52 protein-coding genes (2 of these 52 running past the window's edge) are annotated in these 56,612 nt (G+C 66.2%); 33 read left to right on the top strand and 19 right to left on the bottom strand.

The genetic code is table 11. The features are described from left to right. The 3 genes from OH686_RS12780 to trhP form a co-directional block, all read left to right on the top strand. Nucleotides 1–3,559 carry the 3' portion of an RHS repeat-associated core domain-containing protein gene (locus OH686_RS12780; RefSeq protein ID WP_289533016.1) on the top strand. The gene continues 1,274 nt to the left of window position 1, outside the view, so 3,559 of the gene's 4,833 nt are visible here — the last part of the coding sequence; its start codon lies beyond the left edge, outside the window; its stop codon occupies nt 3,557–3,559. Then, nucleotides 3,556–3,942 carry a hypothetical protein gene (locus OH686_RS12775; RefSeq protein WP_289533015.1) on the top strand — a complete coding sequence of 129 codons (387 nt, stop codon included), beginning with the start codon at nt 3,556–3,558 and terminating at the stop codon, nt 3,940–3,942. The genes OH686_RS12780 and OH686_RS12775 overlap by 4 nt, the downstream gene beginning before the upstream one ends. Before the next feature lie 542 nt (nt 3,943–4,484). Continuing rightward, nucleotides 4,485–5,816, top strand: coding sequence for a prephenate-dependent tRNA uridine(34) hydroxylase TrhP (gene trhP / locus OH686_RS12770; protein WP_289533012.1), 1,332 nt, complete (start codon nt 4,485–4,487; stop codon nt 5,814–5,816). On the opposite strand, the gene OH686_RS12765 is transcribed toward trhP, so the two are convergent. Further along, complete coding sequence (locus OH686_RS12765) at nt 5,791–8,670, bottom strand: GGDEF and EAL domain-containing protein (RefSeq protein WP_289533010.1); 2,880 nt, start codon at nt 8,668–8,670, stop codon at nt 5,791–5,793. The genes trhP and OH686_RS12765 overlap by 26 nt on opposite strands. Nucleotides 8,671–8,898: 228 nt before the next feature. Here OH686_RS12765 and uvrD point away from each other — a divergent pair, with 228 nt between their 5' ends. The 8 genes from uvrD (at nt 8,899) to OH686_RS12725 (ending at nt 17,110) form a co-directional block, all read left to right on the top strand. Beyond that, nucleotides 8,899–11,100, top strand: a complete 2,202-nt coding sequence (gene uvrD / locus OH686_RS12760; RefSeq protein WP_289533008.1) for a DNA helicase II — start codon at nt 8,899–8,901, stop codon at nt 11,098–11,100. A 27-nt stretch (nt 11,101–11,127) separates the two neighbouring features. Further along, nucleotides 11,128–11,583: a hypothetical protein gene (locus tag OH686_RS12755; RefSeq protein WP_289533006.1), complete on the top strand. Its 456-nt coding sequence runs from the start codon at nt 11,128–11,130 to the stop codon at nt 11,581–11,583. A 72-nt stretch (nt 11,584–11,655) separates the two neighbouring features. Continuing rightward, nucleotides 11,656–12,231 (top strand): TetR/AcrR family transcriptional regulator, encoded by a 576-nt coding sequence (locus OH686_RS12750; RefSeq protein ID WP_289533004.1) that lies wholly within the window; start codon nt 11,656–11,658, stop codon nt 12,229–12,231. A 114-nt stretch (nt 12,232–12,345) separates the two neighbouring features. After that, nucleotides 12,346–13,188, top strand: a complete 843-nt coding sequence (locus tag OH686_RS12745; RefSeq protein ID WP_289533003.1) for a Tim44 domain-containing protein — start codon at nt 12,346–12,348, stop codon at nt 13,186–13,188. 93 nt (nt 13,189–13,281) lie between these two features. Continuing rightward, nucleotides 13,282–13,731, top strand: a complete 450-nt coding sequence (locus tag OH686_RS12740) for a 3'-5' exoribonuclease (RefSeq protein ID WP_289533001.1) — start codon at nt 13,282–13,284, stop codon at nt 13,729–13,731. A gap of 105 nt (nt 13,732–13,836) precedes the next feature. Then, nucleotides 13,837–15,834 (top strand): PhoX family protein, encoded by a 1,998-nt coding sequence (locus OH686_RS12735; protein ID WP_289533000.1) that lies wholly within the window; start codon nt 13,837–13,839, stop codon nt 15,832–15,834. 135 nt (nt 15,835–15,969) lie between these two features. Continuing rightward, a complete protein-coding gene (locus OH686_RS12730; RefSeq protein ID WP_137973991.1) occupies nt 15,970–16,377 on the top strand; it encodes an SMI1/KNR4 family protein in 408 nt (135 codons plus the stop codon). Nucleotides 16,378–16,468: 91 nt separating this feature from the next. After that, entirely contained in the window at nt 16,469–17,110 is a 642-nt protein-coding gene (locus OH686_RS12725) for a hypothetical protein (RefSeq protein ID WP_289532999.1), read from the top strand. A gap of 3 nt (nt 17,111–17,113) precedes the next feature. Here OH686_RS12725 and OH686_RS12720 read toward each other — a convergent pair whose 3' ends face one another. The 4 genes from OH686_RS12720 to OH686_RS12705 all read right to left on the bottom strand — a co-directional run bounded on the left by OH686_RS12720 (nt 17,114) and on the right by OH686_RS12705 (nt 21,749). Next, nucleotides 17,114–18,499, bottom strand: a complete 1,386-nt coding sequence (locus tag OH686_RS12720; RefSeq protein ID WP_289532998.1) for a pectin acetylesterase-family hydrolase — start codon at nt 18,497–18,499, stop codon at nt 17,114–17,116. Nucleotides 18,500–18,707: 208 nt separating this feature from the next. Continuing rightward, complete coding sequence (locus tag OH686_RS12715) at nt 18,708–19,388, bottom strand: sensor histidine kinase (RefSeq protein WP_289532997.1); 681 nt, start codon at nt 19,386–19,388, stop codon at nt 18,708–18,710. Continuing rightward, complete coding sequence (locus tag OH686_RS12710) at nt 19,385–20,983, bottom strand: tetratricopeptide repeat-containing response regulator (protein WP_289532996.1); 1,599 nt, start codon at nt 20,981–20,983, stop codon at nt 19,385–19,387. Before OH686_RS12710 ends, OH686_RS12715 begins: the two co-directional genes overlap by 4 nt. A gap of 103 nt (nt 20,984–21,086) precedes the next feature. Next, entirely contained in the window at nt 21,087–21,749 is a 663-nt protein-coding gene (locus tag OH686_RS12705) for a GntR family transcriptional regulator (protein WP_289532995.1), read from the bottom strand. 189 nt (nt 21,750–21,938) lie between these two features. Here OH686_RS12705 and OH686_RS12700 point away from each other — a divergent pair, with 189 nt between their 5' ends. Both OH686_RS12700 and OH686_RS12695 read left to right on the top strand, forming a co-directional pair. Continuing rightward, nucleotides 21,939–23,330: an aspartate aminotransferase family protein gene (locus OH686_RS12700; RefSeq protein ID WP_289532994.1), complete on the top strand. Its 1,392-nt coding sequence runs from the start codon at nt 21,939–21,941 to the stop codon at nt 23,328–23,330. A 104-nt stretch (nt 23,331–23,434) separates the two neighbouring features. Then, nucleotides 23,435–24,802: a glutamine synthetase family protein gene (locus OH686_RS12695; RefSeq protein ID WP_289532993.1), complete on the top strand. Its 1,368-nt coding sequence runs from the start codon at nt 23,435–23,437 to the stop codon at nt 24,800–24,802. Nucleotides 24,803–24,806: 4 nt separating this feature from the next. On the opposite strand, the gene OH686_RS12690 is transcribed toward OH686_RS12695, so the two are convergent. Continuing rightward, entirely contained in the window at nt 24,807–25,514 is a 708-nt protein-coding gene (locus OH686_RS12690) for a tetratricopeptide repeat protein (RefSeq protein ID WP_289532992.1), read from the bottom strand. 182 nt (nt 25,515–25,696) lie between these two features. Here OH686_RS12690 and OH686_RS12685 point away from each other — a divergent pair, with 182 nt between their 5' ends. Further along, the gene (locus OH686_RS12685; RefSeq protein WP_289532991.1) at nt 25,697–26,179 is read left to right on the top strand and encodes an acyl-CoA thioesterase; all 483 of its coding nucleotides are present in this window, start codon (nt 25,697–25,699) and stop codon (nt 26,177–26,179) included. Between the two features lie 41 nt (nt 26,180–26,220). Here the strand turns inward: OH686_RS12685 and OH686_RS12680 are convergent, their stop codons facing one another. The 4 genes from OH686_RS12680 to OH686_RS12665 all read right to left on the bottom strand — a co-directional run bounded on the left by OH686_RS12680 (nt 26,221) and on the right by OH686_RS12665 (nt 29,875). After that, a complete protein-coding gene (locus tag OH686_RS12680) occupies nt 26,221–27,597 on the bottom strand; it encodes a PepSY-associated TM helix domain-containing protein (protein ID WP_289532990.1) in 1,377 nt (458 codons plus the stop codon). Between the two features lie 54 nt (nt 27,598–27,651). Continuing rightward, the gene (locus OH686_RS12675; protein ID WP_289532989.1) at nt 27,652–28,017 is read right to left on the bottom strand and encodes a DUF2946 family protein; all 366 of its coding nucleotides are present in this window, start codon (nt 28,015–28,017) and stop codon (nt 27,652–27,654) included. A gap of 62 nt (nt 28,018–28,079) precedes the next feature. Next, nucleotides 28,080–29,333 (bottom strand): hypothetical protein, encoded by a 1,254-nt coding sequence (locus OH686_RS12670; protein WP_289532988.1) that lies wholly within the window; start codon nt 29,331–29,333, stop codon nt 28,080–28,082. Nucleotides 29,334–29,341: 8 nt separating this feature from the next. Then, entirely contained in the window at nt 29,342–29,875 is a 534-nt protein-coding gene (locus OH686_RS12665; RefSeq protein ID WP_289532987.1) for a TFIIB-type zinc ribbon-containing protein, read from the bottom strand. Nucleotides 29,876–30,004: 129 nt separating this feature from the next. On the opposite strand from OH686_RS12665, the gene OH686_RS12660 reads away from it, so the two are divergent. Beyond that, entirely contained in the window at nt 30,005–30,409 is a 405-nt protein-coding gene (locus tag OH686_RS12660) for a DUF3301 domain-containing protein (RefSeq protein ID WP_289532986.1), read from the top strand. On the opposite strand, the gene OH686_RS12655 is transcribed toward OH686_RS12660, so the two are convergent. From OH686_RS12655 to OH686_RS12645, 3 genes are read right to left on the bottom strand one after another with little or no spacing between them, the layout of a single operon-like run. Further along, nucleotides 30,391–30,777 carry a DUF7079 family protein gene (locus OH686_RS12655; protein WP_289532985.1) on the bottom strand — a complete coding sequence of 129 codons (387 nt, stop codon included), beginning with the start codon at nt 30,775–30,777 and terminating at the stop codon, nt 30,391–30,393. The genes OH686_RS12660 and OH686_RS12655 overlap by 19 nt on opposite strands. Before the next feature lies 1 nt (nt 30,778). Beyond that, the gene (locus tag OH686_RS12650; protein WP_289532984.1) at nt 30,779–31,660 is read right to left on the bottom strand and encodes an alpha/beta fold hydrolase; all 882 of its coding nucleotides are present in this window, start codon (nt 31,658–31,660) and stop codon (nt 30,779–30,781) included. Nucleotides 31,661–31,715: 55 nt separating this feature from the next. Next, nucleotides 31,716–32,516, bottom strand: coding sequence for an alpha/beta fold hydrolase (locus OH686_RS12645; protein WP_289532983.1), 801 nt, complete (start codon nt 32,514–32,516; stop codon nt 31,716–31,718). A 179-nt stretch (nt 32,517–32,695) separates the two neighbouring features. On the opposite strand from OH686_RS12645, the gene OH686_RS12640 reads away from it, so the two are divergent. Next, entirely contained in the window at nt 32,696–33,316 is a 621-nt protein-coding gene (locus OH686_RS12640; protein WP_289532982.1) for a TetR/AcrR family transcriptional regulator, read from the top strand. Between the two features lie 23 nt (nt 33,317–33,339). On the opposite strand, the gene OH686_RS12635 is transcribed toward OH686_RS12640, so the two are convergent. After that, nucleotides 33,340–34,692: a DUF1329 domain-containing protein gene (locus OH686_RS12635; RefSeq protein WP_289532981.1), complete on the bottom strand. Its 1,353-nt coding sequence runs from the start codon at nt 34,690–34,692 to the stop codon at nt 33,340–33,342. 11 nt (nt 34,693–34,703) lie between these two features. Next, a complete protein-coding gene (locus tag OH686_RS12630) occupies nt 34,704–36,464 on the bottom strand; it encodes a DUF1302 domain-containing protein (protein ID WP_289532979.1) in 1,761 nt (586 codons plus the stop codon). A gap of 302 nt (nt 36,465–36,766) precedes the next feature. On the opposite strand from OH686_RS12630, the gene OH686_RS12625 reads away from it, so the two are divergent. After that, the gene (locus OH686_RS12625) at nt 36,767–37,600 is read left to right on the top strand and encodes an extracellular medium-chain-length polyhydroxyalkanoate depolymerase (protein ID WP_289532978.1); all 834 of its coding nucleotides are present in this window, start codon (nt 36,767–36,769) and stop codon (nt 37,598–37,600) included. Between the two features lie 82 nt (nt 37,601–37,682). Further along, nucleotides 37,683–38,036 (top strand): hypothetical protein, encoded by a 354-nt coding sequence (locus OH686_RS12620; protein WP_289532977.1) that lies wholly within the window; start codon nt 37,683–37,685, stop codon nt 38,034–38,036. Here OH686_RS12620 and OH686_RS12615 read toward each other — a convergent pair. Beyond that, nucleotides 38,033–38,995: a CobW family GTP-binding protein gene (locus tag OH686_RS12615; protein WP_289532975.1), complete on the bottom strand. Its 963-nt coding sequence runs from the start codon at nt 38,993–38,995 to the stop codon at nt 38,033–38,035. The genes OH686_RS12620 and OH686_RS12615 overlap by 4 nt on opposite strands. A gap of 72 nt (nt 38,996–39,067) precedes the next feature. Between OH686_RS12615 and OH686_RS12610 the strand changes: the two genes are divergently transcribed. Further along, the gene (locus OH686_RS12610; RefSeq protein ID WP_289532973.1) at nt 39,068–39,421 is read left to right on the top strand and encodes an NADH:ubiquinone oxidoreductase; all 354 of its coding nucleotides are present in this window, start codon (nt 39,068–39,070) and stop codon (nt 39,419–39,421) included. Nucleotides 39,422–39,474: 53 nt separating this feature from the next. Here OH686_RS12610 and OH686_RS12605 read toward each other — a convergent pair whose 3' ends face one another. From OH686_RS12605 to OH686_RS12595, 3 genes are all read right to left on the bottom strand, one after another. Then, nucleotides 39,475–41,403, bottom strand: coding sequence for a DUF2207 domain-containing protein (locus tag OH686_RS12605; RefSeq protein ID WP_289532971.1), 1,929 nt, complete (start codon nt 41,401–41,403; stop codon nt 39,475–39,477). A gap of 2 nt (nt 41,404–41,405) precedes the next feature. Further along, nucleotides 41,406–41,972 carry a LemA family protein gene (locus OH686_RS12600; RefSeq protein WP_289532970.1) on the bottom strand — a complete coding sequence of 189 codons (567 nt, stop codon included), beginning with the start codon at nt 41,970–41,972 and terminating at the stop codon, nt 41,406–41,408. Between the two features lie 82 nt (nt 41,973–42,054). Further along, nucleotides 42,055–42,561: a DUF3617 domain-containing protein gene (locus OH686_RS12595; RefSeq protein ID WP_289532968.1), complete on the bottom strand. Its 507-nt coding sequence runs from the start codon at nt 42,559–42,561 to the stop codon at nt 42,055–42,057. Between the two features lie 504 nt (nt 42,562–43,065). Between OH686_RS12595 and tssA the strand changes: the two genes are divergently transcribed. The 14 genes from tssA to OH686_RS12525 form a co-directional block, all read left to right on the top strand. Continuing rightward, entirely contained in the window at nt 43,066–44,628 is a 1,563-nt protein-coding gene (gene tssA / locus OH686_RS12590; RefSeq protein WP_289532966.1) for a type VI secretion system protein TssA, read from the top strand. Nucleotides 44,629–44,666: 38 nt separating this feature from the next. Continuing rightward, nucleotides 44,667–45,173: a type VI secretion system contractile sheath small subunit gene (tssB, locus tag OH686_RS12585; protein WP_289532964.1), complete on the top strand. Its 507-nt coding sequence runs from the start codon at nt 44,667–44,669 to the stop codon at nt 45,171–45,173. 23 nt (nt 45,174–45,196) lie between these two features. After that, a complete protein-coding gene (gene tssC, locus OH686_RS12580; protein ID WP_137973961.1) occupies nt 45,197–46,672 on the top strand; it encodes a type VI secretion system contractile sheath large subunit in 1,476 nt (491 codons plus the stop codon). Between the two features lie 7 nt (nt 46,673–46,679). Then, the gene (tssE, locus tag OH686_RS12575; RefSeq protein WP_021702434.1) at nt 46,680–47,087 is read left to right on the top strand and encodes a type VI secretion system baseplate subunit TssE; all 408 of its coding nucleotides are present in this window, start codon (nt 46,680–46,682) and stop codon (nt 47,085–47,087) included. A gap of 24 nt (nt 47,088–47,111) precedes the next feature. Next, the gene (locus tag OH686_RS12570; protein ID WP_289532960.1) at nt 47,112–47,696 is read left to right on the top strand and encodes a PAAR domain-containing protein; all 585 of its coding nucleotides are present in this window, start codon (nt 47,112–47,114) and stop codon (nt 47,694–47,696) included. Nucleotide 47,697: 1 nt separating this feature from the next. Then, nucleotides 47,698–48,381, top strand: a complete 684-nt coding sequence (locus tag OH686_RS12565) for a hypothetical protein (protein ID WP_289532959.1) — start codon at nt 47,698–47,700, stop codon at nt 48,379–48,381. Next, nucleotides 48,378–48,752, top strand: coding sequence for a hypothetical protein (locus OH686_RS12560; RefSeq protein WP_289532958.1), 375 nt, complete (start codon nt 48,378–48,380; stop codon nt 48,750–48,752). The genes OH686_RS12565 and OH686_RS12560 overlap by 4 nt, the downstream gene beginning before the upstream one ends. Next, complete coding sequence (locus tag OH686_RS12555) at nt 48,724–49,164, top strand: hypothetical protein (RefSeq protein WP_289532957.1); 441 nt, start codon at nt 48,724–48,726, stop codon at nt 49,162–49,164. Before OH686_RS12560 ends, OH686_RS12555 begins: the two co-directional genes overlap by 29 nt. Before the next feature lie 100 nt (nt 49,165–49,264). Continuing rightward, nucleotides 49,265–49,678: a carboxypeptidase-like regulatory domain-containing protein gene (locus OH686_RS12550; RefSeq protein WP_289532955.1), complete on the top strand. Its 414-nt coding sequence runs from the start codon at nt 49,265–49,267 to the stop codon at nt 49,676–49,678. After that, complete coding sequence (gene tssF / locus OH686_RS12545) at nt 49,678–51,468, top strand: type VI secretion system baseplate subunit TssF (RefSeq protein ID WP_289532954.1); 1,791 nt, start codon at nt 49,678–49,680, stop codon at nt 51,466–51,468. The genes OH686_RS12550 and tssF overlap by 1 nt, the downstream gene beginning before the upstream one ends. Then, the gene (gene tssG, locus OH686_RS12540; RefSeq protein WP_137973958.1) at nt 51,432–52,439 is read left to right on the top strand and encodes a type VI secretion system baseplate subunit TssG; all 1,008 of its coding nucleotides are present in this window, start codon (nt 51,432–51,434) and stop codon (nt 52,437–52,439) included. The genes tssF and tssG overlap by 37 nt, the downstream gene beginning before the upstream one ends. Before the next feature lie 12 nt (nt 52,440–52,451). Next, a complete protein-coding gene (gene tssH / locus OH686_RS12535) occupies nt 52,452–55,028 on the top strand; it encodes a type VI secretion system ATPase TssH (RefSeq protein WP_289532952.1) in 2,577 nt (858 codons plus the stop codon). Nucleotides 55,029–55,050: 22 nt separating this feature from the next. Further along, on the top strand, nt 55,051–56,556 hold the full coding sequence (locus OH686_RS12530) for a sigma-54 interaction domain-containing protein (RefSeq protein ID WP_289538948.1): 1,506 nt from the start codon (nt 55,051–55,053) through the stop codon (nt 56,554–56,556). A 46-nt stretch (nt 56,557–56,602) separates the two neighbouring features. Then, on the top strand, nt 56,603–56,612 hold the 5' portion of the coding sequence (locus OH686_RS12525) for a type VI secretion protein (RefSeq protein WP_137973956.1). It continues 128 nt past the right edge of the window; the window shows 10 of its 138 coding nt (coding positions 1–10); the start codon lies at nt 56,603–56,605; its stop codon lies beyond the right edge, outside the window.

Raw genomic sequence — 56,612 nt, 5'->3', positions numbered from 1 at the left:
GGATGCCACCGTCTATCCGCGCAAGAAGCCGAAAAGCGCCACCTCACTCAAACAGGTCGAGCCGGTGGACGATGTCTCCACACCGTCCAAGACTCCCAGTGACAAGGCCGCGGATCAGGCCGACAAGACCTGCACCGACAAATGCCCTGTATCGATGGTCACAGGCGAGGAGCTGCTCACCCTTACCGACGGTACCCTGGAAGGCGTGCTGCCCTTCGCCTGGGACAGGCTGTATCGCACCAGCGCCGCGGAACTGGATTGCGGCCTGGGTTACGGTTGGAGCCACAGCCTGGCCCAGCGCCTGGAGCTGGATGGCGATCAACTGGTCTGGACCGATCACGAGAATCGCCGCACCAGTTTCCCCATGCCCAGCGAGCAGCGCCCGGCCATCACCAATCGCCTGTCCCGCGCCGCCATCTACCTCGGCCAGGATCCCGCCGAACTGATCCTGGCACAGGCCGGCAAGACACCGCGCTTCTACCACTTCCGCCGCGATGCCCGAGGCGGCTATCTGATCGCCATCAGCGATGCCTATGGCAACCGCCTGGGCCTGAGTCGCGACCTGGTCGGCCGTCCGCAACGTCTCAGCGGCGCCGGACGCGCCCTGCTGCTGCGCTACAAGGGCAGCCATATCGTCGCCGTCGACTACCAGATCCAGCGGCCTGCCGAGAACGAGGAAGCCAGCTGGCAGAGCGTGCAGACGCTGGTTCGCTATCAGTACAACGAACGCGACCAACTGATTGCGGCCAGCAACGCCTTGGGCGAGACCGAGCACTATCGCTACGACCAGGACAACGTAATTCTCGAACGCCAACTGGCCGGCGGGGCAGCCTTCTACTGGGAATGGCAGGGCCAGGGCAAGCAGGCTCGTTGCGTGCATCACTGGGCCAACTTCGGCCAGATGGACGCCCGCTACGTCTGGGACGACAAAGGCAGCGTCACCGTCGTCAACGCCGATGGCAGCGAAGAAACCTACGTCCACGACCAGAACGCGCGCCTGGTGCGCCAGGTCGACCCGGATGGTGCCGAGACTCTCCGGGCCTACGACGACAAGGGCCAGCTGATCGCCGAGCAGAGCCCGCTCGGTGCGATCACCGAATACCGCTACGACGAGGCCGGTCGCCTGGAAACGCGAATCCCGGCGGAGGGCGAGGCGGTCCATTACAGCTACTTCGACGGCCAGGTGCGCAGCGTGCGACGTGGCATGGCGACCTGGAAGTACGAGCGCAACGCCCAGGGCGACATCACCGAGCAGATCGACCCGCTCGGCCAGAGCACTCACTATCGCTATGACGCCCGCGGCCGCCTGCTGGAGATCCGCCACCCGGACGGCAGTCAGCACCTACTGGTGTGGAACGCCCAAGGCGAGCTGATCGAGGAACAGCTGCCTGGTGCAGGCACCCGCCGCTATCGGTACGACGCATTCGGCCGCCAGATCACCCGGCAGGACGAGCACGGTGCACTGACCCAGTACCAGTGGGACGCGGCCAATCGCCTGACCCAAGTGACTCTGCCCGGCGGTGGCTCCCGCGCCTATAGCTACAACGCCTACGGCAAGGTCACCAGCGAACGCGACGAGCAGGGCCGCATCACTCGCTATGAGTACGCTGACGGCCTGCACCTGGTCAGCCGCCGCATCAACCCTGACGGCAGCCAGCTGCGCTATCGCTATGACAACGCACGCCTGCTGCTCACCGATATTGAGAACGAGCGCGGCGAACACTATCGCCTGGACTACCACCCCAATGGGCTGATCAGCCAGGAGACCGGCTTCGACGGGCGCAAGACGGCCTACCGCTACGACCTCGCCGGCCACCTGATCGAGAAGAAGGAGTTCGCCGAAGACGGCAGTGAGCGGATCACCGCCTATCAGCGCGACAGTGCGGGACGCCTGCTGGTCAAGACTCTGCCCGATGGCGAGCAGATTCACTACGCCTACGATGGCCTGGGCCGCCTGGTCAGTGTCGACGACGGGCAATGGCCGCTAGCTTACTCCTACGACTTGCGTGACCGTCTGATCGAGGAACACCAGGGCTGGGCCACCCTACGCTACGAGTACGACGCCCTCGGCCAGCTCGGCCACTGTCGCCTGCCCGATGGCAGCCGTCTGGACTACCGCTACCGTCCGGGCGGTGAGCTGGAAGGCATCGACCTCAACGGCCAGCCACTGACCCGTCACCAGTTCGAGCGGGGGCGCGAGCGCTACCGGCGCCAGGGGGCGCTGCTCAGCGAATACGACTACGACGACCAAGGCCGGCTACAGGCCCATCGGGTACGCAGCGATCATCGTCAACTGCTGCAACGCCAGTACCGTTATGACGACAGCGGAAACCTCTCCGCCATCGAGGACTCGCGCAAGGGCAATCGCAGCTTCCACTACGACCCGCTGGATCGCCTGGTGGCGGTACGCGGTGACCTGCCGGAGAGCTTCGCCCATGACCCAGCCGGCACCCTGCTGGCGCAGAACGGCGCCGCGCCGGAAGGCCTGGCCAACGTCAAGGGCAACCGCCTGCTGATGCAGGGCGACAGCCACTACGACTACGACGCCTTCGGCAACTTGGTGCGTGAGCGGCGCGGAGCGGGACAGCGGCTGGTCACCGAATACCGCTACGACAGCCAACACCGCCTGATCGCCGCCAGCCTGCCGGATGGTCGCCAGGTCCAGTACCGCTACGACGCCTTTGGCCGACGCATCGCCAAGACAGTGGATGGCCAGACCACCGAGTTCCTCTGGCAGGGCGAGCGCCTGATCGCCGAAAGCGGCCCGGCGCACTACCGCAGCTATGTCTACGAACCCGGCACCTTCCGCCCACTGGCGCTGCTGCAGGGTGAGAGTGAAGCCACCGAGCCCTTCTACTACCAGCTCGACCACCTGGGGACCCCGCAAGAGCTGACCAGTACCGGCGGACAGATTCTCTGGTCGGTGAAGTACCGTGCATACGGCAGCCTGGCCAAGATAGAGGTCGCGGAGGTCGACAATCCGCTGCGCTTCCAAGGCCAGTATTTCGACGCCGAGACGGGGCTGCATTACAACCGGCATCGGTACTACAACCCCGGCACGGGATCGTTCCTGACACCAGATCCGATCAAGCTGGCTGGCGGGCTGAATAACTACCAGTACGTGCCCAATCCGACGGGGTGGGTGGACCCACTCGGCCTGCATACAACACCAGGACAGTGCCCCCCAACTGACCAAGATGCGACCAGCCCACCAACCGTGGACGAGCAAGCACCATCTTCTCCCATTCCTGAGCGTGGCTACCACAATGAGGTATATGGGGCGCATCCCGTAAAGCCACAAGACGCAACAGGCAAATGGGATGAGTTTTTAGGTCCTGGCCCGCATACAAATATCCATCCTAGAACTGGCCAGCCAGATCCGGACAGAATCGTCTCCGCCGATGGTAAACGAAGTATTCGCTACGGCGATCATGAAATGACTAGCAAGCCAACGAAACATCATTATCATGAAGAAACGTGGACACTTGATCTACAAAACAATGTAATGAACGTTGACAATACAGTGATCCGAGTACCACTACCCAAGAGTCAACCATGAGAATTCAAATAGAAAAAATTTCGCACTTCGGCTCAGATCTATTCGTGGACTTCGTTTCCCCCTTAGGGGGTGGGGCATCGGTGGCTTGGGCAGGGCCCGAACCTAAAGAAAAAGAGTCATACGAAGTAGAGATGAATATTGATGATGATTTTATATGGGGAGAAAGTGCTTGGGAGTCCGATGAAGCCTCCAACATTACCTCTCTGAACAATAACATTCTCAGTATTTCCGCAGAGCTTCTTCAGTATGACCACGACGGCTGCGCCGCCATTAGTCTCGGTGGATCTATAATATTAATAGAAATATCCGGAATACCACACCCCTATCCAAGATCAATAAAACTGGAGTCAGCACACGTCAAATTATATCCCATTAACATATAATTCCAGCAACTGCGAACACAGAGAGACCACTAACCTTCAAGCGCCCTAAGATAACATTGATATCTCAGGTGGTATCACCATCATCCAACGCTGAACAAGGGAACTCTAAATCAATATCCTTTCATTATTGCAGGGCAGAGTAGACTTCGATGAACTCAGCTCCGTTATTTCTTTAAGTGGAGAAACATTAGACCCAGACTGCTTAAAAGAGGACATGCTGCAAGTGCTTTATAATAATGGGTACCTTCTCGATGTTGGATGGTATCCCTCATTTGATCCCTCCGGCTGCTTCCAGATCCGCGTAATTAGCAAATTCGACTGGGAAAATCCCACACATATTTTCAGCGCGAAGTCCCACAAAGAATTGATAGACAGAATCTCAACCGCACAAAATATGATTTTGAGCTCAATATAATTGCGACCACGGCACTTAGTTTCTCTTACGCAACCACAACGAGCACACAACGCTCAGCTGCTCTGGGTCAATACCTGAAATCTTTCCTCCTGCCACCCTCTGCGCTTATCCCTATGCAAGCGCAGCCATGTCCCCGCTCCAATCCCCCGAACTGCTCTCCCCCGCCGGCACCCTCAAGGCCATGCGCTACGCCTTCGCCTATGGCGCCGATGCCGTTTACGCGGGGCAACCGCGCTACAGCCTGCGGGTACGCAACAACGAGTTCGACCACGCCAACCTGAACATCGGCATCGCCGAGGCGCATGCCCAGGGCAAGCGCTTCTATGTGGTGGTCAACATCGCGCCGCATAACGCCAAGCTGAAGACCTTCCTCAGGGATCTGGAGCCGGTAGTGGCCATGGGGCCGGATGCGCTGATCATGTCCGACCCGGGACTGATCATGCTGGTGCGCGAGCACTTTCCCGCGATGCCGGTGCACCTGTCGGTGCAGGCCAATGCGGTGAACTGGGCCAGCGTGGAGTTCTGGCGCCGTCAGGGGCTGAGCCGGGTAATCCTGTCCCGCGAGTTGGCGCTGGAGGAGATAGCGGAGATCCGCCAGCAGGTGCCAAGCATGGAGCTGGAGGTGTTCGTCCATGGCGCCTTGTGCATGGCCTACTCAGGACGCTGTCTGCTTTCTGGATACATCAATAAGCGCGATCCCAATCAGGGCAGCTGCACCAATGCCTGCCGCTGGCAATACCAGGCCCATGAGGGTCGGGAGAACGAGCTGGGCGGTATCGTCCGCGGCTGCTCGCCGACACTCGGCGAGGGCCTGCCGACCGAGCGCACTTTCCTGCTGGAGGATGCCACTCGGCCAGGCGAGCTGATGGAAGCCTTCGAGGACGAGCATGGCACCTACATCATGAACTCCAAGGACCTGCGCGCCGTGCAACATGTCCAGCGCCTGCTGCAGATGGGCGTGCACTCGCTGAAGATTGAGGGCCGTACCAAGAGCCATTTCTATGTGGCACGCACGGCCCAAGTGTATCGCCGGGCCATCGACGATGCCGTGGCCGGGCGGCCGTTCGATCTTAGCCTGATGGACGATCTCGAATCCGTGGCCAACCGCGGCTACACCGAGGGCTTCCTACGCCGCCACGTACACGACGAATATCAGAACTACCAGCGCGGCAATTCGCTGTCGGAGCGCCAGCAGTTCGTCGGTGAGTTCACGGGCGAGCGGCGGGGCGAACTGGCCGAGGTGCGGGTGAAGAATCGTTTCGCCATCGGCGACCGCCTGGAACTGATGACCCCGCGCGGCAACCGCAGCTTCCTGCTGAACCGTCTGGAAAAGGGCGACGGCACGGCGACCGACATCGCGCCGGGCGACGGCCATATCGTCTACCTGCCGCTAGCGGCGGATATCGACCTGAATCACGCCCTGCTGCTGCGCTTCAACACATCTCCGCCTGCGCCCTGAGCAGCTCGGCGAAGCGCTCGGCGGGTACCGGCGGGCTGATCAGGAAGCCCTGGATCTCGTCGCAGTGCTGGGCCTTGAGGAAGTCCATCTGCGCCTGGGTCTCCACGCCTTCGGCCACCACCTTGAGCTCCAGGCCGTGGGCCATGGCGATGATCGCGCGGGTGATCGCCGCATCCTCGCCGCCGGCGGAGAGGTCGCGGACGAAGGTCTGGTCGATCTTCACGTAGTCCACCGGGAAGCGCTTGAGGTAGCTGAGCGAGGAATAGCCGGTGCCGAAGTCGTCGATCGCCAGCTTCACACCCAGGTCGCGCAGCTGCTGGAAGGTGGCAATGACATTCTCCACGTTGTCCAGCAGGTGGCTCTCGGTCAGTTCCAGTTCCAGCAGACGCGGCGGCAGGCCGGTCTCGTCGAGCACCTGGCGCACCAGGCCGATCAGGTTGCCCTGGCGCAGCTGATGCACCGACAGGTTGACCGACACCCGCAGGTCGGCCAGGCCCTGGCGCTGCCATTCACGCGCCTGCAGGCAGGCCTGGCGCAGGACGAACTCGCCGATCGGCGCGATCAGCCCGGTTTCCTCGGCCAGCGGAATGAACTCGCCGGGCGGCACCAGGCCCAAGGCCGGATGGCGCCAGCGCACCAGTGCCTCCGCCGCGTTGAGGCTGTCGTCGACCAGGCACAGCTTGGGCTGGTAGAACACCTCCAGCTGACCATCCTCGATGCCCTTGCGCAGCTGGGTTTCCAGCTGCAGGCGTTCCAGGGTGCAGGCCTGCAGATTGTCGGTGTAGAACTGGAAAGTATTGCCGCCCAGGTGCTTGGCATGCTGCATGGCCATGCCGGCCTGGCTGATCAGCGCCGAGATTTCCCGCGCGTTGTCCGGCAGCAGGCTGATGCCGATCGAGGCGCTGATGACCAGCTCGTGGCCGCCCACGTCCATAGGCGTGCGCAGCTTGCTCAACAGACGGCTGGCGGTGCGCGCCAGGGCCGAGAGGCTGCCGTAGTCGTCGAGCAGGATGGCGAACTCGTCGCCGGCCAGGCGTGCCACGGTATCGGCCTCCGGTGCGGCCTGGATCAGGCGGCGCGCCATCTGTCGCAGCAGCTGGTCGGCCACTTCATGGCCGAGGCTGTCGTTGAGCAGCTTGAAGCGGTCCAGGTCGATGTGCAGCAGGGCCAGGCGCGATTCGTCCTGGCGCGAGCGCTCGCCGGCCTCGTGCAGGCGCTCGCGGAACAGGCTGCGGTTGGCCAGGCCGGTGAGCTCGTCGTAGTGCGACAGATAGCGCAGGCGCTCCTCGGTCTGCCGGCGCTGCGACAGGTCGGAGAAGAAGCCGACGATATGGCTGACGCGACCACGGCCGTCGCGCACCACGTTGAGTTGCAGCCACTGCGGGTACAGCTCGCCGTTCTTGCGCGTCTCGGTCAGCTCGCCACGCCAGCTGCCGTGGCGCTCCAGCTCCTGGCGGATCAGCTGGTACTGGCGGCGGGCGTCGCGGCTGCTGATCAGGGTCGCCACACTGCGTCCGAGCACTTCTTCCTTGCGGTAGCCGGTGACCTCGCTGAAGGCCTGGTTGACCGACAGCAGCAGGTAGTCGGCATCGAGGATGACGATGCCCTCGCTGGTGGCCTCGAACACGGTGGCGGCCAGGCGATGCTCCTCGTCCTGGCGCTTGCGTTCGGTGATGTCGCGGCGGGTGCCGAGCATGCGCACCACCTGGCCCTGGGCGTTGCGCTCCACGGCGCGGCCGCGGTCCTCGACCCACAGCCAGCGGCCGTCGGCGTGGCGCACCCGGTATTCCACGCAGTAGCCGTCGGTACGGCCCTTGAGGTGTTCGACCAAGGCCCGGCGCAGTAGCGGCAGATCGTCCGGGTGCAGGCGCGGCTTGAGGTGGCTGAGCACACCCTTCACCTCCTCCTGGCTGATGCCGAAGATGCTTTCCAGGTGGCTGTGGTGCACCTCGTCGGTCTGCAGATCCCAGTCCCACAGGCCCAGCTCGCTGGCCTCCAGGGCCAAGGCCAGACGCGCCTCGCTCTTGCCCAGGGCGTGGCTGGCGTCATCCAGCTCCAGGGTGCGCTGAGCCACGCGAATCTCCAGATCGCCATGGGCCTTGCGCAGCTCGCGTTCGGCGCGGCGACGCTGCTCCACTTCGCGGGCCAGTTCCTGATTGAGGCCTTCGGCGCTCTCGCGGGCATGCTCCAGGCGCTCGATCAGCGCCTGGTTCTGGAAGCGCCGCAGCAGGCTGGCCTGCACCAGGCGATTGACCTGCCAGGCCACCACGCAGAGGCTCAGCAGCATCAGCAGGCCGAGCGCGCCCCAGGCCTGCTGGCGGGCGTTGTCGCTGAGCAGCAGATAGACGATGGAGGGCACCAGGCACGGCAGGGCGAACGCCAGGAAGGCCGCGCGGCTGACCGCATAGGCCACGCTGGCGGAGAGGATCGCCGCGGCGATCAGGCCATAGACTAGGGCCTGCAACAGGAAGCGGTCGGCGGGCACCAGGAAGATCGCGGCGCAGGCCAGGGTCAGGCCGGACAACCCGGCGCCCACCAGGAACACCCGGCGCCAGTGCGGGTTGGCCTGGCGCGACGGCAGCGCGCTGTTGAAGGCGGTCATCTGGATCAGGCGCAGCACCGCCAGCAACACCACCCACACCAGCCAGCCGGCCAACAGCAGACCGCCCTGTGGCTGCCAGAGCAGGCCGGCACAGGCCAGGGCGCTGAGCAGCATGAAGAAGGTGGGAACCTGGGAGCCTTGATACAGCAGACGAGTCCGCTCCACCGCGATCTCGGTGGCGAACTGCTGATGGATGGCGCGCGACTCCTCCGCCACCACGTTGGCAGAGGCGCCTCGAAGAGACTGGGTCATAGGCGATGTTCTTGTAATGGGATGCCTGACTTTTCCCGAGCATACCCGAGCTAGAGGGGCTGCCCAAGTCCGATGATGGCTTTTTACCAGCTCGGCGCGATAGATGGCGAACATTTGTTCACTGACATCGACAGAGCCCGCTGGCGATCTCGCGAGTTAGAGCGCAGCAGGCTCTCGCCCGTCCGCCCGCGGTTTGCCGCCCCCCTACCCGGCCCGTAGAATGCCGCGATGCAGAACAATCCCGCCTTCGACCCAGAACTCCTCCTCGCCTCCCTCAACGATGCGCAATGCCAGGCCGTGGCCGCCCCGCTCGGCCGCCAGCTGGTGCTGGCCGGCGCCGGCTCGGGCAAGACCCGCGTGCTGGTGCACCGCATCGCCTACCTGATCCAGTTTCTCGGTGCCTCGCCGTACAGCATCCTGTCGGTGACCTTCACCAACAAGGCCGCGGCCGAGATGCGCCAGCGCATCGAGCAGATGCTCGGCCTCAGCCCCAGCGGCATGTGGGTCGGCACCTTCCACGGCCTGGCCCACCGCATCCTGCGCGCGCACTGGCAGGAAGCCGGGCTGGCGGAGAACTTCCAGATTCTCGACTCCGACGACCAGCAGCGCCTGGTCAAGCGGGTGATCCGCGAGCTGGGCCTGGACGAACAGCGCTGGCCGGCCAAGCAGGCCCAGTGGTTCATCAACGGGCAGAAGGACGAGGGCCTGCGGCCGAAGAACATCCAGCCCGGCGGTGACCTGTTCCTCGCCACCATGCTGAAGATCTACGAGGCGTATGAGGCCGCCTGCGCGCGCACCGGGGTGATCGACTTCGCCGAGCTGCTGCTGCGCGCCCTGGATCTGTGGCGCGACAAGCCGGACCTGCTGGCGCACTACCAGAAGCGCTTCAAGCACATCCTGGTCGACGAATTCCAGGACACCAACGCCGTGCAGTACGCCTGGCTACGCTTCCTCGCCAAGGGTGGCGAGAGCCTGATGGTGGTGGGCGACGACGACCAGTCGATCTACGGCTGGCGCGGCGCGCGGATCGAGAACATCCAGCAGTTCTCCAGCGACTTCCCGGATACCCAGATGATCCGCCTGGAGCAGAACTACCGCTCCACCGCCGGCATCCTCAAGGCGGCCAACGCCCTGATCGCCAACAACAACGGGCGTCTGGGCAAGGAGCTATGGACCGACGGCAGCGACGGCGAGCCGATCAGCCTGTACGCCGCCTTCAACGAACACGACGAGGCCCGCTACGTGGTCGAGTCGATCGAGGCGGCCCTGCGCAAGGACGGCCTCAAGCGCAGCGAGATTGCCATTCTCTACCGCTCCAACGCCCAGTCGCGGGTGTTGGAAGAGGCCCTGCTGCGCGAACGCATCCCCTACCGCATCTACGGCGGCCAGCGCTTCTTCGAGCGCGCCGAGATCAAGAACGCCGTAGCCTACCTGCGCCTGCTCGACGGCCGCCACAACGACGCCGCGCTGGAGCGGGTGATCAACGTGCCAACCCGCGGCGTCGGCGAGAAGACCGTCGAGGCCATTCGCGAGCACGCGCGCCATGCCGACCTGTCGATGTGGGCGGCGATGCAGCAGCTGATCGCTAACAAGGGCCTGACCGGCCGCGCCGCCACCGCCCTGAGCGGTTTCGTCGAGCTGGTCGAGAACCTCGCGGCCAAGGTGCTGGACATGCCCCTGCACCTGATCACCCAGACCGTCATCGAGCAGAGCGGGCTGATCGCCTGGCACCAGGCCGAGAAGGGCGAGAAGGCCCAGGCCCGGGTGGAGAACCTCGAGGAACTGGTCAGCGCCGCGCGCAACTTCGAGAACAACGAAGACGACGAGCTGTCACCCCTGGCCGCCTTCCTCACCCATGCCTCGCTGGAAGCCGGCGACGCCCAGGCCGAGGAGCACGAGGACTGCGTGCAGCTGATGACCCTGCACAGCGCCAAGGGTCTGGAGTTCCCGCTGGTGTTCCTGGTCGGCATGGAAGAAGGCCTGTTCCCGCACAAGATGAGCCTGGAGGAGCCCGGCCGTCTCGAGGAGGAGCGCCGCCTGGCCTATGTCGGCGTGACCCGCGCCATGCAGAACCTGGTGCTGACCTACGCCGAGACCCGCCGCCTGTACGGCAGCGAGACCTACAACAAGGTCTCGCGCTTCGTCCGCGAGATTCCACCGGCGCTGATCCAGGAAGTGCGCCTGAGCAACAGCGTCAGCCGTCCCTACGCGGCGCCCAGCCGCAGCATGAGCGGCGGCTCGATATTCGCCGGCGCGGCCGTGCCGGAGACGCCCTTCAGCCTCGGCCAGGCCGTGCGCCACAGCCTGTTCGGCGAGGGCGTGATCCTCAACTTCGAAGGCAGCGGCGCCCAGGCGCGGGTGCAGGTCAACTTCGCCAGCGAAGGCAGCAAGTGGCTGATGCTGGCCTACGCCAAGCTGGAAGCGATGTAAGCAGATTCACTCACAAGGAAGAACCAGATGAATGCAAGGAAGCTGCTGGCCGGGCTGTCGCTCGGCCTGTTCTGCCACACCATCCAGGCCGGCGAGCCGATTGCCGATCTCGACAAGTTCGAGGCCGCCTATATCGCCTGTATCGAAGATGAAGAGGCATTTGCCAACAGATGCCTGAATGACCTCTTCAAACCCCACAACCTGCCCTGGTTCAAGCCAACCAGTGACTTGAAAGAGACTGAGACAACCTTAAAAAGGTGGCTCGGCACAGGCGTGTACAAGGTGCACCCCATCACCCGCAAGAATGCGGCGGACCTGTATCAACGGCGCTGGTATTTGATCGAGAAAGAGGACGGGGGCCTGATGCAACTGACCGTGCGCTTCCGCTCCGTCAAAGGCCAGTGGTACTACGTCGACCTGAGCTTCACCAACGATAAAAAGGATCTCGGCCCGATCACTTTAGATTCAACCGCCCCTTGGTAGAGCTACCCCGCTCGTCAGTCCTGTGCCAGCAGCCGCGCAGGCTGTCCATACTGTCGAGCGGAGGTAATCCGCATGCCCCGCTCGACGCCAACCGCCGACAAGATCCTCGATACCGCCCTCGACCTGGCCGAAACCTGCGGCTGGGAACGCCTGCATCTGCATGACGTGGCCGCGGCGCTGGACTGCGACCTCGGCGCCATCGCCCGGCATTACCGGCAGAAGGACGATCTGGTCGAGGCCTGGCTGGATCGCGCCGACCAGGCGCTGTTCGAGCGCGCCAAGGGCGCCGATCTCGCCGCCCTGAGCGCCAGCAAGCGCCTGGAAGAACTACACATGGCCTGGCTGGCCGGCATGGCCGCGCACCGTGCGCTGACCGGGCAGATGTTGCTGTACAAGCTGGAGCTCGGCCATATCCACCTGCAGGCCGGCGCCCTGCTGCGGGTCAGCCGTACCGTGCAGTGGTGGCGCGAGGCGGCGCGGCGGCAGAACCTGCACCTGTCACGTGTGGCCGAGGAAAGCCTGCTCAGTGCGGCCTTCCTGCGCAGCTTCGTGCACTGGCTGCGCCACCCCGAGGAGAACGAGGCCGACCAGCGGGCCCTGCTTCGCCGCCTGTTGCGTTGCGGGCCGCTGGGCTGGCTGTTGCGCTAGACGGAGCGGGTCGGAGCGGCCGCACATAAATTCGGAAACATTCTGCGACTGGCCAGGGTCCCAACACTGCGGCAGCATGGCGCGCGAATCACAACCTCAGCGGGATTACCCCTCATGCAGCGTTTTCTCAGCATCACCCTGGCCCTGTGCCTGGGTCTGACCCTCAGCCTCGACGCCAGCGCCGCCAAGCGCATGGGCGGCGGCAAATCGTTCGGCTCCGCGCCGACCCACCAGACCCGCCAGGCGGATGCGCCCAAGGCCAGCCAGCCGGCCGCCACCAACAGCACCGCCGCTGCTGGCCGCCCCGCCAGCGGTGCCTCGCGCTGGCTCGGCCCGCTGGCCGGCATCGCCGCCGGTGGCCTGCTCGCCTCGATGTTCATGGGCGACGGCTTCCAGGGCATGCAGATCTTCGACTTCCTGATCATCGGCCTGATCGCCTTCGTCATCTTCCGTCTTCTGGCCGCCCGTCGGCAGCGCCAGGCGCACGGCCAACCCGCCGGCGCCGGTGCGCCGTTCCAGCGCCAGATGCCGCAACAGCAGCCGATCTTCGGTGGTTCCGCAGCGGCGCGCCCGGCCTTCAACGCCCCGGCCTGGTTCGACGAGCAGCGCTTCGTCAACGCCGGCCGCGAGCACTTCCTAGCCCTGCAGCAGCACTGGGACGCGTCCGACATGGACAAGATCGCCGAGTTCGTCACCCCGCAGATGCTCAGCTTCCTCAAGGAAGAGCGCGCCAGCATGGGCGATGGCTACCAGTCCACCTACATCGATGACCTGGAAGTGCAGCTGGACGGCATCGACGAGCTGGCCGACAAGGCCGTGGCCACCCTGACCTTCCGCGGCGTGGCCAAGACCTCGCGCTTCGACCAGGGCGAGCCCTTCAGCGAAAGCTGGCGCATGGAGCGCGCCACGGGCGACAACCAGCCGTGGCTGGTCGCCGGCATCCGCCAGAACGGCTGATCCCATCGCGTAGCGAAGAACCCGGGCCAGTCCCGGGTTTTTTCTGCCCGCACGGCTGCTAGAGTGCCGCCAGATCACAGCAAGGAAGCGGCTATGCGCACCCTGTTCCTGGATACCGAATTCACCAACCTCACGGCCGACTACCGGCTGATCAGCCTGGCCCTGGTCGATACGGCTGGCGCCGAGTTCTACGTGGAGCTGAACGATGGCTGGAGCCTGGCCGACTGCTCCACCTTCGTCCACGAGATCGTCCTGCCGCAGCTGGACCTGGGCCGCCATGGCCGCAGCCGCACGGAGGCCGCCAATGCGTTGCGCACCTTTCTCGCCGGCGATGGCGAGGTGGAGATCGTCAGCGACGCCCTGGCCTGGGACTGGCCACTGCTGCTCGAACTGCTCGGCCCCGGTGGCCCGCCCGAGCATGTCCGCTGCCGCGAGGACGCCGAGCTGCTCAGTGATCTGGACGAGGCCACCATCCCCCACCACGCCCTGCTCGACGCGCGCCTGATGAGCGGCGCCGCACAGCGCCGCCAACAGAAACGTTAACCAGCACGCACCCCGTCGATTCGCCACACCAGCGTCATCGTTCCGTCTTCTTTGCTCGCTAGCGTCATGGCTCCGCCGCAACTCCTCAGCAGAAGGAACCGAACCGTGAGCCTCGATGACCAGAACGCCGTGCTGTTTGGCAGCGGCGATGAACTCCCCAGCAACCATTCCAGCAACCCGCACATGAGCGAGCTGATCGACCAGCGTCGCCGACAAATCCTCGCCGGTGGCGTGGCCGTCGGCGCGCTCGGCTTCCTCGGCGTGCTGCCGCAGGCAGTCGAGGCGGCCGAGCAGAGCGCTAAGGGTGCCAGGCACGGCTGGGGCAAGCGCAACCGCCTGCCCTTCGACGCCCTGCCGGTGGGCCGCGCCGACAGCATCACGGTGCCTGCCGGCTACCGCGCCAGCGTCTGCGTGCCTTGGGGCACGCCGATCAGCGGGCGCTTCCCGGCCTTCCTCGAAGACGCCAGCAACAGCGCCCAGGACCAGGCCGAGCAGGTCGGCATGCACCACGACGGCATGCACTTCTTCCCCATCGACGGCCGCCATGGTGGCGGTCGCCGCTCCAACCACGGCCTGCTGGTGTTCAACAACGAGTACATCGACGCGCCGCTGCTGCACCCCAACGGCCCAACCACGGTCAACGGCCTGCGTACCGTGGCCGACGAAGTGCGCAAGGAAATCAACGCCCACGGCGTGACCATCGTCGAGATCCGCCGCGACCGCTTCGGCGACTGGCAGGTGGTGCCCGGCCGTTACAACCGCCGCGTCACCGCCGCCACGCCGATGCAGATGGTCGGCCCGGCCCGCGGCCACGCGCTGCTCAAGACCCTGCACAGCCCCAACGGCACCGCCAGCCGAGGCACCCAGAACAACTGCTCGAACGGCTACACGCCTTGGGGCACCTACCTCACCTGCGAGGAGAACTGGGCCGGCTACTTCGCCACGCGCGATGCGGAGCTGCCGCGCGAGCTGAAGCGCTACGGCCTGCGCAGCACCAGCCGCTTCGGTTGGGAGACCCTGCCCGGCGACGAGTTCCAGCGTTTCGACGCCACCCGCAAGGCAGCCGACGCCAGCGGCGACTATCGCAACGAGCCCAACCATTTCGGCTGGATCGTCGAGATCGATCCCTTCGACCCGGACTCCACCCCGGTCAAGCACAGCGCCCTCGGCCGCTTCGCCCATGAAGGCCTGATCTTCGCCCCGGTGCAGGCCGGACGCCCGCTGGTGTGCTACTCCGGCGACGACTCGCAGAACGAGTACATCTACAAGTACGTCAGCCGTGGCAAGTACCTGCCGCTGCTGCGCCAGCCCGGTCGCCTGCTCGACGAGGGCACCCTCTACGTGGCGCGCTTCAATGCCGACGGCAGCGGCGACTGGCTGGCCCTGGACCTGCGCGACAAGGCCTTCCAGGCCGCCTGCGCCGCCGCCGGGATGAGCTTCGCCGACCAGGGCGAGGTGCTGATCAACACCCGCCTGGCCGCCGACATCGCCGGCGCCACCAAGATGGACCGCCCGGAGTGGGGCGCGGTCAACCCGGACAACGGCGAGGTCTACTTCACCCTCACCAACAACAGCTCGCGCACCGTGGCGGACGCCGCCAACCCGCGCGCGGCCAACCCCTACGGGCACATCATCCGCTGGCGCGAAGACCGCCGCGACCACGCCGGCAAGCGCTTCAACTGGGACATCTTCCTGCTCGCCGGGCCGCAATCCGACAGCCGCGGCCCCAACGGCCAGCCTCTCGACGACGCCAGCATCCTGGCCAGCCCGGACGGCCTGTGGTTCGACCCGGACGGGCGCCTGTGGATCCAGACCGACATGAGCGGCAGCCAACTGGCCAGCGGCCCGTTCGGCCACAACCAGATGCTGGTGGCCGACCCGCGCACGGGCGAGATCAAGCGCTTCCTGATCGGCCCGATCGGCGCCGAGGTCACCGGCATCAGCGCCACGCCGGACTTCCGCACCCTGTTCGTCAACATCCAGCACCCGGGCGAAGGCTCTACCGCCAGCAACCTGCTCAGCACCTGGCCGGACGGCCCGGGACGCCGCCCGCGCTCGGCCACCGTGGTGATCACCCGCGAAGACGGCAAGCGCCTGATGTAACGCCGCTCCGCACCAAAGAAACCCGGGCAAGCCCGGGTTTCTTTTGCCTCGCGCTTCCCCTCACCCGCCGCACAGGGTAAAACGCGCCTGCAATCGGCTACCCTCTAGCCGAATCCGCTTGCCAGGAGACGCCCCGTGGAAGAAGTCATCGATCAACTGCGCGAACTCAACGAGCCGGTGCCGGTGCCGCTGGAGCTGCCGGAAGAGGAGACCCTGGTGGAGATCCAGGAGCAGCTTCTCATCCACCTGCCGTTCGAGCTGCGCGAATACCTGCTCAAGGTCAGCGACGTGGTCTACGGCCGCCTGGAGCCGGTGACCGCCAGCGACCCGCACTCGCACACCTACCTCCCCGAAGTCGCCTCGGTGGCCTGGGACCGCGGCCTGCCGCGCGATCTGGTGCCGCTGTGCCAGGACGGCCGCGACTACTACGCGGTGGACGTGGAAGGCACTGTCTGGCTGTGGGACGGCAGCGAGGGCGAGCTGACCGACGAGAGCTGGGACTCGGTCTGGCACTGGTGCCGCGACGTGTGGCTGGAGAGCTGAGCCGGCCGGCTGACGACCACCGCCGCCACGCTGGAAGCCGCCCTGGCCATGGGCTTAACTGGCAACCTGTGCACCCCAGGGACTCAGGGCAATGGCCAAGATCACTTCCCGCCTGCTAGCCGCCGCTCTCGCGGGCCTCGCCGTCGGCGGCGGCCTGTGGCTGGGCCTGGCCAGCTCCGAGCCGGTCACCGACACATCGTCCACCGCAGCAACGGCGCCGAATCCGGCCAGCGGTGAACGTGCTGACGCGCCCTCACTCGACCCGAGCGCCCAGCGGGCACTGCTCGACTCCCCCGCGGTGCAGGACTACCAGGCCCGCCTGCAGTTCGGCGCCGACTACCAGGGCTTCATCAAGTCCGCCGCCGACCTCGACGAGGCGCAGCGCCGCCAGCGCGCGGCGGCCCTGGCCAAGGAGATCGACCGGCGCGAGGCGGCAGGCGAGCTGGCATTGAGCGAGGCGTTGTTGCTGCAGGTCGGCCTGGCCCAGGCCGAGGGCGGCGACGAGGAAGCGCAGAAGGCCCGGGCCGATGCTCTGGTCGCCCGCTACCAGGCGCTCAGCCAGGAGCGCGAAGCACGCAACAAAACTCCGCATGCACGCTTCACCCAATACAAGTCCGACGAGAAGCGCATCGTCGACGAGGTGCTGGGCATGGACAGCATTCCCGACGGCCTGAGCCGCGACCAGTACCTGCGCCAGCGCCTGCAGGAGGCGCGGGAGCAGGCGTATCAATAAGCCCTAGAGCAGTTGATCGAGGATGTAATAGAGCAGATTGAACGGCTTGGCCTTGTCCGCCGCGTCGCTGCTCTCCGAGGCCGACAGCACGGTGCCGCTGCCCTCCAGCAGATTGTTGACGAAGTGGTCGAGCTGCAGGTTCTGCTCCTGCACATCCGAGTTGGCGAACTCGATGATGCTGGTGCAGTGGCTCTCGTTCACCGCCCGGTACTGCGGGAAGTAGCCGCCAAAGTTGCCCAGGTTGGTCAGCTGGCCGCGCAGGCGCTCGGTATCCACCGCCCACTTGGCGTGGATCAGCGCCTCCTTGGTGGCGGCATCCGGCGCGTTGATGATGTCCGGATGGAAGCGCTCGTAGGAGTAGGACGAGTAGTTGAGGTCCTGCCAGAAGTGGGTGTGGCCCAGGCGATCACCCGGCAGGTTGCTCGACAGCGCCGAATAGAGGCTGCCCAGGTCGGCGCCATCGAGCCCCGGCAGACGGCTCTGCAGGTAGGGCACCGGCCCCTCGTTGAGGCCCCAGGCCGCGCGGATATAGTCCTGCAGCGGTCGCGACGGGTACTGGGCGATATCGCTGCCGGGCGGTGCGCTGAACACCGGGCCGGAGTCGTCGAGGAGGAAGCCGCGGGTCGGCTCCATGTCCTGGCGGATGCCCACATAGTTGGTCAGGCTGCCGGCGCCGCCGGCACTGCACCCGGTGGTGAGCAGCTGGGCCGGGCGCGGCAGGTTGTTCTTCAGCCAGGCCACCACCGCGCGGGTATTGCGCAGGCCGTTGTGGTGCCAGATCAGCGGCGGCTTCTGGTTCAGCGGATCTTGGTACACCGCCACCTTGTCGCCGGAGTAGATGTCGCCGGTGCAGTAGGGCACGTAGACCATGTTCCAGTTCTGCGGCTTGGTCCGCGTCCAGGGGTGCAGGCGCACCACCAGCGGGCTGACCAGGCTGGCGCCGGGGTTGAGCAGGCTCATGTAGTCGTCGGGGATGCCGTCAGGGTTGCGCGCCCCGCGGATGCCGCTCTGCCCGGTGCAGCTGGCGTAGTCCCAGCAGGCGCCGCCACCCTCCAGGTAGATGATGGTGTTGGTGGTGTTCGGCACGCGGTTGACGAAGAACTTGTAGGGCGAGCCGTTGCCGCATACCGCGCCGGTCTGCGGCGCCAGCTGCACGGTCTGCCAGCCGTAGTAGTTGCCGGGCTTGAAACCGGAGTTGAAGCCGCCGGGGTTGTTCAGCAGCGGATAGGGGCCGAGGCCCTGTTCGGGGGTGACCTTGTTGTCCGCCGGCGGCGGCATGGTCAGGTTGAGCAGGGTCTTCCAGAAGCTGTAATCACCCAGTTCGGCGTGGGCCGGGGTGGCCAGCAGGGCCATGACGCACAGGCAGCAGGTCAGCAAGGCAGACTTCATCAGCGTGTCCTCGTCTTGTTCTTGTTGTACGAGCACGGACTACTGCCGGACGCCTCCATGCTGCGCGATGGTCCCGCGTGCGGGACGGGGTACCAGAGGCACGCTAGTACATGGCGCGGTGAAGGCCCAAAGCGCCCTTATATTGATTCGGGATAGACCGAAAAAAGATGCGAACCAACGCGATAGCGCCGGCATCGCCGGCCATCTGTCAGGGCAGGTAGATGCGAAACTCGCCGCCGCCCAGCGGCCCGCCGTTGCGCAGCTCGATGCGTCCGCGCACGCCGTTGCGCTCGTGCAGCTCGGCGATGCGCGCGGCGAAGTACAGGCCCAGGCCGGTGCTGCCGCTGCTCTGGTTGAGGCCGAGCACGTAGTCGGCCTGCTGGTCGAGCATGGCAGTCGGGTAGCCGACGCCGTCGTCGTTGATGCTCAGCAGCAGCTGGCCGTGTTCCTCGCGGGCGCTGATCAGCAGGGCGCTGCGCGCGTAGCGGATGGAGTTGGCGATGACGTTGGCCACCACCGAGCCGAGCAGCTCCTGGTCGAAGAAGCCCATCAGGTCGAACTCCTCCACCTCGCAGCGGGCGGCGATGCTGCGGCTGTGCAGCACTTCGTCGTGGCGCGCCAGCTGGGCGCAGATAAAGTCCTCCACCTCCTGATAGCCGGGGCGCAGCGGCAGCTGGTTGACCCCCAGCTTGTACAGGCCGAGCAGCTGCACCAGCATGCCGTTGAGGCGGGCGAATTCGTACTCGATCACCCCGCGCTCGCTGCCGCCACGCAGCTCTTCCGGCAACTGCGCCAGCCACTGGGCATGCGCCTGGCCGAGCATGGCCAGGGAATTCTTCATGTCGTGCACGGTGGAGGCGATCACAGTGGAGAAGTCCAGCCCGCTCATTCGCCGAACACCCTGCGGCGCAGCTGCTGGTAGCGCTCGTAGCGCGGGTCGCTGGGCGGGATCATGCGCACCGCATCGAGGCAGGCGCGGCATTCCTCGGCGAGTTCCGCCTGTTCGCCGCCCGCGCGCAGCAGCGACTGGGCGGCGTTGAGGGCGATGCTGATGTTCTTCGGCTGCAGCGCCAGGGCTCGGCGGAACAGTTCCAGGGCGTCGCCGAAACGGCTCAGCTGGTAGGCGCGCACGCCCTGGCGGTTGAGTTCGACCGCCTCCTTGGCGCTGCCGAGGATGGACGGATCGCTGGTCAGCCTGGCCACACCCTGCAGCACGGCCGGGTCGTCGCCATAGATCTCCACGCAGCTCTTCAGCAGGCCCTCGCCGGCCTCGGCCTGGCCCAGCTGCTTGAGCTGGGTGGCCAGGGTCAGGGCCGCCTCGGCGGAGAAGAACTCGCCGAGCTGCTCGAGGCCGGCCACCGCCTGTTCGGCCAGTTGCGCGGCACGCACCGGGTCACCGGCCTTATGCAGGCTGCTGGCCTGCATCAGGCGCGAACGCACCTTGAGCGCCTGGTCGTTGGCGTACTGGTTGTCCAGCTCGGCCAGGGTCTGGTTGATCTCGGCCTGGGCGCGCTTGTCCAGGCCCTCCTCGCCGGCGCCGGCGATCAGCGCCTGGCTCAGGCCCAGGTAGTTTTCCGGGCTCTTGAAGCGCGAATGGCGACCCTGCTCCATGGCGCTGCGATAGGCCTTGGAGGCGCCGGCGAAATCCTCGTTGCGCAGGGCCAGCTTGCCCAGCTGGGCCTGGCGGCGGATGGCCAGGGGCGACAGGCGCACGGCGTCCTCGAGTATTTCCTGGGCGCGCTTGGCTTCACCCTCGGCGTCGAGCACGGCGGCCAGGCCGTCGTACAGCCCGGGCTGCATGGGAAAGGTCTGCAGGGCCTTCTCGTAGATCTGCCGCGCATGCAGGTGCTCGCCCCGCGCCAGCAGCAGCGCGCCGAGCCCCTGGTAGGCCCAGGGAATGGCGCGGTCGGCCAGCACGGCATTGAGCAGGCGCTCCAGCTCCTCGCTGCGGCCCAGCTCGCGCAGGGCGCCGGCCTTGTAGCGCTGGCACAGCGGCAACAGGCGCTTGTCCTGCTGGCTGAGGCGGTCGCAGGCGGCCAGCACCTCGGCCGGGGCCTGCTTGTCCAGCGCCTGCAGCACCGGCTTGAGCAGCGTCTTGCGCTCCATCAGCTTGTCCAGACGCTGGGCCAGGCTGGCGCGGTTGAACGGCTTGGTCAGGTAGGCGTCCGGCTCGTGCTCCAGGGCGCTGAGCACCATGGCCTGGCTGCTCTCGGCGGTGACCATGACGAAGATGCACAGGTGGCTGATCAGGCGTGCGGCGATCAGCTCCTCCAGCACCTGCTGGCCGTTCTTGCCGGCGCCCAGGTTGTAGTCGTGGAGGATGATGTCGTAGCGCTTCTGCCGGCACATGGCGATGGCTTCCTCGCCACGGTTGGCGGTATCCACGTCGCGCGCACCCATCTCCCGCAGCATGGCTTTCACCGAGCTGAGGAAGTCGTTGAAGTCGTCGACGATCAGAAAGCGCTGCTGGCTGTAGTCCTGCATCGGAGGGCATTCCTGGGGCCGGGGAGGTTCAGTGTAAGCCAGGAATCGGGCCTGTCTCGATCAGGACTATTACCCAGTCGAGACAGGCCCCTGGACCCCGGCCTCAGCGGGCGCGCGGCTGCGTGCCTTCCAGCTCCAGCAGGTTGAGGAGGAAGCGGGCGAAGTAGATCAGGTCCTGCTCCATGGCCTTGCGCGCGGCCTTGGCGTCGCCGGCCTCGATGGCGGCGAAGGCTTCCTCGTGGAAGTCGTTGAGCCGCAGCGACAGGTCGGCGCCGGTGAACAGGCGGTTGAAGAACGGGCCGATCTGCAGCCACAGCGACTCGATGCTGCGCAGCAGCACCGGGTTGCCGCAGGCGCCGTAGAGACGCAGATGGAAGCGGCTGTTGGCCTCCAGATAGTCCTGCACCTGGCGCTGCTCGATGGCCAGGTCCATGCGCTGCACGCAGTCGCGCAGCTCGGCCATGTCGGCGGGGCTCAGGTGCGGCGTCGCCAGTTCCACGGCCAGGCCTTCGAGGCCCAGGCGCACCTGGAAGATGTTCTGGTAGCGTTCGCGGGTCATCAGCGGCACGCGCACCGAGCGCTGCGGCTCGCCCTCCAGCGCGCCCTCGGCGACCAGGCGTTGCAGCGCGGCACGCACCGGCATCGGGCTGGTACCCCATTCTGCGGCGAGGTCGCGGATCTTCAGGCGCTCGCCTGGCTGGAAGCGCCCCGCGAGCAGCCCTTCGCGGATTCGTTGGTAGAGTCTTTCCTGCAGATTATCGGCCATGATTTCAGTAGCCCCGTGGCGGTGCGGGAAGCTGGCTGAGGGTCAGGGAACATTCACGCATGGTCTACTCCTGATGATTTGTGATCACATAAACGCGCTAAAAGCGCTTTTTAGGCTCGATTAAACCACTTATTGCTATTTCTGTGATCACAAAATAGCATGTGCGGAAATTCGAACGAGGTGTGCAACATGACTTCCAGTGGTATCAGCCCGTCCGCCGTGGCGACTTTCGCCGACCGCGAGCGCGAGCGTTTCCTTGCCCGCAATCCGAAGTCGGTGGCGCTGGCCGAACGTGCGCGCCACTCCCTGTACGGCGGCGTACCGATGCACTGGATGGCCGACTGGTCGACACCGGTGCCGCTGTTCGTCGAACGCGCCAAGGGCGCGCGCTTCTATGACGTGGACGGCCACGAGTACATCGACTTCTGCCTGGGCGACACCGGCACCATGTTCGGCCATTCCCCGGACCCGATCGCCAACGCCATCGCCGAACAGGGCAACAACGGCCTGACCACCATGCTACCGGGTGAAGACGCCGTGGTCTGCGGCGAACTGCTGGCGGCGCGCTTCGGCCTGCCATTCTGGCAGGTCACGGCCACCGCCACCGACTCCAATCGCTATGTGCTGCGCTGGGCCCGCGCGATCACCCAGCGCAAGACCCTGCTGGTGTTCGATGGCTGCTACCACGGCACGGTGGACGACGTGATGGTGCGCTACCGCGACGGCGAGACCGTGCCGCGCTCCGGCCTGGTCGGCCAGGCCTACGACCTGACCCAGTACAGCCGCTCGATCCCGTTCAATGACGTGGCGGCCCTCGAAGCCGCTCTGGCCCAGGGCGACGTCTGCGCCCTGCTCTGCGAGCCGGCGATGACCAATATCGGCATGGTCCTGCCCGAGCCGGGCTTCATGCACAAGTGTCGCGAGCTGACCCGCAAATATGGCGCGCTGTTTATCATCGACGAGACCCACACCATCTCCACCGATATCGGCGGCTGCACGAAACTGTGGGACCTCGACCCGGACTTCTTCGTGGTCGGCAAGCCGATCGCCGGCGGCGTGCCCTGCGGCATCTTCGGTTGCAGCGCGGCGATGGCCGAGGCCATGACCGCAGCGCGCAAACGCGCCAGCGAGGGCGGCCATGGTCACGGCCACAGCGGCATGGGCACGACGCTTTCGGCCAACGCCCTGGCCATGCACTGCATGCGCGCCAACCTGGAACAGGTGATGACCCCGGCCGCCTACGCGCACATGCTGCCGCTGGCCAAGCGCCTGGCCGACGGCTTCCGTAGCCTGATCGGCAAGCACGACCTCAAATGGTCGGTGACCGAGCTGGGCGCGCGCAGCGAGTTCCAGTTCTGCCCGGTGTCGCCGAAGACCGGCGCCGAGGCCGAGGCGGCCTTCCACGACGAGCTGCAGATGGCCCTGCACCTGTACCTGATCAACCGCGGCATCCTGATCACCCCGTTCCACAACATGACCCTGTGCTGCCCGAGCACCACGGCGGATGATGTGGACAAGCTGATCGGCATGCTCGACCAGGCTCTCACCGAGCTGCTGGCCATTCCCGGCGCAAGAATCTGAACATCCCTTCTCCCACTGGGAGAAGGTGCCCGAAGGGCGGATGAGGGACTCTCCCCTCACCCCAACCCTCTCCCGAGGGGAGAGGGAGAACAAAGGACACCACCATGCAATTCGCCGATCCCCAGGAAGCCCGCGACTTCCTCGCCGCCCATCCCGAAGTGCGCAGCATCGAGCTGATGCTGATCGACGCCAACGGCATCCCGCGCGGCAAGCTGCTGCACCGCGACGAGCTGCTGGCCATCTACGAGAACGGCCGGCCGCTGCCCAGCTCGATCCTGGCGCTGACCATCCAGGGCGAGGACGTGGAAGAGAGCGGCCTGGTCTGGGAAGTCGCCGACGCCGACTGCTGGACCTACCCGATCCCCGGCAGCCTGACCCTGCAACCCTGGCGCACGGTGCCCACCGGCCAGCTGCAGGTGAGCATGCACCCGACCCAGGGCCTGCCGGCCAGTCCGGCCGACCCGCGGCATGTGCTGGTGCGCGCCATCGACGCGCTCAAGGCCGACGGCTACCACCCGGTGATGGCGGTGGAGCTGGAGTTCTATCTGCTGGACAAGCAGCGCGACGCCAATGGCCGCCCGCAACCGGCGCTGCAGGCCAACGGCGTGCGCCCGCAGGCGCCGCAGGTGTATGGCGTGTACGAACTGGAGCAGCTGCAGCCGTTCCTCGACGACCTCTACGCCGCCTGTGAAGTACAGGGCCTGCCGGTGCGCACGGCGATCTCCGAATACGCCCCGGGCCAGGTCGAGCTGACCCTGGAGCATCGCTTCGACGCGCTGCAGGCGGTCGACGAAGGAGTGCGCTACAAGCGCCTGGTCAAGGGCGTGGCCAACAAGCACGGGCTGCAAGCCTGCTTTATGGCCAAGCCATTTGGCGACCTGGCCGGCAGCGGCCTGCATATGCACGTCAGCCTGGCAGACGCCGACGGCAACAACCTGATGGCCAGCGAAGACCCCCACGGCACGCCGCTGCTGAAACATGCCATCGGTGGGATGATGGCCACGCTCAACGACGCCCTGGCGATCTTCTGCCCCAACGCCAACTCCTTCCGCCGCTTCCAGGCCAACAGCTACGCGCCGCTGGCCAAGAGCTGGGGGGTGAACAACCGCACCGTGTCGTTCCGCGTGCCGGGCGGCCCGGCCAAGAGCCGGCATGTGGAGCACCGCATCTGCGGTGCCGACGCCAACCCCTACCTGGCGGCGGCGGCGATCCTCGCCGGCATCCACCACGGCATCCGCCACCAGATCGACCCGGGCGAGGCCATCGTCGGCAACGGCTACGAGCAGGCCCGCGAGACCCTGCCCACCGACTGGCTGACCGCGCTACGCAACCTGGAGCAGTCGAGCTGGGCCAAGCAGGCACTGGGCGAGGACTTCCTCAAGGTATTCCTGGCGATCAAGTGGGCCGAGTTCGGCCAGTTCATGGGCGAGGTCGGCGAGCAGGACTGGCGCTGGTACCTGACCCACGCCTGAGAGATCAGCGGCCGGCCTCTACCTTGAAGTAGTCGCCGGCCACGCTGATGCCGGCACCGCCGTATTCCTGGCAGGCGTCGGCGAACACCTCCAGCACCCGCAGGCGCATGCCGTCGCGCAACAGCTGCACCCTGCACTCGGTCGCCAGGCCGGCATCCTGCAGCTCGAAATAATCGCCGGTGCCACTCAATCGCCCGTCCAGCTCGCCAATGGCCGCGGGTCCCCATTCCTGCACGTCGCGGCCGGCGCGGATCGGTGCGAAGGAGGCGCGATAACCCGTGCCCTCGCGACGGATCTGCAGGGTGCTCCAGGCCGCCTGGCCGGCGTAGCGTCGGTACTCGCCCTCCACCACGCCGGACAGCACGGACAGGTCGCGCTCGCCGACCTTGGCCAGGTTGTGGTGGGTGGCGGGGCCATCGAAGTCGTTGCGCAGCGCCACCTGCAACCAGGCGCGGGCCATGCCGGCATGCCCGGCCTTGAGGTTGGCCAGCATCAGGTTGTTCAGCGCCAGCTCCTGGGCCGGCCGATCCTCTGCCTGCTCGGCACGGTTCAGCTGCCGCTCGAAGGCCTCGATGGCCTCGGCGTACCGGCCCGCCTGGTAGGCGGCCGTGCCGGCCTGGTTGCAGGCGGCGGGGCTGTCGCAAGGCTGCTGCGCCGCAGTGCAGGGCGCCCCAAAAGGCAGCAGCAGTAGGGCAAGTAGATGAATGCGCATGTCCGTCCTCCCTGGCGAAAGTCCAAGCTTAATGGCTCCGCCGCGCAGCCGCCGGGCAACGGCCGCAAAGTTGCATGGTGCGCCGGGCTGGCAAAGCGAAGTACACAGGCAGCACCTATAACAACAAGCAGACCCCGCAGGACTGCATCGCCAGCACCTTAAAACTGCCTATGAGACACAAGATGGAACTCGCAACCAGCAAACTCTCCATGACCGTGCTGATGACCCCGGACATGGCCAACTTTTCCGGCAACGTCCATGGAGGCACCCTGCTCAAATACCTCGACGAGGTGGCCTATGCCTGCGCCGCCCGTTACGCCGGCTGCTACGTGGTGACCCTGTCGGTGGACCAGGTGATCTTCCGCGAGCCGGTGCATGTCGGCGAACTGGTGACCTTCCTCGCCTCGGTCAACTACACCGGGCGCACTTCCATGGAGATCGGCATCAAGGTGATCACCGAGAACATCCGCGAGCGCTCGGTGCGTCACAGCAACAGCTGCTTCTTCACCATGGTGGCGATGGACGAGCACGGCCAGCCCATGCCGGTGCCAGCCCTGCAGCCGGAAACGGCGGAGGAGCAGCGCCGCTACCAGCTGGCGCAGAAACGCCGGGCCATCCGCCAGGAACTGGAGCAGCGCTACCAGTCCCTGGACAGCGAGGGCTGAGCACTCCGGCGCACCCGCCGCAACGGCGGGTGCGCCCGCTCTCAGCTGGCGACTGCCTCGGCTCCGCGCCGGGCCAGGCGCTGGCCGAGCCAGTCCAGCAGCAGCGCCAGCACCAGCGACGCCCCCACCAGCGGGAACAGCAGGCCGAGGCCGAACATGATCGCCACCCCGCCCTTCCACAGCGGCAGGTCGTGACGCAGCGGCGGCACGCCCAGGCGTCCCTCGGGCCGACGCTTCCACCACATCACCAGGCCACTGATCGAGCCGAGCAGGATCAGCAGGCACACGGCGAGCATCAGCAACTGGTTGGCCAGGCCGAACATCTTGCCTTCGTGCAGCATCGCGCCGCTCTCCACCGCCCGCGCCACCAGGCCGTAGTCGGCCCAGCGCAGGTCCGCCAGGACCTTGCCGCTGTACTGGTCCAGGTGCAGGGTGGCGTCGTTACGCGGGTCGTCGGCAAAGAGGGCGACGGTGAACACGCCCCTGTCGTCCGCCGGGAAGCTGATGCTGTAGCCCGGCTGCACGCCGAGGCGGCTGGCGCTATCGACCACTTGTTGCAGGCCGATGCGCGCCGCCGCAGCCTGCGCGGCGGCCGGAGCATGGCCGTTGTGCGCGGCGTGCGGGTCGGATTGCGGCAGCGGGGTGTTTTCCACCGCCCAGGCCACGGTCTGGTCGGCCGCCGTGTTGAGGCTGCGCGCCTGCAGGTCGGACTGCGGCACCGCATCCCACATGGCCGCTGGGAAATGGTTCCAGGCGCCGGCGAACTGGGCGCCCCAGAAGCCGGTCCAGGTCATGCCGGTGAGCAGCATGAACAGCAGCACGGCGCTGCCCCAGAAACCGGTCACCGCATGCAGGTCGCGCCACAGCAGACGCCCGCGGGCGGACAGGCGCGGCCACAGCACACCGGCGCCACCCTGCCCACGCGGCCACCAGAGATACAGGCCGGACACCACCAGGACGATGCCCCAGCCGGCGGCCAGCTCGATCAGGCGGTCGCCGATCGGGCCGATCAGCAGCTCGCCGTGCAGGGCACGGGCGATGGCCTGCAGATTGTTCTGCGCATCCTGCTGGCCGAGCAGCGCGCCGCTGTAGGGATCGAGGAACAGGTTGGTCTTGCGCCCGTCGAGGGTGGCGACGAACTGCGCGCTGCGCTCGGCGGCTGCCGGTGGCAGGTACTGGCTGACCTGGGCCTGGGGCAGCGCCTGCTGCAGGCGCGCCAGCTGCTGGTCGGCGGACAGCGGCGTGCCAGCCGGCTGCACCTGCAGCAGCTCGGCGTACATCAGCTGGTCCAGCTGCGGTTTGAACAGATAGACGATGCCGGTCAGCGCCAGCAGGATCATGAAGGGAATGACGAACAGGCCGGCGTAGAAGTGCCAGCGCCAGGCCAGGTTGTAGAAGGAAACCTTGGGCTTGCTCACGAGTGATGCTCCGCGATGGTCGAATCGAAGGGCTCTGCGGCCCCATGGAAAGGATCAGACGGAGCGCTGCGGCGGTGCGCGCGGCGGCGCGTCGTGAGGGATGACCGGTTCGCCCAGCACAGTGGACAGCACCATGGCGGGAATCGTGGCAACGAAGATCGCCGCGCCATCCAGGCCCAGCAGGGTGCCGGTCAGCGCCGGGCTGGACAGCAGCAGGGTGCAGTAGCCGCACTGGGCCCACAGCGGCTGGTCGTGCGGCAGCTGGTCGTGGCCACCTTCGCCGCAGGCCATCTCGCTCAGCCAGGCAGGCGTCGACGCGGCGCTGGCCAGGCCCTGCGAAAACAGCGGCGCGGCCAGCAGCAGGAACATGGCCAGCAGGGCCAGGCGCGCGGTGCTCTGTAGGTGGCGGGTCGAGGGCAAGGACGACTATCCGGTTCGGCAAAGGAAGGGGCGCCAGCGCGCTCCGGGTGCAAGCATAGCCGCTATTGCACCGGCGGCGCAGGCCAGGACAGGCAGCGCACGCCCTGCTCGTCCTTCAGCGGGCCAGTGAAGCAGTAGGCCTGGCGCTTCGCATTCCAGCTCGCCCGCTGACCCGGCCGGTAGGGATTGTCCGCCTCCGGCACCGCCTGGCCCAGAGAACTGAACAGGGCCAGTTTGGCGTCCAGATCATGCAGACGCGCCAGGTATTTGTTGAAGTCGGGCATGGCGACGTCGCCGAGAATCGCGCCGACCGGATTGCGCATACGGCGCCAGATGGATAGCTCCGTCCGAGCTGGCGTGCCCAAGGTGAGGACGAAGGCCGCGGTCTCCAGCCGCGAACCGGCGGCCACCCGTTCGTAGTCCGGCAGCATGTCGTTGACCGTCATATGCGGCTTGTACATCAGGCGCAGCTGCCATTTGGATGCACCCAGTTCGGCAGCAGTCTGCGGATTGTCCACCAGGGTCAGCAGTCCCGAGCCCACCAGGACGAACTCGCGCTGCATGGGTGCCTCCAGCGAACGCTCCGCCTCGCTCAGCGGTGCCTGGGCGGCCGGTGCCGATACCAGACCGGCACGGTGTAGCGCGGCGATGCTGTCCAGGTCATGCCCCAGCTGATTGACCAGCACCATCTTGAGGATCAGGTTGTCGGCCCGCGCCAGCCAGTCGCGCAGCAGGCGCACATCCTGCTGCAGAACGGCCAGCGCCTCCTCGCCACGGCCATCCACGGCCAGCGCCAGGGCCTGGGCCGCGCGCAAACGGTTGGCGCGGTCCAGGGTGGTGAAGTTGGCCAGCGGCTCGTCCATGCTCGGCTGGCTGAGGGTACGGTAGTCGTTCAGCGCCAGCAGGCTCTCGTAGCGTCTTAGCAGCTCGCCATGGCGGCTCAGCAAAGCGGCCAGCGCCGCGCGATCCTGACGCAGCTGCTGCAGGCAATCACCCTCGCCGAGCGCGCAGAGCTCTTTTCCGGGCAGCTCGATACGCTGGCCGTCGACGGCAGGGGGCATCTGATCGTATGGGCCATGCTCGGCCCGCCGCTGGCGGTGCGCCTGCGCCAGCTGACGGCCGACCTTCTGCGGGTCCTGGCCGGCGGGCGCATCCAGGCCCAGCAACTGGTAGTAGGCGGTGCTGTCGGCGGGGACCGCCGGCTCGTCCAGCCAGGCCCTGGCCTGCGGGTTCAGCGCTTCGTCCTGCCACCACAGCCAGGCGCCCGCGCCCAGCACGAGCACGGTGCCGAGCAGAACTTTCTGCCACTTCTTCATCGCCCGCCTCACTCGTGACCGATGTAATGCAGCAGCTCGCGGCGCTGCGGATGGTCCTTGAGCCAGGCGCGGACCTCGTCGGCGCGGGCCACGGCCTCGGCGCCGGCCAGGCGGGTGAAGCGTTCGCGGCGGGCCTGCTCGGCGCTCTCCTGGCGCACCCGGCGCTGCCAGGCCTCGCTGAAGATCGCCGGCATCTTGCGGCTCAGCTCCAGGGCCTTAAGCAGCTGCCATTCGCCGCCGTCCAGCCAGGCCTCGTCACAGGAAGTGCACAGGTCCAGGCGATTGCCGCGGGTACCGCTGATCTGGAACTTACTCATCAGCTTGGCGCACTTCGGGCAGGTCAGCGCCTGCGGCGTTTCGCTGGCCGGCTCGGCCTGCAGCCCGGCTTCGGCCACCTCGCTGTGCGGCGCACGTTCGGCCCAGTCGCGGTAGTAGAGCAGCGCCACCAGGGCGCCGGAGCACTGCTCGCAGCCATGGGCCAGCAGGCCGTCGTCGAGCTTGGTCGGTTTGAGTTGCGAGTCGCGGCAGGCGGGGCAATGCATGGAAAAGTCCTTTTCTCGGTGATGAAGCGCTGGGCGCGACCCTATCCAAGAACCCCGGCCGGCTCAAGCGCAGGCTGAGCGAGGCGTCACGGATCGGTTAAGCTTGGGCCTGTGACTGCCGGAGCCCCCATGATCGATCTGCTGGATGTGCTGTTGCTGATGCTGTTCGCCACCGCCTGCGCCTGGCTGTGGCGCGGCCATGGCATTCGCGAGCGCGCACTGGCCCTGGCCAAGCAGCACTGCGCCAAGCTGGATATCGAGCTACTCGACGGCAATGTCGCCTTCCGTCGCCTGGCCCTGGTCCGCGATGCCCGCGGCCAGCGCCGGGTGGCGCGCATCTACGATTTCGAGTTCACCGTCACCGGCGAGCAGCGCCTGAGCGGCAGCATCAGCATGTATGGCCGCCAGTTCGGCGGCATCGGGCTGCAGGCGCATCCCTTCCACGCCGCGCCCCAGCAGGACGACAAGGTGATCCAGCTCGACGACTGGCGGCGCAGCCACCCGCGCCCGGACGATCAGCGCCGGGTCGACTGAGCCTCGCCCTGCAGCTCCTGCAGGCACAGCAGCACCTGTCGCCATTCCGGCTCGGCCGCGTAGGTCATCGGCTTGCGCAGCAGACGGCAGCGCCAGCGGTGCCAGCGACTCGCGCGGCGCGCCTGGTTGACCCGGCAGCCGGCACTCAGCCACAGGGGGTCGAAGCCGCTCCACACACCCGCCGTCACCCAGTGGTTGCCCCACAGCAACGGCGCGACTTCCTCCAGATAGATGGCCTGCAGCTCGGCCAGCGGCAGGGCGCTGGCGTGCAGCACGGCGGCGATATGGCGGTGGTCGTGTTGGTCCAGCTGGTTGTCCAGCCACAGTTCGGACAGCGCCAGCCAGACATCCTCGCGGCTGGCGCCCATCTCAGGCCTCGGACTGCAGGAAGGCCAGCACCCGCGTGGCGGTGTCGGCGGGATGCTCCTGCATGAAGCAGTGCCCGCCGGGCACCTCGGCGATGCTCACCACCGGGTTCAGCCCGCTGAGCCGCTTGGCCGACTGGCCGACAAAGGCATAGGTCTTGTTGCCGTACAGCAGCAGGGTCGGAGTGCTCAGCCGGGCCAGCGACGGCCACAGGCGCCGTGGGAAGGAGCTGAAGATGTCCACTTCGCGGCTCGGTCGGCACTTCAATTCCACCCCGCCGTCCGCCGCCTCCTTCAGCGCATGATCGACATAGGCCTGCAGCGCGGCATCGGTCCAGCCACGGAAGATGCCGCGGCCCTGCAGCAGGGCGAAGGCGTTGGCGCGGTCCGGCCAGTGGCGCCGACGCGCCGCCGACTTCTGCGCCATGACATTGCGCCGGTGCAGGCCGACCAGCTCGGACAGCGCCATCACGCCCATCATCGCCTTGCTGAACAGCACAGGGTCGAGCAGCGCGGCACGCCGGAACAGCTGCGGATGGCGCGCCAGGATCAGGCTGGTGAGCACCCCGCCGAAGCTGTGGCCGAGGGCGAAGCGCGGCACCTCGCCGAAGATCCCGCGGCCGGCCTCGAAGGCCTCCACCGCCAGCTCGGCGCTGCGGTTCCAACCATGGAAGCGGCCGCCGTGCTCGGTGTCGCCATGGCCCTGCACATCGCACAGCCAGAGGTCAAAGTGCTCGGCCAGGTCGGCCAGCAGCGGCTCGTAGGTGCGCCCGCAGAAGCCATTGCCATGCAGGAAGTGCAGCAGCGGCTTACCGGAGGGCGGGCTGTGCCAGCCGGTGAGGGTGAAGCCGGCAGAAGTCGGATGGGACCAGGGGAGCAATTGCATAGAAAAAGCCGCAGCGGAAAAACTGCGGCCAGTGTAGCGGCGCGCTGCAGCCGAGTCAGGCCGGCAAAGGCGCCGAATGCTCGGCGATAAAGGCCTGCAATAGCCGGTTCAGCCGCTGCGGCTGGTCCAGCGGCGTGGCGTGGCCGGAATCCTCGATCACCTCCAGGCGCGCGTCGTGCAGCTGATCGAGATAGCCGCGTTTGTAGTCCAGCGGGGTGTAGTCGCGGTCACCGCTGACCACCAGCAGCGGTACCTGCGCCCTGCCCGCCGCCGGCAGCGCCGACCAGCCGGGGATGGCGCGCATGGCGTGCAGGTAGGAGGTGCGGTCGTTGCTCGCCAGACGCTCCGCCACCAACTCGCGCAGGGCCTGCTGCTCGGGCTTGGGGAACAGTTTGCCGGCCAGCACCTTCGCCAGCGTCGGCAGTCCGAGCAGGCGCGCCAGGCCCAGGCGCAGCCAGATCTGCCCGCGCACCTTCCAGGAGTCCACCGGAAAGCTCGGCGCGCTGTTGATCACCACCGCCGCGCGCACCAGCTCGGGATGCTCGGCCAGCAGCTGGAAGGTCAGCATGCCGCCCATGGAGATGCCCACCAGGATGCACGGTGCGATCTGCAGGGCGCGGATGAACGCGGCGACGTCGCCGGCCAGCTCGGCCATGCTCACCGGCGCCCGCAACGGCTCGCTCCGGCCGTGGCCGCGCACATCCATGGCGATCACCTCGCAGTGCTGCGCCAGGTGCTCGATCTGCGGTTGCCAGTCGAGCAGCGAAGAGCCCAGTCCGTGCAACAGCAACACGGGCGCACCCTGGCCCTGACGGATATAAGCGAAACGGCCATTGGGCAAGTTCAGATAGTTCATGGAAAGTTCTTCTCTGCATTTATCAATGACAATAAACCGGCCTTGCCGCGCACACTTCGGCAATTAAATGAGTTGCTCGTTCGGATAACTTTCCGGCGTCTTCTTATTGCACTCTTGCGTTATTTGCCTTGCCCTGGCAAACCCCCTAGAATCGACCTGCGCCGTATCGAGAATTGACCATGTACAGCATTGCCAGTCCCACCCAGGCACGCAGCAAGAAGGCTCTGGAACGCTTCCTGAACGTCGCTGCCGATCTGCTGGCCAACAACCATTTCGAAGAGACCGGCATCTCCCAGATCGCCCAGCTGTCCGAGTCCTCGGTCGGCACCTTCTACCGCCTGCTCGGTGACAAGGACGTACTGCTGTACGCCGTGCACGAGCGCTTCGTCGAGCAGAGCCGCGCCGCCGTCGATGCCCTGGTGGCGGACCTGACGCGCCAGGCGCTGCCGCTGGATGCCCAGGTGGAGGCCTTCATCCGTGGCGTGGTGCGCCTGTTCGACGGCAGCGAAGGCCTGCTCCGCGCCCTGATCCGCCGTAGCTCGATAGACCCGCAGTTCCGCGAGCGTTTCCACCAGCTCAACGCCTACATCGGCCAGGCATTCGGCCGCATCGTGCTGAGCCACCGCGACAGCCTGAAGCATCCTGTACCCGAACAGGCGGCCGATCTCAGTGCCCATCTGCTGCTCTCTGGCTTGAACTACTTCACCATGGTCGGCAGCCTCGGCGTGACCCCTCGGGAAGTTCTCCCGGCGGAACTTTCCCGGTTGGTCTGCAACTACCTGCAAGTTGCGCAAAGTTAAACTCGCTTATATATCCACCTAACTTAGCGGCGACTGTCGCGGCGTAATTGCGCCGGCGTGAAGTCGGTCGGTCGCAGGGCGATATCGAACTGGTCCGCCGGTTCTTCATTGGACAATATGCCGATCACATAACGGCCGCCGATCAGGTCATATACGGCGTCGCCCTTGGTCCATACCAGCGGCTGGTCGTACAGGTTGATGGTGTAGGACTCGCCGAGGCGCCACAGGTTGTCGCGGTTGTCGTAGTGGTCCACCACCAGGATCTGGTAGCTGTCCTCGTCGAAGTACATATCGCGCTGCTTGTACTGGTGGCGCTGGCCGGCCTTGAGGGTGGCGCGCACGTGCCAGACGCGGTGCAGTTCGTAGCGCAGCAGGTCCGGATTGACGTGGCCGGGTTTGACGATGTCGCTGTACTTGTTGGTCTTGGCCGCGAAGCGGTAGCTGTTGTAGGGCACGTACAGCTCCTGCTTGCCCACCAGCTGCCAGTCGTACTTGTCCGGCGCGCCGGAGAACATGTCGAAGTTGTCGGTGGTGCGCATGCCCTCGGAGGCGGTGCCGGGCGAGTCGTAGGCCACGTTCGGCGTGCGTCGCACGCGGCGCTGGCCGGCGGCGTAGAGCCAGGCCAGGCGTGGCTCCTTGACCTGGTTGACGGTCTCGTGGACCAGCAGCTCGGTGCCGGCCAGGCGCGCAGGCGCCAGCACCGACTGGCGGAAGTAGAACAGCACGTTGCCATTGTCCTTGGCATGGTCGCCGGCGTCCTGGTTGAACAGGAATAGGTCCTCGATCTGGGTCATGAAGTAGTCGCCGCTGGCATGCGGAACGGCCTGGGCGTAGTAGCGCTTGACGCTATCACCGCGGTAGCGCACCAGGTGGTTCCACAGCACTTCCAAGGCCGACTGCGGGATCGGGAAGGGCGTGGCGACCTTGAAGTCGGCGATGCCATTACCGTTCTCGATCAGCTTGGCGCTGGTGGCGTTGCTCTTGATCGCCGCGTAAACCTTGTCCGGGTAGGAGGCCGAGCGCCGGCTCGGGTAGACGTTGAGCTTCCAGCTGGCGGAATAGCGCTTGAGCATGGCCAACTGGCCGGGGCTGAGATTGGCACGGTACTGCTCGGCGTTGGCGGCGCTGATGCTGAACAGCGGCTGGTCGGCGGCGTAAGGGTCCTTGTAGCCGGTCTTGGCATCGAAGGCGGCGCTGTCGCGGGGCAGGCCGCCGTCCCAGGCGGGAATGGTGCCGGCGGCGTTGCCGGCCTTCTCCGCGCCCAGCGGAGTGAGGTCCTGGCCGAGGCGGGCGGCCTGGTCGGCACCGACCTGGGCCATGGTCGGTGCGGCGGCCAGCAGGGCAGCGGCCAGCAGGGTAGTTCTCAGGCGATGCATGGCGTTCCCTCTCAGAAGCTGTATTTGACGTTGAAGGTCAGGTAGTCACGGTCGGTGCGCTTGTTGGAGATGCCGCCACCGCTGTAGCCGACGTACTTGGCGCCGACGGTCAGGGACTCCTGGTAGATCGCGTCGAGACCCACCGACCAGCTCTGCGCCTCCTCGTCCAGGCCGTTGGTGAGCTGCGGCGACACGCCGTTGATGCTGTACTGGTAGCCGAGGCTGGGCACCAGATTCACCAGGTTGAACACGTTGGGGTAGGTCAGCTGCAGGCTGGCCTGGGCGCCATAGGCGCTGCTGGTGGCCTCGTAGTAGTCGACGTCCGACTCCAGGCCCTGCACGCGGCTGGCCACCAGTTCGGAGAACAGCGCGGCCGAGTCCGAACCGAGCAGGCCGTTGAAGTTGTAGATGGCCGCCAGCGAGGCCTGGAACATGTCCTTCTCGCGGTAGCCGTCGATGTGGGTGCCGGTCGGCAGGCCCTGGGGATTGAGCAGGGCGATCGGCAGGTACTCGTTGAGGCCCAGGGCGATCGGCGTGTCCGGCCGGTAGCTCAGCTCGCCGGCCAGGGATAGGCCGTTGAAGATGCTGTCGCCACCGATCGAGGTGTTGAAGCTGATGCCGAACAGGTCGCGCTTCTCCAGGTATTCGGCGTAATAGCGCGAGCTGCTGGCGTTCGGCAGCGCACCTACCACCGGCAGGATCACCGGCTGGCCGACGGTCAGGCCGATCATCGGCACCTGCATGTTGTAGCGCAGGTAGTAGAAGCCCAGCTCGGTGTCGTTCAGCTCCGGCACGTACCAGCGCAGGGCCAGGCCGTACTGGGCCGAATCGTCGCCGTCGATGTCCTGGGCACGCGGGATGAAGGTCGTGGGGAGATAGGCGCGCAGCAGGCCATTGACCAGCCCGGGGCCGAGGCTGTCGGCATAGGCCTGGGCCGCCTCCGGGCTGTCGAAGGCCATGGCCGGGCCGGCCAGACCGGTGGCCTGCTCCTGAAGGGGCGAGGCGGACAAATATTCGCAGTCTTCGCCGAGCGGATCGAGGGTGGAGAAGTAGGTGCCGCAGGGGTCGATCTTCGAGGCCTCCCAGGCCTTGCCGGGTTGCCAGTAGCCTTCCAGGGTGAGGTTGTCGCGCAGCTCGTAGGAGCCGTAGACCATGAAGGTGGGCATGTAGGCCTCCTTCACTTCCGAGCCGGGCGCGCGCAGGGCGTTGATGTCCACCGGGTTGGTCGCGCCGATGCCGTTCTGATAGAACAACCCCTCGCCCCAGTTGATCACCTGGCGCCCCAGGCGGGCGTTGAGGTCACGCTCGTTGACCGTCCAGCTGCCGTAGACGAAGGCATCCAGCAGATCGATGCTGGAGCCGGCCTCGTCCAGGCCGCCGTCGCTGATCTCGCGATGCCGACGCGAGTCGTCTTCCAGCTCGAAGTCGTAGAAGGCGCGGCCGCGAATGAACAGGCCGTGGCGCTCCTGGTAGCGCAGGTCCATCTCCGAGACGACCTTGACCATCTCGGAGAACAGGTCGCCCTTGCGGAAGTTCAGGTTACCGTCGTCGGAGTTGATCAGCCCTGCGTTGCTGCCGCTGCCACCATTGGCGCGGGCGATCAGCTTGTCGTCCTGGCCTTCCATGCGGTAGCTGACGCCGTAGGAAACGGTGGTGTCGAGCGAGGTGGTCCAGTCGCCCGAACGCACCTGAAATGCCTGCGCCATTCCAACAGGCAACGCGCCCAGCAATGCCAGGCCGGCGACCGCCAGGCCTCTTCCTTGATATGCCACGATGACCTCCAGCTGTTGTTTTTATCGGAATCGGAACATCGGTTCCGATGAAAGATAGAACTCAACCAATAATCTGGCAAGGCACCGGGCGATAATTTTCTGCCGCTTCGGCAGATCCTCGACTGATTTAAAACTCTTCTTGATCACCCGTCCCGGTTCGAGCCGACAGCGCATCTCTAGCTCGCCACATTCCGCGCGTCTACCAATACACCCCTCGTGGCATTGGAACACTTGACGGAATCGGAATTCCTGTTTCTATTCGAAGAGCAATGCTCCTAACAACAATGACGGAGATCACTCCCATGATCGCTTTCCGCACCCTGTTCTGCTGCCTGCTCCTTTGCTTCACATTGCCTGCCGCGATGGCCGCTTCACGCTGCAGCGAACGGCCCAAATCGCTGCTGCTACCGGCCAAGGTCAGCTGCAGCCACCAGACCACCTGGATCGATTCCGGCGTGGTCGGTGCCCGTCAGGTGATCTACCAGACGCCCCTGGGCACCCCGCCGAGTGGCGGCTGGCCGGCGGTGCTGATCTATCAGGGCTCGTTCTTCCCGCTGGACAACTTCACCTACTACAGCAACCAGCCGTTCGGCGGCTTCTACGAAGGCAAGCTGGTACGCGCCCTGCTGGACAATGGCTACGCGGTGATCGCTCCCAGCGCACCGGCCGACCTGTTCTGGCAGACCAACATCCCCGGCCTGGCCCAGGCCTATGAGCTGAGCACCGACTACGACTTCCTCGGCAATGTGCTGGCAGCCATCGCCGCCGGCCACTTCGGCCCGCTCAACGCCCAGCGCCAGTACGCCACGGGCATCTCCAGCGGCGGCTACAACACCAGTCGCATGGCCGTTTCGTTCCCCGGCAGGTTCCGCGCCCTGGCCATCCAGTCCGGTTCCTACGCCACCTGCGGCGGGCCGCTGTGCGTGATACCGGAGCTGCCGAGCGATCATCCGCCGACCCTGTTCCTGCATGGCTTCGTCGATGTGGTGGTGCCCTGGTGGAGCATGGACCTGTACTACGACCGCCTGCTCCAGCAGGGCGTAGAGACCGCGCGGCACACCGAGGCGCTGGGCGGCCACGAGTGGTTCGCCGCCTCGCCGGGCAAGATCCTCGCCTGGTTCAACGCTCACCCCTGAGCGGGGAAAAATGCCTACGGCATCACACACTGGCGTTCTGCTACCATCGAGCCCGGCCGCCCGGCGGCCGGACCGATCCACCGTGGACAAGGACCACGTCTTGCAGAACCTGCGTACCTCCGACAACGGCACCTACATCGACTTTCTCCGCGACCGGCTCAACGCACAGGGCATCGAGGCCATCGCCTGCGACCTGGGCGATGAAGCGCGCGGACACCGCTACGCCCTGCTGCTGCCGCATGACGGCGACGCCCCGCGGGCCTGGCAGGCGCTCACCGAGGCGCCCAGCGAATACGACCACCATCTGCAGCTCGGCGAAGCGCGGGACAACCGCCTGATCGCCTTCTGCCGCTCGCCTACCGTGCGCCGCTGCAGCGTCGGTCTGCTGCTTCTGGTGCTGGTCGGCGCGGGCCTGGAGGCGCTGCTCGCCGGCTAGAGCCGGCACTCCGCCAATGTCGCCGCCAGTGCCGCCCCGTCCTGCGGTGTGGGGAAGATCAGCTCCAGTCGCGAATCCTTGCGCCACTCGCTGGCCTGCCAGTGCGGCGCCTCGCCATCCAGCGCATTGGCCGACAGCCAGCCGGCATTGCTGTGCAGCACCAGCTTGGCGCGGCGCCAGGGCAGCCCGGCCAGCCAGGTTTGCACCCGCATCAGCTCGAACACCTGGGAGGGATGGAAGCGCCAGCCGATGCTCCAGCCCTCGGCCTGCTCCTGCACCTGGCAGATCGGCTGGCGCGGGTCGCTCCATACCTGGGCCAGCGGCGCCCTGCCCTGTGGCACGACCAAGTCCTCGCTCGGCGGCCCGGCCAGTGCGGCACTGCCGGGCAGCTCGGCGAAATCCAGCACGCCCTGGCTGGTCCAGCGCAACGGCCGCGCCGGCAACTGCGCCTGCAGGCGTGCGCGCGTCGACGCATCCAATTCCTCGGCCTTGTTCAGCAGCAGCAGGCCGGCCAGCTCCAGCGCCTCCCGCTGGCTCTCCGGCAGCGGCTGACCCACCGCCAGGGCGGCCGCGTCCAGCACCAGCACCGCCGGCTGCAGCGCCAGCACCCCGCGCCAGGGCGCCTCGCCCAGCTGGCACAACAGCTCGGCCGGATGACCGAGGCCGGAGGGTTCGATCAGCAGGCGATCCGGCCTGGCCTGGCGCAGCAGACGGCCGAGGCCGACCTGGAAGGGTGCGCCGCCCACGCAGCACAGGCAGCCGCCAGGGATTTCGGCCAGGCTGACGCCGTCCTGGTCGCTGGTCAGCAGCGCCTGGTCCAGACCGATCTGGCCGAACTCGTTAATCAGCACCGCCCAGCGTTCGGCCGCCGGCTTGTGGGCCAGCAGGTGGCGGATCAGGCTGGTCTTGCCGGCGCCCAGGGGGCCGGCGATCAGATGGGTGGGGATATTGGCGAGCATGGGTCTATGGTGCGGTTTCACGCGGCGCCGGGAAAGGCTAAAGTCGCCGCTTTGTTCGAGGAGAGAGAGACGATGCGCGTGATTGCCGCCCTGTTGCTGCTGGGCCTGACCGGCCAGGCCTGGGCCGAAGCCTGCGTGGTGCACAGCGAGGGCAAGCAGGTGGAGGTGAAGCTCTGCCAGCAGAACCGCAGCATCCCCGCCAACCTGTTCCGCACCGGCTTCTGCGCCCCGCAGTTGCAGGGACAGAAGGTGGACGTCAGCTTCGTCGAGCAGTGCCCCAGCGGCGCCTTCGGCGAATGCCGCAACGCCAAGGTCCAGGGCACGCCCTACCAGCAGGACATCCACTACTACGGCGTGGCCAGCGACGCCCGCTATCTCAAGCCGGCCTGCGAACAGCAGAGCAAGGGCGTGTGGATGGCGCGCTGAGCGTGAGACATGAATGGGTTTCACGTGGAACCCACCGCAACATGCGGATAGTTCTACCAGCCGCCTCCACCCCCACCGCCACTGCCGCCCCCGGACGAACCACCACCCGACGAGCCACCGCTGGAAGACGATGAGCTGGCCGGCGGCGTGGACGCGCTGGCACTGGCGCTGACCAGGCTGGACGCCAGGGCGCTGCCAAAGGTGGACGGCGAGCTGAAGCTGTTGCGCGCCTGATACCAGTCCGGCTGGTACTCGCGCAGGCTCGGGTCGACCAGGCCGGCCTCCAGGGCGCTGGCAAAGCGTGCGCTCCACTGTTCCTCGACCCCCAGCGCCATGGCGTAGGGCAGGTGCAGCTCGTACAGCTCGATGCTCATGGCCGGCGCCCCGCCGGCACGCTCCAGCACCTCGCGCTCGGCCAGTTGCAGGTAGTCACGGTAGCCGGCCAGTGCATCCAGCAGTTGCTGGCCCTTCACCGAAGGCGCCTCCAGCCAGCGATAGAACAGCCCCACCACCAACACATAGGCAACCAGCAGAATCGTCACCGGCACCGAGGTGGTGGACAGCAGCATCCACAGGCCGATCGGCACCGGCCAGCCGAACATCAGCGCGACCAGTCCCAGACCGATCTTCTTGCCCCAGCTCGACTGGCGCGCCGCCATGACCAGGATCACGGCTGTAGGAATGCCAAAGCCCAGGCTGAACATCAGGCCACCGATGGCCAGGCCCCACTGCTCTTCGCCCTGCAGCCCGGTCAGCACGCTGAGCAGGATGCCGGGCACGGCCAGGGCCAGACCGGTGGCCCAGGCGCCGCGGTTGTTGGCGTGCCACAGGCGGCCATGGGTATCCAGGCTGTCGACCATGCGCGCCTTCATCTCGGCCAGGCGCGGCTGGTACTTGCTGCCCAGCTCCAGCGGCGCATCGCCCTTGCTGGCCGGGAACAGCAGGCGCAGCCACTCGATCTCGCCGACCCGCGCCGACTCGATCGGCGTCTTGCCACGCTGCACGACGAAGCCGTCGGCGCGCGGACGATCCTCCAGGCGGATCAGCCCGCGAATCGCCCAGTCGGTGAAGCACACGCCCAGCGCGCGCGCCTCGTCGAAGGCGCCACGAAAACCGCGATGCCAGAGATAGCCGACCTGGGTCGGGCTGAGATCGTCCGGTGCCTCGAAGTGCACCATGTGCAGGCCCTTGCGCGGATCGCGGCCGACGCGTCGCCAGGTGCGCAGGTAGTAGCCCAGCAGCCACAGCCATAGCGCACCACCCAGCACCACGCCGGCGTTGTCGAACAGCAGGCGCAGCGTGCGCTGCAGAACGTTCGGCCTGTCGATCAGCCCGGCGGGCCAGTCGATGCCGATGGTCAGGCCGTGTTCCGCCGGTAGCGCCGCGGTGGTCTCCAGGCGCACGACATCCTCGCCCTGCTCCAGCACCCGGTAGTCCTGGCCCTGGGCGCCGCCGGCACCGGTGTAGGCATAGACGCCGTCGCTGCGCGCCCCGGGCGGCAGCTGCACCCGCACCGAGGCATGCAAGATGGGGAAGGCCCAGGCGTTGCCGGTGACGTTCCAGTACAGCTCGTCCTCGCCCGGCCGTTGCAGCAGTTGCGGGTCGACGCGATAGCTCAGCTCATAGCGGTAGCGGCCCGGCTGCAGGTAGTGGCCGGCCGAGCCCAGATAGAAGCGCTGGTAGGCGCCGACGCTCTCGCGATGCACCTCCTCGGGCACACCATCACGGGTGGCGCTCAGGCTGTTGATCGGCGTCTTGCGCAGCAGGCCGCCGGCCAAGCGATAGATCACCGGCAGGTCGCGGTAAATGCCGCGCTGGATCTGGTCGCCCTCGGCCTGCACCACGATGCGCTCCACCACATCGAGCATGCCGTCGCGGCCGATGCGCAGCTCCACGGCGAAATCCTCGATCACCTCTTGCGCCAGGCTCATGCCGGGCAGCAGGCAGCACAACAGCAAGACCAGCTTGAGCCGTCCGGGCATGTTCAGAACTCCATCTTCGGCGACTGGCCGTCGCGGGGGTCTTCCAGGGTGAAATAGTCGGCGCAGCGAAAGCCGAAGGCGCCGGCCAGCAGGTTGCTCGGCACCGACTCGACCAGCACGTTGAGTTCGCGCACGGCGCCGTTGTAGTAACGGCGGGCCATCTGGATATGATCCTCGACCTCGCTGAGGTTGCGCTGCAGATCGAGGAACACCGCGTCGGCCTTGAGCTCGGGATAGCTCTCGGCCAAGGCGAACACGCGCAGCAGTGAGGACGACAGCTGGCCCTCGAACGCCGCGCGGTTGGCGGCGCTATCGCCCTCGTGGGCCTGGGCTTCGCCGCGGCGGCTGGTCAGCTCCTCCAGGGTGTCGCGCTCGTGGGTCATATAGGCGCGCAGGCAGGCGACCAGTGCCGGAATCAGGCTGGAGCGGCGCTTGAGCTGCACGTCGATGCCGCTCCAGGCCTCGGCCACCCGCGCCCGGTTGAATACCAGACGGTTGTAGAGATGGATGCCAACCAGCAGCACCAGCACGCTGGCCGCCCCGAACAACCACCACCCGATCACCTGCATTCCTTCGCCCTCGTCCTCTGACTGAAGCGGCAGTGTAACCGCAGCGCCGCGCCAGGCATCGCCGATTGCGCCGCAGACAAGGTCAGCGGGCGGGCAGGCCTCCGCAGTCCTCGCCAACCCAGCGCGCCTGGCTGTTCATGGTGCTGTCGCGGCCGTCATAGACGCCCTTCACCGTGGTGGTAAAGGCCGTGTCGCTGGCGAAGCGGGTCTCTCCCTCACCCTGGCCGTTGGGGCAGGTGAAGCGGAACTTCCATACCTCGGCGCTGCGCTCGGTAATCTCGTGGGTGCATCCCGAGTTGGGGTCCTGCAGGGGGATGTTCTGGCCCTTGGCACTGGCCTCGCTGAGGCACAGTTGCACTCCGCCGCCGCTGCCCATCTGCACGCCCTTCTGCTTGAGCATCTGCTCCATCATCTGGCGCTGCTCGGCCGGCATGTTCTGCAGCTGCGCCAGCAATTCCTGCATGTCCGGCATGGCCTGACCACCACTCTGCACCTGGTTGGTGAACTCCCACAGGCCGGGGCGCAAGTCGGCCACGGCCAGCGCCGGCAGCAGGCAGGTACCCAGCAACAGGGTGCGGATGATGGTCATGGTGCGGCTCCTCGCGACGGTGACTGACCCAGCCAGCTTAGGTCAGCCCGGGCGCTTCGGCGCTGGTGCGGCAGGCGGAAGCGGGTCACGTTTTCGTGCAGACAGACGCCATTATTTGCTGTGCGAGTTCACATAAATGAACTTATCGACCCAGCCAAGTGTGAAACAGAGCAAAGTTGCCGGTAAGCATTTTCTTACAAGTAAAGTTGCACTTTCCCACATATATGAATACGCCCTCATAACAACTTTCAATTGGCGCCAAAACGGCCATCCGATCTGCCGACGAACAACTTCCAGCAATCTTCCCGCTTGTCTAGCGCTTCACATTTTCCGCCTTGCCCACCTCCCATCCTGGGGCTAGGATGCCCACCGCATAAGGACGCTGTGCAAGTAGTTGCGCAAAAAGCTGCGCAAAAAGTTGCACACACAGACCAAGCAACCACTTGCTTCTCGCTTATATGAGAAGTTTTCGAAGTTGCTGGACATATATATAGAGTCAATGGAATGACTGCACTTTCACCGCTGGCCGAGCATTATCTGCAGCTGGCGAAAACACCCATTAACGATGGGAACTTCGCCGGTGAAGACATGCGTTATTCCGGCGAATTCGAGGCACTGGAAGGCGAGCTGGAAAAGGCCGCCGCCATGCACCAGACCGAGGCCATCGACTGGCACAAGGTGCGTGACCAGAGCGAGGCGCTGCTGCGCCACCAGTCCAAGGATCTGCGCGTGGCCTGCTGGCTGGTCTGGAGCCTGCACCAGCGCGAAGGCCTGAACGGCCTGCAAGCCGGCCTGGGCCTACTGCTCGAACTCTGCCAGCAGCACTGGAGCAGCCTGCATCCGCTCAAGGATCGCACCCGTGCCGCCGCCCTCACCTGGCTCACCCCGCGTCTGGAAAAGGTGCTGGGCGAAGACATCCCCGTCGCCAGCCAGCTGCCACTGTTCCGCAACCTGGCCGAGCTGCTGCGCGGCCTGGAAACCTGCCTGGCCGCGCAACTGGGCGAACAGGCGCCGCTGCTGCTGCCGCTGTGCCGCCGCCTGGACGAGCAGATCGCCCGCGCCACCCAGGGCCAGACCGAGCCCGGCGTGGTCGGTGCCGCCCTGGCCCAGGTCAAGCAGGCCGCCGCCCAGGTGATCAACCCCAGCGCCCCGCTGGACAACGAGCGCGACGCCCACAAGTCGCTGCGCGCCCTGCAGGACGGCGCTCGGCCGCTGTGCGCCTGGTGGCTGAAGCAGAAGGCCAGCGACCTGCGCGCCCTGCGTCTGGCGCGCACCCTGCTGTGGTTGCCGATCGACGGCCTGCCGCAGAGCAATGCCGAACAGATCACTACCCTACGCGGCCTGCCGGCGGACAAGCTGGCCAGCTTCACCGAGCGCTTCGCCGCCGGCCAGTACGCCGACCTGCTGGTGGAAGTGGAGGCCAGCATCACCCGTGCGCCGTTCTGGCTGGATGGCCAGCGCCTGGCCTGGGAATGCCTGCAGGAGCTGAACGCCGAGGCCGCCATGTGCGAGGTGGAGATGCAGCTGGCGCTGTTTCTCCAGCGCGTACCGGGCCTGGACGAGCTGCGCTTCCACGATGGCGTGCCCTTCGCCGATGCCGAGACCCGCGCCTGGATCGGCGCCAGCGTGATGCCGCACCTGCAGCCGCCGAGCGCCGAACCGACCGTGCCGGTCGGTGCCGGCGGTGAGCTGCCGGCCTGGGAAATCGCCCTGCAAGCCGCTCTGCCACGCCTGCGCAAGGACGGCCTGAAGCCCGCCGTGCAGCAGCTCAAGCAGGGCATGGCCCAGGCACAGGGCGGCCGCGCACGGTTCTTCTGGCAGCTCGCCCTGGCGCGCCTGTGCAGCGCAGCGAAGAAGCACGAACTGGCCAAGACCCAACTCGAATCCCTCGACCAGACGCTGCAGGCCTCCGGCCTCGGCGAGTGGGAACCCGATCTCGCCCTGGAAGTGCTGCGTCTGCTGCACAACTGCTACGAGCTGCTGCCGCAGAACCATGCGATCCGCGAGCGCAAGGAAGAGATCCACCGCAGGCTGTGCCACCTCGATCTCGAAGTGGTGCTGGATTGAGGCCGCAAGGCCTCCGCTTAACGTAAAGGAGAACAACCATGGCCAAAGAAGGCTCGGTAGCACCCAAGGAACGCATCAACGTCACCTTCAAACCGGCGACCGGTGGTGCTCAGGAAGAGATCGAACTGCCCCTCAAGTTGATGGTTCTGGGTGATTTCACCCAGCGTGCCGACGACCGCAAGATCGAGGACCGCAAGCCGATCAGCATCGACAAGAACAACTTCGACGAAGTGCTGGGCAAGCAGGAGCTGAGCCTGGCCTTCAACGTGCCCAACCGTCTGCAGAACGAGGAAAGCGCCGACGAGCTGCCAGTACAGCTGCGCATCAACTCGATGAAGGACTTCAACCCGGCCGCCGTGGTCGACCAGGTCCCCGAGCTGAAGAAGCTGATGGAGCTGCGCGACGCCCTGGTCGCCCTGAAAGGCCCGCTGGGCAACACGCCGGCCTTCCGCAAGGCGATCGAAAGCGTCCTCTCCGACGACGACTCCCGTGACCGCGTACTGGGTGAACTGGGCCTCGCCGCCCAAGCCCAGCAAGACGCCTGAATTCTCGACAAGGAAGCCCGAGCATGAGCACCAGTGCAGTAGTGGAAAGCACCCGGAATGTCGCCGAAGCCGGCATTCTCGACCGCATCATCGCGGAAACCCGCCTGACCCCGGACGACGAAGCCTATGACATCGCCAAGCGTGGCGTGTCCGCCTTCATCGAAGAGCTGCTGAAGCCGCACAACCAGAACGAGCCGGTGAAGAAGGCCATGGTCGACCGCATGATCGCGGAGATCGACGCCAAGCTCAGCCGGCAGATGGACGAGATCCTCCACCACGCCGATTTCCAGGCCCTGGAATCGTCCTGGCGTGGCCTCAAGCTGCTGGTCGATCGCACCAACTTCCGCGAGAACACCAAGCTGGAGATCCTCAACGCCTCCAAGCAGGACCTGCTGGACGACTTCGAGGACAGCCCGGAAATCACCCAGTCCGGCCTGTACAAGCACATCTACACCGCCGAGTACGGCCAGTTCGGCGGCCAGCCGGTCGGCGCCATCGTCGCCAACTACTTCTTCGACCCCAGCTCGCCGGACATCAAGTGCATGCAGCACGTGGCTTCCGTCGCCTGCATGGCTCACGCGCCGTTCATCGCCGCCGCCGGCCCGAAATTCTTCGGCCTGGAGAGCTTCACCGGCCTGCCCAACCTGAAGGACCTCAAGGACCACTTCGAGGGCCCGCAGTTCGCCAAGTGGCAGAGCTTCCGCGAGCGTGAAGACGCGCGCTACGTCGGCCTGACCCTGCCGCGCTTCCTGCTGCGCAACCCCTACGATCCGGAAGAGAACCCGGTGAAGACCTTCGTCTACAAGGAGAACGTCGCCGGCAACCACGAGCACTACCTGTGGGGCAACACCGCCTACACCTTCGCCTCCAAACTGACCGACAGCTTCGCCAAGTTCCGCTGGTGCCCGAACATCATCGGCCCGCAGAGCGGTGGCGCGGTGGAAGACCTGCCGCTGCACCACTTCGAGAGCATGGGCGAGATCGAGACCAAGATCCCCACCGAGGTACTGGTCTCCGACCGTCGCGAGTACGAACTCGCGGAAGAAGGCTTTATCGCCCTGACCATGCGCAAGGGCAGCGACAACGCCGCGTTCTTCTCCGCCAACTCCACCCAGAAGCCGAAATTCTTCGGCATCAGCGAGGAAGGCAAGACCGCCGAGCTGAACTACAAGCTCGGCACCCAGCTGCCCTACCTGTTCATCGTCAACCGCCTGGCGCACTACCTGAAGGTGCTGCAGCGCGAGCAGATCGGCGCGTGGAAAGAGCGCACCGACCTCGAGCTGGAACTGAACAAGTGGATTCGCCAGTTCGTCGCCGACCAGGAGAACCCCAGCTCGGAAGTCCGCAGCCGCCGTCCGCTGCGCGCCGCGCAAGTGATCGTCAGCGACGTGGAAGGCGAGCCGGGCTGGTACCGCGTCAGCCTCAACGTGCGCCCGCACTTCAAGTACATGGGTGCCGATTTCACCCTGTCCCTGGTCGGCAAGCTGGACAAGGAGTAAGGGCGCCATGACCGGATACGGCAGCCTGTTCGAGCGCCTCGGCGGTGACACCGTCGGCCGCGCCCGCCTCGATCACGAGGTGAGCGTGATGGCCTCGGTGGCTGCCCATCTGGCCAAGATGCTCAGCACCCGGGCGGGCAGCGTGCAGACGCTGCCCGACTACGGGTTGCCCGATCTCAACGACATGCGCCTGTCATTGCACGACGCATTGCAGCAGGCGCGCATGGCGATCGAACGCTTCATCGAACAATACGAGCCGCGCCTGAAGCAGGTGCGGGTCATTTCCCTGCCGCGCGAGCACGACCCCCTCAGCCTCAACTTCGCCATCGAAGGGCTGCTGCAGGTCGACGGCATCAAGCGCCAGGTCAGTTTCGCCGCGCAGCTGGATGGCAGCGGGCAAGTGAAGGTCAGGTAAGGGCCTGTTCAAAGGAGAGCATGGATGTCCGGTAAACCCGCCGCCCGCCTGGGCGATCCCACCGCCTGCCCGGTTCCCGGCCACGGCACCAACCCCATCGCCGCCGGCTCGCCCAACGTGCTGTTCGACAGCAAACCGGCTGCACGCATGGGCGATGCCTCGGCCTGCGGCGGCGCATTGAGCGGCAACGTGATCCCGACCGTGCTGATCAACGGCAAGCCGGCGACCACCATCGGCACCGTGGGCAACCACGGCAATGTGGTGGTGGCGGGGTCGGGGACGGTGTTGATCGGGACTAGTGGGGGTGGGGCAGCATTCGTCGCCCCCGCAACTCTGATGGCCCAGAAATACAACCAGGCCAGCGGGGGAGAGGAGTTTAGCGACTCCACACCATTGATCATTGAAGGCTTCGACATTCGTGTGCAAATGCTCGACCAAGCCAGTGGTCAAGCGCTAGGGAACATGGCCTATACCGCCATTCTGGAGGACGGTAGCGAGCTGCATGGAACTACCGACCAGAACGGACTTACCCAAGCCCTGGGGCATAAAGACACGTCTCAACAAGTAGCCATTATCGCTAGGCCTGGCTGGCTGCTGCGAGGCGAATGAAATGGCCAAACTACAAGCGGTCAAAGTAGGCAGCGTTGCCACTACTCCATCCGGGGATCAATCACCGGCCCAGGTCTATCTGTCTGGGCAGGAAGACTTTGTGATCCCAATGGTTTTCTCCGATTACAAGATCCAGGTCGACGGCCCTGAAGCAAACATCTTCGGCTACAAGATCAAGATTCCTTCGCAAAAGGCACCCTACCTTGGGCATGCCGGGGTGCTCGTGATCAACGGCAGAACCGGCCTGTCGAAGTACTACGAATATGGGCGCTACCCTGGGCCTGGACCATTGGGGCGCACGCGTTCCGGGCGCATTCCAGACGTCACCCTCAAGGGAGGAATGATTGTCGAGTCATCTCTGAGAAAAACCCTGCGGACTATTTCTAGCGCGCATGGGCAGAGCAGCCGTATTTCCGGAGTAGTACTGCGGGGCAAGGTCTTCGATCAAGCATTGGCCTGGCTCAAAGCCAAAGAGGCAGAGAATGCCAATCCCAAACGCAAGGAATACGACCTGGGCAACCACAACTGCATGACCTTCGTCTCCGATCTGGTCGACCATATTGGTCTTAATAGCCCGTTCCGCACCCGTGTCGTAGTACCCAGCGCCTATATGGAGCAGTTCCAGCTCAGCGAAATCGATCTGGATTACGACTATGCCGCTGACACGCTGGAGATTTCCGATTGAAATCTCTCAAGCGGATCGCTCTCGGGCTAACAGCGCTGATCCTGGCATTGACCATTGCCGCCTACTCACTACTTGAGCCAGTAGATGAAGTTCCTCCGGTCCTACACAACCACCCCGATGCGTACTGGAGTGGCGCTCAAGATGGTGGAGTTTTCTTTGAAATCACCCGCGCCGCGCCGCCACGCTACTTCCTAGAAGTCCGCCACGAGAACGGAGACATCTGGATCGCCGGCTGGCTTTCGGATCAGGGACGCCCGCTCAAGAACAACGACTTCTGGGGCTACGACGGTGGCGATGTTGTCTACATCAAGAACGGCAAGCCGCTTCGACTGGAGAGCATGGATGGCACGCCAATTCGCATGGGCGAGTAAGTCGATGGGTAGAGATCAAGGTAAGAGTCTTCTCATTACCTCAGTGCTACTGGTTGCATTGCTGATCGCTTGCATCGGAGCGGCTCACATCGCCACCACTCAGAAAGCGCAGTACTCGTATCCGAGCCCCTCGGGAAGATTCATTTTGCAGAACGTGTTGTTGGCACCTTGGAGCGACCTCGCCTACATCCGCGTCATTGACACCCAGGCACCGGCCTCCACCTTCCGCACGCCGCTTTACGACAAGCACTACACGGATATGCGCTCGCACGAAGATGACAGAGCCGTGGGAGTTGTTTGGTTCGACTTCGACAAGCAGCAGCAGACCTTCGAGATCGGCGTGCCGGAATGGCAAAGCAGCTGGCTGAACCTGTTCATCAGCAATACCCCTTACCGAATTATCGAGAACTGACGCCGTGGTCTTAAATCAGCACAGCCGGCTCGGTTTTCCTACCCAGCCAAAGATGAGTGCGTCTCTACTCCTAGCAGCACTATCGACTCTCGGCGCCTGCGTGCCATACCCGCATTCGGTGACCCGCAACCCAGCCATCGAAGGCCGCGTATTGTCCGCCGAAACAGGGCAGGCAGTGGCGGATGCCAAAATCGAACTGGATATCGGCAGCGACGAGTCCTGGCGCTACGAAACCCGCAGCGATGTCGAGGGCCGTTTCGCCTTCGACGAACACCGTGACTATCGCCTGTACGCCCCGCTGGCCGATGGGCCGCAATGCTGGACCATGTTGTCGATCAGCGCTCCCGGCTATCACGCCCGCCGTTGCATATGGACGAGCACCTATTGGTGTCCGTCAGGCCCTATGAGGCTGCCACATCTGACACTGCAGCCGGAACACGTTGTCATCTCGGAAAAAGACGCCAAAGAAGACCTCTGGCGTTGCATCGAATCGGCCAAGGAGCAGGCCCACTAATGTCCTTCAACCACCACTACCAGAGCGAACTCTCCGCCCTGCGCCAACTGGGCAAGCGCTTCTCCGAGCGCAGCCCGGCGCTGGCGCCGTTTCTCGGCCAGGCCGGCCGTGATCCGGATGTCGAGCGTCTGCTGGAAGGCTTCGCCTTTCTCACCGGGCGCCTGAGGCAGAAGCTCGATGACGAGCTGCCGGAGCTGACCCATTCGCTGATGCACCTGCTGTGGCCCAACTACATGCGCCCGCTGCCGGCCTTCAGCATGCTGCAGTTCGACCCGCTCAAGCGCCCCGGTCCGGCGCTGCCGGTGCCACGCCATACGCCGGTGGAATCACGCGCCATCGAGGGCGTGACCTGTCGCTTCCGTACCGCCTACGCCACCGAGGTGCTGCCGCTGGCGCTGAGTGGCCTGGACTACTCGGTCAAGGGTGACGGCGCGCTGCTCAGCCTGCGCCTGGCGATGAGCGCCGATGGCCACCTCGGCGAGCTGCAACTGAAGCAGCTGCGCCTGCACCTGGCCGGCGAGCGCTATATCGCCCAGCTGCTCTACCTCGGCCTGCTGCGTCACCTCGGCGGCCTGCAGCTGGTATTGCTGGATGGTGAAGGTCAGCCGCTGACCGGCGAACACGGCCTGCCGTTGCCGGCCATGGCTCTGCCGACGAACCAGGTCGAGGCGGTCGGCTTCAGCGAAGACCACGCGCTGATCCCCTACCCGCACAACACCTTCCGCGGCTACCGCCACCTGCAGGAATACTTCGCCTTCCAGGACAAGTTCCTGTTCATCGACCTCAAGGGCCTGGACGCCATCGCCCGCCAGCCAGAAGAAGTGCTGGAGCGCGCCCGCGGCCTGGAGCTGCGCTTCGACATCCGCAAGACCGGCCTGCAGCGCATCCGCCCGACCCTGGACAACGTGCGCCTGTACTGCACGCCGGTGGTCAACCTGTTCGCCCACGACGCCATCCCGATTCGCCTGGACGGCAAGCAGGACCAGTACCTGCTGCTACCGGCCGAGCTCGACCCGCAGCACTGCGGCGTGTTCTCGGTGGATCGGGTGACCGGCTGGAAACCAGGCGGCATGGGCTACGAGGAATACGTGCCGTTCGAGTCGTTCGAGCACGACACCAGCTTCGACCAGCCGCGCGCGCGGCCGCACTACAGCGTGCGCCAGCAGCCGTCGCTGCTCGGCGACGGCATGGAGACCTGGCTGAGCTTCGGCGCACGCGGTGGCGAGGCCCAGGAGACCCTGTCGATCGAGCTGACCTGCACCAACCAGAGCCTGGCGCGCCAGCTCAAGCCGGGCGACATCTGCCTGCCCAGCGAGGACACCCCGGAGTTCCTCACCTTCCGCAATATCGGCACGGTGACGCCGAGCTACGCGCCGCCGCTGCACCGCGACTACCTGTGGAAGCTGATCTCCAACATGTCGCTGAACTACCTGTCGCTGGCCGACGTCGAGGCGCTCAAGGTGATCCTCGAGACCTACGACCTGCCGCGCCACTACGACCAGCACGCGCTCAAGGTCAGCCAGCGCATGCTCGGCGGCCTGAAGAAGATCGCCCACCAGCACGTCGACCGCCTGCACCGCGGGCTGCCGATTCGCGGCGTGCGCACCGAATTGACCATGGACCCGGACGGCTACCTGGGCGAAGGGGACCTGTTCCTGTTCGCCTCGGTGCTCAATGAATTCTTTGCCCTCTACGCCAGCCTTAACAGCTACCACGAGCTGCGCGTACAGAGCACACAAGGAGAGGTGTACCAATGGACGCCGCGCATGGGGCAGCAGCCCCTGCTCTGAACCGGCTCAGCCGGGGCATCCGCGAGTACAGCCTGTTCCAGGGTGTGCTGCAGGTGCTGGATCGTCTGCGCACCGCCCATCCCGAGCTGGATGAGGAGGCGCTGTACGAGCGCCTGGAATTCCAGGCCAACCCCAGCCTGGGCTTCCCCGGCAGCGATACCGATCGCCTGGAGTTCTTCGAGGAACACGGCGAGCTGCGCGCGCGCCTGCGCATCAACCTGGTCGGCCTGTTCGGCTCCGGCTCGCCGCTGCCGGCGTTCTACAGCGAGCAGGCGCTCGGCGATGGTCCGGATGGCAACACCACCCGCGATTTCCTCGACCTGTTCAACGACCGCCTGCAGCGCCTGCTCCTGCCGATCTGGCGCAAGTACCGCTACTACGCACACTACGACCAGGGCGCCCGCGACCTGTTCTCCGCCCGCCTGTTCGCCCTGATCGGCCTAGGCGGCGAACGCATCCGCGCCGCCGAGGACCTCAACTGGCGACGCCTGCTGCCCTACCTCGGCCTGCTCAGCCTGCGCGCCCACTCGGCGGCGCTGGTCGAGTCGGTGCTGCGTTACTACTTCAAGCACGCCGACCTGCGCATCGAGCAGTGCGTCGAGCGCCGCGTGGAGATCATCGCCGAGCAGCGCAACCGCCTCGGCCTGGCCAACAGCCAGCTGGGCGAGAGCCTGGTGCTGGGCGACTCGGTGCGCGACCGCGGCGGCAAGTTCCGCATCCATATCCGCCAGCTGAGCTGGGCGCGCTTCCACGAATTCCTGCCGATTGGCAGCGGTTACCAGCCGCTCTGCGCGCTGGTGCGCTTCACCCTGCGCGACCCGCTCGACTACGACATCCGCCTGGCCCTGCGCCACGAGGAAATCCGCGAGCTGCGCATCGGCCAGGACAACCCCTGCCACCTGGGCTGGACCTCCTGGCTCGGCCACGAACAGGCCGATGGCGTCGTCACCATCGGCAGCAAGACTCATTAAAGGACTGATGAAATGATCAACGTCGACCTCCAACAGCTGGTCCAGGCACTGGACGCCGAGACCCGCCGCGAGCTGGAAGCCGCCGCCGAACGCTGCCTGCAGCGCGGTGGCAGCAAGATCCTGGTCGAAGACCTGCTGCTCGGCCTGCTCGAGCGCCGTGACGGCCTGCTGGCCCGCGCCCTCCAAGATGCCGAGGTGGACGCCGGCGAACTGGCCGCCACCCTGCAGCCCCGTGGCGAGGCCAGCGAGTCGCGCAACCCGGTGTTCTCCGCCGAGCTGGTGCAGTGGCTGCAGGACGCCCTGCTGGTGGCCAACCTGGAGCTGGGCCAGAGCCAGATCGAACAGGCCGCGCTGCTCCTTGCCCTGCTGCGCAACCCGCTGCGCTATGCCGGCACGCGTTACCAGCCAATGCTGGCGAAGATAGATGCCGAGCGCCTGCGCGACTTCGCCATCAGCCAGCAGCCGCAGGCCGCCGCCGGCAAGCCAGCCGCACCGGGCGAATCCAATCTGCAGCGTTTCACCCACAACTTCACCCAGCGCGCCCGCGACGGCAAGCTCGACCCAGTGCTGTGCCGCGACGGCGCCATCCGCCAGATGATCGACATCCTCGCCCGGCGGCGGAAGAACAACCCGATCGTGGTCGGCGAGGCCGGCGTGGGCAAGACCGCGCTGGTCGAGGGCCTGGCCCTGCGCATCGCCGCCGGTGAAGTGCCGGAAGTGCTGCGCGGCGTCGAGCTGCTGGGCCTGGACATGGGCCTGCTGCAGGCCGGCGCCAGCGTCAAGGGCGAGTTCGAACGCCGCCTGCAAGGCGTGATTGACGAAGTGAAGGGCGCGGCCAAGCCGACCATCCTGTTCATCGACGAAGCTCACACCCTGATCGGCGCCGGCGCCCAGGCCGGTGGCTCGGACGCCGCCAACCTGCTCAAGCCAGCCCTGGCCCGCGGCGAGCTGCGCACCATCGCCGCCACCACCTGGAGCGAATACAAGAAGTACTTCGAGAAGGACCCGGCCCTGGCCCGGCGCTTCCAGCCGGTGCAGCTGCACGAGCCGACAGTTCCGGAAGCCGTGACCATCCTCCGTGGCCTGGCCCCGGTGTACGAGCAGAGCCACGGCATCTACCTGCGTGACGACGCGGTGGTGGCCGCCGCCGAACTGTCCGCGCGCTACCTGGCCGGACGCCAGCTGCCGGACAAGGCGGTGGATGTGCTGGATACCGCCTGCGCCCGCGTGCGCATCAGCCTGGCCGCCGCGCCGGAAGCCCTGGAGCGCCTGCGCGGCGAGCTGGCCGAAGGCGAGCGCCAGCGCCTGGCCCTGCGACGCGACCTGCAGGCCGGCCTGGCGGTGGACGAAGTGGCCTTGGCCGCCCTGGAGCAGCGCCTGACCGAGGCGGAAAGCGAACTGCAGCACATCGATGCGCGCTGGAGCGAACAGCGCCAGCTGGCCGAGCGCCTGCTGGACCTGCGCCAGCAATGCGCCCAGGCCCGCAACGACGGTAGCGAGGAGCTGGAAGCGCTGGAAGGCCAGCTGCGCGAAATTCAGGCCGAGCTGGCCAAGGCCCAGGGCGAGGAGCGGCTGGTCAGCTTCGAAGTCTGCCCGCGTCTGGTGGCCGAGGTGATCAGCCACTGGACCGGCGTGCCGCTGAGCCAGCTGGCCCGCGAGCACAACGCCAAGGTGGCCAGCTTCGCCAGTGACCTGCGCGCCCGCGTGCGTGGCCAGGAGCAGGCGGTGCAGGTGCTGGATCGCGCCATGCGCGCCGCCGCTGCCGGGCTGAACAAGGACGACGCGCCGGCCGGCGTATTCCTCTTGGTCGGCCCCAGCGGCGTGGGCAAGACCGAGACCGCCCTGGCCCTGGCCGACCTGCTGTACGGCGGCGAGCGCTTCCTCACCACCATCAACATGTCCGAGTTCCAGGAGAAGCACACTGTCTCGCGCCTGATCGGCGCGCCGCCCGGCTACGTCGGCTACGGCGAGGGCGGCATGCTCACCGAAGCGGTGCGGCAGAAGCCCTACTCGGTGATCCTGCTCGACGAGGTGGAGAAGGCCGACCCGGACGTGATGAACGTCTTCTACCAGATCTTCGACAAGGGCGTGGCCAACGACGGCGAAGGCCGCGAGATCAACTTCCGCAACTGCCTGATCCTGCTCACCTCCAACCTGGCCAGCGACAAGATCGAAGCACTCTGCGCGGGTGAGCAACGGCCGCCGGTGGAGCAGCTCGAAGAGGCGATCCGCCCGACCCTCAGCCGCCACTTCAAGCCGGCCCTGCTGGCGCGCATGCGCGTGGTGCCCTACTACCCGGTGGCCGGCGCCGTGCTGCGCGAGCTGATTCAGCTCAAGCTGGAGCGCCTCGGCCAGCGCCTGGGCAAACGCCGCCTGGCCTTTAGCCATAGCCCGGCGCTGCTCGACCACCTGGCCGAGCGCTGCGCCAGCGGCGAGAGCGGCGCGCGGCTGATCGACCAGCTGCTGGAGCAGAGCGTGCTGCCGCGCATCGCCGACCGCCTGCTGGATGCCATGGCCAGCGGCGCCGCCATCTCCCGTGTACACGCCACCCTGGACGGTGAAGGAGCGCTGGCCTGTGAGTTCGATTGAACGCATCGTCGAGGCCGCGCCGCTGCTGGGCCAGATCGCCCAGCCGCTGGCCTATGCCGAACAGCTGCTGCAGCAGTTCACCCGCCTGTCCCGCCTGGCCGCTGCCGAACGCCTGCCGGCGGCCCTGGCCGAGGCAGCGGCGCAGCTCAGCGGCTGCCGCCTGGCCCAGCTGTACCTGCTGGATAGCACCCACACCCGCCTGACCCTGGCCGCCGAATGGCTGGACGGTCGGCTCGCCGAGCACGAGACCAGCCTGCCCAGCGACTACGACGGCGAGCAGCTGCTGCAGTATTGCCTGTGCCAGAACCGCCACCTGAGCCTGGCCAGCCTCGACCCCAGCCTGCACGAGACCAGCTTCCTGCCGGCCGCGGAAAAGCCCTGGCGCAGCCTGCTGTGTCTGCCGCTGCAGGATGAGCAGGCGCGCGTCGCCGGCCTGCTGCTGGTGGCCAGCAGCGGCACCCGCGACCTCGACGGCTTCGCTGCCTCGCTGGCCAGCCTGGGCGCCTTCGCCCTGGCCCAGCACCAGCTGCTGCAACGCCTGCGCGCACCCAAGGCAGCCGCACCGGAAGCGGCCAGCCCGGCGCTGCCCAGCGACTACGGCCTGATCGGCAACAGCCCGGCCATGCGCCCGGTGTATCAGCTGATCGGCAAGGTGCTGCACAACCCCACCAGCGTGCTGCTGACCGGCGAGACCGGCACCGGCAAGGAGCTGGTCGCCCGCGCCATCCACGACTGCGGCTTCCGCCGCAGCCAGGCGTTCATCGTGCAGAACTGCGCCTCGCTGCCGGAGAACCTGCTGGAGAGCGAGCTGTTCGGCTACCGCAAGGGCGCCTTCACCGGCGCCGAGCGCGACCGCAAGGGCCTGTTCGACGCGGCCGACGGCGGCACCCTGTTCCTCGACGAGATCGGCGACATGCCCCTGGCCCTGCAGGCCAAGCTGCTGCGCGTGCTGCAGGAAGGCGAAGTACGCCCGCTGGGCAGCACCCAGACGCACAAGGTCGACGTGCGCATCGTCGCCGCCACCCACCGCGACCTGCGCAGCCTGGTCGAGGAAGGCCGCTTCCGCGAAGACCTGTTCTATCGCCTGTCGCACTTCCCCATCGAGCTGCCGCCGCTGCGCGCCCGCGCCGAGGACATCCTGCAACTGGCCCGGCACTTCGCCGCCAAGGCCGCCAGCTTCCTGCAGCGCGACGCCTGCCGCTGGTCCGAGGCGGCGCTGGACCACCTGGCCGGCTACGCCTTCCCCGGCAATGTGCGCGAGCTGAAGGGTCTGGTGGAGCGCGCCGTGCTGCTGTGCGAAGGCGGCGAGCTGTTGCCCGAGCACTTCAACCTGCACCCCACCAGCCTCGCCGATGACAGCTGCATGAACCTGCGCGAGCGCATGGAAAAGGTCGAGCGCAACCTGCTGCTCGACTGCCTGCGCAAGAACCGCGGCAACCAGAGCCAGGCCGCCCGCGAGCTGGGCCTGCCGCGCCGCACCCTGCTGTACCGCATGGACCGGCTGAACATCAGCCCGGCCGACGTCTGAGGCCGCCATGCATTCCCTATCCGTCACCGCCAGTGGAGAAACCGCGATGTCCCACC

This window comes from Pseudomonas sp. SO81 (assembly GCF_030374125.1).
In the GTDB taxonomy this organism is placed as follows: domain Bacteria; phylum Pseudomonadota; class Gammaproteobacteria; order Pseudomonadales; family Pseudomonadaceae; genus Aquipseudomonas.
Note: the sequence above shows the minus strand (reverse complement) of the source record. Positions and strands in the feature narration are given on the sequence as shown.

What these genes read in the sequence shown, in the direction of transcription:
- OH686_RS12775 (WP_289533015.1), top strand. Translation starts at nt 3,556, where the DNA reads ATGAGAATTCAAATAGAAAAAATTTCGCACTTCGGCTCAGATCTATTC.
- trhP (WP_289533012.1), top strand. Translation starts at nt 4,485, where the DNA reads ATGTCCCCGCTCCAATCCCCCGAACTGCTCTCCCCCGCCGGCACCCTC.
- OH686_RS12765 (WP_289533010.1), bottom strand. Translation starts at nt 8,670, where the DNA reads ATGACCCAGTCTCTTCGAGGCGCCTCTGCCAACGTGGTGGCGGAGGAG.
- uvrD (WP_289533008.1), top strand. Translation starts at nt 8,899, where the DNA reads ATGCAGAACAATCCCGCCTTCGACCCAGAACTCCTCCTCGCCTCCCTC.
- OH686_RS12755 (WP_289533006.1), top strand. Translation starts at nt 11,128, where the DNA reads ATGAATGCAAGGAAGCTGCTGGCCGGGCTGTCGCTCGGCCTGTTCTGC.
- OH686_RS12750 (WP_289533004.1), top strand. Translation starts at nt 11,656, where the DNA reads ATGCCCCGCTCGACGCCAACCGCCGACAAGATCCTCGATACCGCCCTC.
- OH686_RS12745 (WP_289533003.1), top strand. Translation starts at nt 12,346, where the DNA reads ATGCAGCGTTTTCTCAGCATCACCCTGGCCCTGTGCCTGGGTCTGACC.
- OH686_RS12740 (WP_289533001.1), top strand. Translation starts at nt 13,282, where the DNA reads ATGCGCACCCTGTTCCTGGATACCGAATTCACCAACCTCACGGCCGAC.
- OH686_RS12725 (WP_289532999.1), top strand. Translation starts at nt 16,469, where the DNA reads ATGGCCAAGATCACTTCCCGCCTGCTAGCCGCCGCTCTCGCGGGCCTC.
- OH686_RS12720 (WP_289532998.1), bottom strand. Translation starts at nt 18,499, where the DNA reads ATGAAGTCTGCCTTGCTGACCTGCTGCCTGTGCGTCATGGCCCTGCTG.
- OH686_RS12715 (WP_289532997.1), bottom strand. Translation starts at nt 19,388, where the DNA reads ATGAGCGGGCTGGACTTCTCCACTGTGATCGCCTCCACCGTGCACGAC.
- OH686_RS12710 (WP_289532996.1), bottom strand. Translation starts at nt 20,983, where the DNA reads ATGCAGGACTACAGCCAGCAGCGCTTTCTGATCGTCGACGACTTCAAC.
- OH686_RS12705 (WP_289532995.1), bottom strand. Translation starts at nt 21,749, where the DNA reads ATGGCCGATAATCTGCAGGAAAGACTCTACCAACGAATCCGCGAAGGG.
- OH686_RS12700 (WP_289532994.1), top strand. Translation starts at nt 21,939, where the DNA reads ATGACTTCCAGTGGTATCAGCCCGTCCGCCGTGGCGACTTTCGCCGAC.
- OH686_RS12695 (WP_289532993.1), top strand. Translation starts at nt 23,435, where the DNA reads ATGCAATTCGCCGATCCCCAGGAAGCCCGCGACTTCCTCGCCGCCCAT.
- OH686_RS12690 (WP_289532992.1), bottom strand. Translation starts at nt 25,514, where the DNA reads ATGCGCATTCATCTACTTGCCCTACTGCTGCTGCCTTTTGGGGCGCCC.
- OH686_RS12685 (WP_289532991.1), top strand. Translation starts at nt 25,697, where the DNA reads ATGGAACTCGCAACCAGCAAACTCTCCATGACCGTGCTGATGACCCCG.
- OH686_RS12670 (WP_289532988.1), bottom strand. Translation starts at nt 29,333, where the DNA reads ATGAAGAAGTGGCAGAAAGTTCTGCTCGGCACCGTGCTCGTGCTGGGC.
- OH686_RS12665 (WP_289532987.1), bottom strand. Translation starts at nt 29,875, where the DNA reads ATGCATTGCCCCGCCTGCCGCGACTCGCAACTCAAACCGACCAAGCTC.
- OH686_RS12660 (WP_289532986.1), top strand. Translation starts at nt 30,005, where the DNA reads ATGATCGATCTGCTGGATGTGCTGTTGCTGATGCTGTTCGCCACCGCC.
- OH686_RS12655 (WP_289532985.1), bottom strand. Translation starts at nt 30,777, where the DNA reads ATGGGCGCCAGCCGCGAGGATGTCTGGCTGGCGCTGTCCGAACTGTGG.
- OH686_RS12650 (WP_289532984.1), bottom strand. Translation starts at nt 31,660, where the DNA reads ATGCAATTGCTCCCCTGGTCCCATCCGACTTCTGCCGGCTTCACCCTC.
- OH686_RS12645 (WP_289532983.1), bottom strand. Translation starts at nt 32,516, where the DNA reads ATGAACTATCTGAACTTGCCCAATGGCCGTTTCGCTTATATCCGTCAG.
- OH686_RS12640 (WP_289532982.1), top strand. Translation starts at nt 32,696, where the DNA reads ATGTACAGCATTGCCAGTCCCACCCAGGCACGCAGCAAGAAGGCTCTG.
- OH686_RS12635 (WP_289532981.1), bottom strand. Translation starts at nt 34,692, where the DNA reads ATGCATCGCCTGAGAACTACCCTGCTGGCCGCTGCCCTGCTGGCCGCC.
- OH686_RS12625 (WP_289532978.1), top strand. Translation starts at nt 36,767, where the DNA reads ATGATCGCTTTCCGCACCCTGTTCTGCTGCCTGCTCCTTTGCTTCACA.
- OH686_RS12615 (WP_289532975.1), bottom strand. Translation starts at nt 38,995, where the DNA reads ATGCTCGCCAATATCCCCACCCATCTGATCGCCGGCCCCCTGGGCGCC.
- OH686_RS12610 (WP_289532973.1), top strand. Translation starts at nt 39,068, where the DNA reads ATGCGCGTGATTGCCGCCCTGTTGCTGCTGGGCCTGACCGGCCAGGCC.
- OH686_RS12605 (WP_289532971.1), bottom strand. Translation starts at nt 41,403, where the DNA reads ATGCCCGGACGGCTCAAGCTGGTCTTGCTGTTGTGCTGCCTGCTGCCC.
- OH686_RS12600 (WP_289532970.1), bottom strand. Translation starts at nt 41,972, where the DNA reads ATGCAGGTGATCGGGTGGTGGTTGTTCGGGGCGGCCAGCGTGCTGGTG.
- OH686_RS12595 (WP_289532968.1), bottom strand. Translation starts at nt 42,561, where the DNA reads ATGACCATCATCCGCACCCTGTTGCTGGGTACCTGCCTGCTGCCGGCG.
- tssA (WP_289532966.1), top strand. Translation starts at nt 43,066, where the DNA reads ATGACTGCACTTTCACCGCTGGCCGAGCATTATCTGCAGCTGGCGAAA.
- tssB (WP_289532964.1), top strand. Translation starts at nt 44,667, where the DNA reads ATGGCCAAAGAAGGCTCGGTAGCACCCAAGGAACGCATCAACGTCACC.
- tssC (WP_137973961.1), top strand. Translation starts at nt 45,197, where the DNA reads ATGAGCACCAGTGCAGTAGTGGAAAGCACCCGGAATGTCGCCGAAGCC.
- tssE (WP_021702434.1), top strand. Translation starts at nt 46,680, where the DNA reads ATGACCGGATACGGCAGCCTGTTCGAGCGCCTCGGCGGTGACACCGTC.
- OH686_RS12570 (WP_289532960.1), top strand. Translation starts at nt 47,112, where the DNA reads ATGTCCGGTAAACCCGCCGCCCGCCTGGGCGATCCCACCGCCTGCCCG.
- OH686_RS12565 (WP_289532959.1), top strand. Translation starts at nt 47,698, where the DNA reads ATGGCCAAACTACAAGCGGTCAAAGTAGGCAGCGTTGCCACTACTCCA.
- OH686_RS12555 (WP_289532957.1), top strand. Translation starts at nt 48,724, where the DNA reads ATGGCACGCCAATTCGCATGGGCGAGTAAGTCGATGGGTAGAGATCAA.
- tssF (WP_289532954.1), top strand. Translation starts at nt 49,678, where the DNA reads ATGTCCTTCAACCACCACTACCAGAGCGAACTCTCCGCCCTGCGCCAA.
- tssG (WP_137973958.1), top strand. Translation starts at nt 51,432, where the DNA reads ATGGACGCCGCGCATGGGGCAGCAGCCCCTGCTCTGAACCGGCTCAGC.
- tssH (WP_289532952.1), top strand. Translation starts at nt 52,452, where the DNA reads ATGATCAACGTCGACCTCCAACAGCTGGTCCAGGCACTGGACGCCGAG.